Source organism: Williamsoniiplasma somnilux (assembly GCF_002804005.1).
Taxonomy (GTDB): Bacteria; Bacillota_I; Bacilli_A; order Mycoplasmatales; family Mycoplasmataceae; genus Williamsoniiplasma; species Williamsoniiplasma somnilux.
Genome location: NZ_CP024965.1, coordinates 519,044 through 576,714, shown reverse-complemented (window position 1 = coordinate 576,714; position 57,671 = coordinate 519,044). Strand labels below are relative to the sequence as shown.

General features: G+C 26.5%; 59 protein-coding genes, 1 tRNA gene and 1 other RNA gene (1 of these 61 cut by a window edge). 59 read left to right on the top strand and 2 right to left on the bottom strand.

Features of this window, described 5'->3' with window-relative positions; genetic code table 4:
* Positions 1-147: 147 nt before the first annotated feature.
* The 23 genes from ESOMN_RS02510 (at position 148) to ESOMN_RS02400 (ending at position 24,811) form a co-directional block, all read left to right on the top strand.
* Positions 148-2,871 (top strand): ATP-binding cassette domain-containing protein, encoded by a 2,724-nt coding sequence (locus tag ESOMN_RS02510; protein ID WP_024863389.1) that lies wholly within the window; start codon positions 148-150, stop codon positions 2,869-2,871.
* 15 nt (positions 2,872-2,886) lie between these two features.
* Positions 2,887-4,746: a hypothetical protein gene (locus ESOMN_RS02505; protein WP_024863388.1), complete on the top strand. Its 1,860-nt coding sequence runs from the start codon at positions 2,887-2,889 to the stop codon at positions 4,744-4,746.
* A 182-nt stretch (positions 4,747-4,928) separates the two neighbouring features.
* Positions 4,929-6,596 (top strand): ABC transporter permease, encoded by a 1,668-nt coding sequence (locus ESOMN_RS02500; protein ID WP_232673597.1) that lies wholly within the window; start codon positions 4,929-4,931, stop codon positions 6,594-6,596.
* 31 nt (positions 6,597-6,627) lie between these two features.
* Positions 6,628-8,607, top strand: coding sequence for a lipoprotein (locus tag ESOMN_RS03850; RefSeq protein ID WP_024863386.1), 1,980 nt, complete (start codon positions 6,628-6,630; stop codon positions 8,605-8,607).
* 4 nt (positions 8,608-8,611) lie between these two features.
* Complete coding sequence (locus tag ESOMN_RS02490) at positions 8,612-10,198, top strand: hypothetical protein (protein ID WP_024863385.1); 1,587 nt, start codon at positions 8,612-8,614, stop codon at positions 10,196-10,198.
* Positions 10,199-10,217: 19 nt separating this feature from the next.
* Entirely contained in the window at positions 10,218-10,454 is a 237-nt protein-coding gene (locus tag ESOMN_RS02485; protein WP_024863384.1) for a hypothetical protein, read from the top strand.
* A 76-nt stretch (positions 10,455-10,530) separates the two neighbouring features.
* Positions 10,531-11,448, top strand: a complete 918-nt coding sequence (locus ESOMN_RS02480; RefSeq protein ID WP_024863383.1) for a hypothetical protein — start codon at positions 10,531-10,533, stop codon at positions 11,446-11,448.
* A 668-nt stretch (positions 11,449-12,116) separates the two neighbouring features.
* Complete coding sequence (gene pyrH, locus ESOMN_RS02475; protein ID WP_024863382.1) at positions 12,117-12,830, top strand: UMP kinase; 714 nt, start codon at positions 12,117-12,119, stop codon at positions 12,828-12,830.
* A 21-nt stretch (positions 12,831-12,851) separates the two neighbouring features.
* Positions 12,852-13,400, top strand: a complete 549-nt coding sequence (gene frr / locus ESOMN_RS02470; RefSeq protein ID WP_024863381.1) for a ribosome recycling factor — start codon at positions 12,852-12,854, stop codon at positions 13,398-13,400.
* 27 nt (positions 13,401-13,427) lie between these two features.
* Positions 13,428-14,459, top strand: coding sequence for a hypothetical protein (locus ESOMN_RS02465; RefSeq protein WP_024863380.1), 1,032 nt, complete (start codon positions 13,428-13,430; stop codon positions 14,457-14,459).
* An 86-nt stretch (positions 14,460-14,545) separates the two neighbouring features.
* Positions 14,546-16,204 carry an arginine--tRNA ligase gene (gene argS, locus ESOMN_RS02460; RefSeq protein ID WP_024863379.1) on the top strand — a complete coding sequence of 553 codons (1,659 nt, stop codon included), beginning with the start codon at positions 14,546-14,548 and terminating at the stop codon, positions 16,202-16,204.
* 25 nt (positions 16,205-16,229) lie between these two features.
* Positions 16,230-17,720 (top strand): MFS cation transporter, encoded by a 1,491-nt coding sequence (locus tag ESOMN_RS02455; protein ID WP_024863378.1) that lies wholly within the window; start codon positions 16,230-16,232, stop codon positions 17,718-17,720.
* A 1-nt stretch (position 17,721) separates the two neighbouring features.
* A complete protein-coding gene (locus ESOMN_RS02450; RefSeq protein ID WP_024863377.1) occupies positions 17,722-18,324 on the top strand; it encodes a hypothetical protein in 603 nt (200 codons plus the stop codon).
* A 50-nt stretch (positions 18,325-18,374) separates the two neighbouring features.
* A complete protein-coding gene (locus ESOMN_RS02445) occupies positions 18,375-18,635 on the top strand; it encodes a hypothetical protein (protein WP_024863376.1) in 261 nt (86 codons plus the stop codon).
* Positions 18,636-18,702: 67 nt separating this feature from the next.
* Complete coding sequence (locus ESOMN_RS02440) at positions 18,703-19,530, top strand: hypothetical protein (RefSeq protein WP_024863375.1); 828 nt, start codon at positions 18,703-18,705, stop codon at positions 19,528-19,530.
* 59 nt (positions 19,531-19,589) lie between these two features.
* Positions 19,590-20,417, top strand: a complete 828-nt coding sequence (locus tag ESOMN_RS02435) for a segregation and condensation protein A (protein WP_024863374.1) — start codon at positions 19,590-19,592, stop codon at positions 20,415-20,417.
* The gene (scpB, locus tag ESOMN_RS02430) at positions 20,410-21,027 is read left to right on the top strand and encodes an SMC-Scp complex subunit ScpB (protein ID WP_024863373.1); all 618 of its coding nucleotides are present in this window, start codon (positions 20,410-20,412) and stop codon (positions 21,025-21,027) included. Before ESOMN_RS02435 ends, scpB begins: the two co-directional genes overlap by 8 nt.
* Positions 21,027-21,782, top strand: coding sequence for a pseudouridine synthase (locus tag ESOMN_RS02425; protein ID WP_034942340.1), 756 nt, complete (start codon positions 21,027-21,029; stop codon positions 21,780-21,782). The genes scpB and ESOMN_RS02425 overlap by 1 nt, the downstream gene beginning before the upstream one ends.
* Positions 21,782-22,408 (top strand): deoxynucleoside kinase, encoded by a 627-nt coding sequence (locus ESOMN_RS02420; RefSeq protein WP_024863371.1) that lies wholly within the window; start codon positions 21,782-21,784, stop codon positions 22,406-22,408. Before ESOMN_RS02425 ends, ESOMN_RS02420 begins: the two co-directional genes overlap by 1 nt.
* A gap of 24 nt (positions 22,409-22,432) precedes the next feature.
* Positions 22,433-23,143, top strand: coding sequence for a YebC/PmpR family DNA-binding transcriptional regulator (locus tag ESOMN_RS02415; protein WP_024863370.1), 711 nt, complete (start codon positions 22,433-22,435; stop codon positions 23,141-23,143).
* 36 nt (positions 23,144-23,179) lie between these two features.
* On the top strand, positions 23,180-23,965 hold the full coding sequence (locus ESOMN_RS02410) for a hypothetical protein (RefSeq protein ID WP_034942336.1): 786 nt from the start codon (positions 23,180-23,182) through the stop codon (positions 23,963-23,965).
* Positions 23,955-24,155, top strand: coding sequence for a hypothetical protein (locus tag ESOMN_RS02405; protein ID WP_024863368.1), 201 nt, complete (start codon positions 23,955-23,957; stop codon positions 24,153-24,155). Before ESOMN_RS02410 ends, ESOMN_RS02405 begins: the two co-directional genes overlap by 11 nt.
* 266 nt (positions 24,156-24,421) lie before the next feature.
* Positions 24,422-24,811 (top strand): hypothetical protein, encoded by a 390-nt coding sequence (locus tag ESOMN_RS02400; protein ID WP_100608760.1) that lies wholly within the window; start codon positions 24,422-24,424, stop codon positions 24,809-24,811.
* 574 nt (positions 24,812-25,385) lie between these two features.
* Here the strand turns inward: ESOMN_RS02400 and ESOMN_RS02395 are convergent.
* Positions 25,386-25,949, bottom strand: coding sequence for an inorganic diphosphatase (locus ESOMN_RS02395; protein ID WP_024863366.1), 564 nt, complete (start codon positions 25,947-25,949; stop codon positions 25,386-25,388).
* Positions 25,950-26,087: 138 nt separating this feature from the next.
* Here ESOMN_RS02395 and ESOMN_RS02390 point away from each other — a divergent pair, with 138 nt between their 5' ends.
* The 8 genes from ESOMN_RS02390 (at position 26,088) to ESOMN_RS02355 (ending at position 32,712) form a co-directional block, all read left to right on the top strand.
* Positions 26,088-26,771 (top strand): ECF transporter S component, encoded by a 684-nt coding sequence (locus ESOMN_RS02390; RefSeq protein WP_024863365.1) that lies wholly within the window; start codon positions 26,088-26,090, stop codon positions 26,769-26,771.
* 53 nt (positions 26,772-26,824) lie between these two features.
* A complete protein-coding gene (locus ESOMN_RS02385) occupies positions 26,825-27,667 on the top strand; it encodes an ECF transporter S component (protein ID WP_024863364.1) in 843 nt (280 codons plus the stop codon).
* 398 nt (positions 27,668-28,065) lie between these two features.
* Positions 28,066-28,761: a hypothetical protein gene (locus ESOMN_RS02380; protein WP_024863363.1), complete on the top strand. Its 696-nt coding sequence runs from the start codon at positions 28,066-28,068 to the stop codon at positions 28,759-28,761.
* 11 nt (positions 28,762-28,772) lie between these two features.
* Positions 28,773-29,450 (top strand): (d)CMP kinase, encoded by a 678-nt coding sequence (cmk, locus tag ESOMN_RS02375; RefSeq protein WP_024863362.1) that lies wholly within the window; start codon positions 28,773-28,775, stop codon positions 29,448-29,450.
* 2 nt (positions 29,451-29,452) lie between these two features.
* The gene (der, locus tag ESOMN_RS02370; protein WP_024863361.1) at positions 29,453-30,763 is read left to right on the top strand and encodes a ribosome biogenesis GTPase Der; all 1,311 of its coding nucleotides are present in this window, start codon (positions 29,453-29,455) and stop codon (positions 30,761-30,763) included.
* A 5-nt stretch (positions 30,764-30,768) separates the two neighbouring features.
* On the top strand, positions 30,769-31,767 hold the full coding sequence (locus ESOMN_RS02365; RefSeq protein ID WP_024863360.1) for an NAD(P)H-dependent glycerol-3-phosphate dehydrogenase: 999 nt from the start codon (positions 30,769-30,771) through the stop codon (positions 31,765-31,767).
* Positions 31,768-31,808: 41 nt separating this feature from the next.
* A complete protein-coding gene (locus tag ESOMN_RS02360; RefSeq protein ID WP_024863359.1) occupies positions 31,809-32,081 on the top strand; it encodes an HU family DNA-binding protein in 273 nt (90 codons plus the stop codon).
* A gap of 88 nt (positions 32,082-32,169) precedes the next feature.
* On the top strand, positions 32,170-32,712 hold the full coding sequence (locus tag ESOMN_RS02355) for a DnaD family protein (RefSeq protein ID WP_024863358.1): 543 nt from the start codon (positions 32,170-32,172) through the stop codon (positions 32,710-32,712).
* Here ESOMN_RS02355 and ESOMN_RS02350 read toward each other — a convergent pair.
* On the bottom strand, positions 32,687-33,196 hold the full coding sequence (locus tag ESOMN_RS02350; RefSeq protein ID WP_024863357.1) for a Holliday junction resolvase RecU: 510 nt from the start codon (positions 33,194-33,196) through the stop codon (positions 32,687-32,689). The two genes, ESOMN_RS02355 and ESOMN_RS02350, sit on opposite strands and share 26 nt — an antisense overlap.
* Before the next feature lie 59 nt (positions 33,197-33,255).
* Here ESOMN_RS02350 and ESOMN_RS02345 point away from each other — a divergent pair, with 59 nt between their 5' ends.
* From ESOMN_RS02345 to ESOMN_RS02210, 28 genes are all read left to right on the top strand, one after another.
* Positions 33,256-33,606 (top strand): DivIVA domain-containing protein, encoded by a 351-nt coding sequence (locus tag ESOMN_RS02345; RefSeq protein ID WP_024863356.1) that lies wholly within the window; start codon positions 33,256-33,258, stop codon positions 33,604-33,606.
* Between the two features lie 58 nt (positions 33,607-33,664).
* Positions 33,665-33,999, top strand: an RNA gene (rnpB, locus tag ESOMN_RS02340) — RNase P RNA component class B.
* Between the two features lie 34 nt (positions 34,000-34,033).
* Positions 34,034-34,507 (top strand): CinA family protein, encoded by a 474-nt coding sequence (locus tag ESOMN_RS02335; protein ID WP_034942498.1) that lies wholly within the window; start codon positions 34,034-34,036, stop codon positions 34,505-34,507.
* An 85-nt stretch (positions 34,508-34,592) separates the two neighbouring features.
* Entirely contained in the window at positions 34,593-35,612 is a 1,020-nt protein-coding gene (recA, locus tag ESOMN_RS02330) for a recombinase RecA (protein ID WP_034942495.1), read from the top strand.
* Between the two features lie 241 nt (positions 35,613-35,853).
* On the top strand, positions 35,854-37,365 hold the full coding sequence (rny, locus tag ESOMN_RS02325) for a ribonuclease Y (protein ID WP_024863353.1): 1,512 nt from the start codon (positions 35,854-35,856) through the stop codon (positions 37,363-37,365).
* A gap of 69 nt (positions 37,366-37,434) precedes the next feature.
* On the top strand, positions 37,435-37,860 hold the full coding sequence (locus tag ESOMN_RS02320; RefSeq protein ID WP_024863352.1) for a PH domain-containing protein: 426 nt from the start codon (positions 37,435-37,437) through the stop codon (positions 37,858-37,860).
* Positions 37,861-37,891: 31 nt separating this feature from the next.
* Positions 37,892-39,241 (top strand): signal recognition particle protein, encoded by a 1,350-nt coding sequence (gene ffh / locus ESOMN_RS02315; protein WP_024863351.1) that lies wholly within the window; start codon positions 37,892-37,894, stop codon positions 39,239-39,241.
* A gap of 26 nt (positions 39,242-39,267) precedes the next feature.
* On the top strand, positions 39,268-39,732 hold the full coding sequence (locus tag ESOMN_RS02310; RefSeq protein ID WP_024863350.1) for a 23S rRNA (pseudouridine(1915)-N(3))-methyltransferase RlmH: 465 nt from the start codon (positions 39,268-39,270) through the stop codon (positions 39,730-39,732).
* Between the two features lie 82 nt (positions 39,733-39,814).
* Positions 39,815-40,099: a 30S ribosomal protein S16 gene (rpsP, locus tag ESOMN_RS02305; protein ID WP_024863349.1), complete on the top strand. Its 285-nt coding sequence runs from the start codon at positions 39,815-39,817 to the stop codon at positions 40,097-40,099.
* Positions 40,100-40,170: 71 nt separating this feature from the next.
* The gene (locus ESOMN_RS02300) at positions 40,171-40,677 is read left to right on the top strand and encodes a ribosome maturation factor RimM (protein WP_051445517.1); all 507 of its coding nucleotides are present in this window, start codon (positions 40,171-40,173) and stop codon (positions 40,675-40,677) included.
* On the top strand, positions 40,677-41,405 hold the full coding sequence (trmD, locus tag ESOMN_RS02295; protein WP_024863347.1) for a tRNA (guanosine(37)-N1)-methyltransferase TrmD: 729 nt from the start codon (positions 40,677-40,679) through the stop codon (positions 41,403-41,405). Before ESOMN_RS02300 ends, trmD begins: the two co-directional genes overlap by 1 nt.
* A 1-nt stretch (position 41,406) precedes the next feature.
* Complete coding sequence (rplS, locus tag ESOMN_RS02290; RefSeq protein WP_024863346.1) at positions 41,407-41,832, top strand: 50S ribosomal protein L19; 426 nt, start codon at positions 41,407-41,409, stop codon at positions 41,830-41,832.
* 89 nt (positions 41,833-41,921) lie between these two features.
* Positions 41,922-42,860, top strand: coding sequence for a ribosome biogenesis GTPase YlqF (gene ylqF / locus ESOMN_RS02285; RefSeq protein ID WP_024863345.1), 939 nt, complete (start codon positions 41,922-41,924; stop codon positions 42,858-42,860).
* On the top strand, positions 42,854-43,474 hold the full coding sequence (locus ESOMN_RS02280; protein WP_024863344.1) for a ribonuclease HII: 621 nt from the start codon (positions 42,854-42,856) through the stop codon (positions 43,472-43,474). The genes ylqF and ESOMN_RS02280 overlap by 7 nt, the downstream gene beginning before the upstream one ends.
* A gap of 58 nt (positions 43,475-43,532) precedes the next feature.
* Positions 43,533-43,838, top strand: coding sequence for a single stranded DNA-binding domain-containing protein (locus tag ESOMN_RS02275; protein WP_024863343.1), 306 nt, complete (start codon positions 43,533-43,535; stop codon positions 43,836-43,838).
* Entirely contained in the window at positions 43,838-44,605 is a 768-nt protein-coding gene (locus tag ESOMN_RS02270; RefSeq protein WP_024863342.1) for a DNA-processing protein DprA, read from the top strand. The genes ESOMN_RS02275 and ESOMN_RS02270 overlap by 1 nt, the downstream gene beginning before the upstream one ends.
* A gap of 90 nt (positions 44,606-44,695) precedes the next feature.
* Positions 44,696-46,603: an ABC transporter ATP-binding protein gene (locus ESOMN_RS02265; protein WP_034942330.1), complete on the top strand. Its 1,908-nt coding sequence runs from the start codon at positions 44,696-44,698 to the stop codon at positions 46,601-46,603.
* A gap of 17 nt (positions 46,604-46,620) precedes the next feature.
* A complete protein-coding gene (locus tag ESOMN_RS02260) occupies positions 46,621-48,456 on the top strand; it encodes an ABC transporter ATP-binding protein (RefSeq protein WP_024863340.1) in 1,836 nt (611 codons plus the stop codon).
* Positions 48,457-48,472: 16 nt separating this feature from the next.
* Positions 48,473-49,789 carry a methylenetetrahydrofolate--tRNA-(uracil(54)-C(5))-methyltransferase (FADH(2)-oxidizing) TrmFO gene (gene trmFO, locus ESOMN_RS02255; protein ID WP_034942327.1) on the top strand — a complete coding sequence of 439 codons (1,317 nt, stop codon included), beginning with the start codon at positions 48,473-48,475 and terminating at the stop codon, positions 49,787-49,789.
* 19 nt (positions 49,790-49,808) lie between these two features.
* Complete coding sequence (locus ESOMN_RS02250) at positions 49,809-51,389, top strand: hypothetical protein (RefSeq protein WP_024863338.1); 1,581 nt, start codon at positions 49,809-49,811, stop codon at positions 51,387-51,389.
* A gap of 51 nt (positions 51,390-51,440) precedes the next feature.
* Positions 51,441-51,517 (top strand) — tRNA-Arg (locus tag ESOMN_RS02245).
* Between the two features lie 65 nt (positions 51,518-51,582).
* On the top strand, positions 51,583-52,338 hold the full coding sequence (locus ESOMN_RS02240) for a DUF3196 family protein (protein WP_024863337.1): 756 nt from the start codon (positions 51,583-51,585) through the stop codon (positions 52,336-52,338).
* Entirely contained in the window at positions 52,331-52,639 is a 309-nt protein-coding gene (locus ESOMN_RS02235) for a hypothetical protein (protein WP_034942324.1), read from the top strand. The genes ESOMN_RS02240 and ESOMN_RS02235 overlap by 8 nt, the downstream gene beginning before the upstream one ends.
* Positions 52,640-52,652: 13 nt before the next feature.
* Positions 52,653-53,951 (top strand): GTPase ObgE, encoded by a 1,299-nt coding sequence (obgE, locus tag ESOMN_RS02230; RefSeq protein WP_024863335.1) that lies wholly within the window; start codon positions 52,653-52,655, stop codon positions 53,949-53,951.
* 1 nt (position 53,952) lies between these two features.
* Positions 53,953-54,690: an NAD(+) synthase gene (gene nadE, locus ESOMN_RS02225; RefSeq protein WP_034942321.1), complete on the top strand. Its 738-nt coding sequence runs from the start codon at positions 53,953-53,955 to the stop codon at positions 54,688-54,690.
* 69 nt (positions 54,691-54,759) lie between these two features.
* Positions 54,760-55,017: a TIGR04561 family membrane protein gene (locus ESOMN_RS02220; RefSeq protein ID WP_157844492.1), complete on the top strand. Its 258-nt coding sequence runs from the start codon at positions 54,760-54,762 to the stop codon at positions 55,015-55,017.
* Complete coding sequence (locus ESOMN_RS02215; protein ID WP_051445516.1) at positions 55,017-55,949, top strand: MSC_0882 family membrane protein; 933 nt, start codon at positions 55,017-55,019, stop codon at positions 55,947-55,949. Before ESOMN_RS02220 ends, ESOMN_RS02215 begins: the two co-directional genes overlap by 1 nt.
* A 114-nt stretch (positions 55,950-56,063) precedes the next feature.
* On the top strand, positions 56,064-57,671 hold the 5' portion of the coding sequence (locus ESOMN_RS02210) for an ATP-dependent Clp protease ATP-binding subunit (RefSeq protein WP_051445515.1). 537 nt of this gene lie beyond the right edge of the window; the window shows 1,608 of its 2,145 coding nt (coding positions 1-1,608); the start codon lies at positions 56,064-56,066; the stop codon falls past the right edge of the window.

Sequence of the window (57,671 nt, the reverse complement as noted above, 5' to 3'; positions counted from 1 at the left end):
TTTTTAATTAAAAAATCAATGTTTTTTAATCAAATTTAGAAAAAACCTTGTTTTTTTTTTTTTTTTGTGACAATCAACTCAAGATTTTGGAAAATTAACTTCAAAATCAAATGAAAAAATTTTAAAAATGACATAGGAGAAAACAAAGTGGAAAAAAATGCTTTCAAATCAAAGCAAATTATGCTTGAAAAGCATAATAACAATGCTGTGATAGTAGACCATTTTCATAAAAAATTTAAAGATGTAAATATAGGCCCTCTTTCTTTTAATATAGAAAAAGGAAAAATTACAGCCTTATTAGGAAGCAGTGGATCTGGTAAGAGTGTATTTTTAAACTCATTACTTGGAGCTACTCTAAATTATGAAGGAAATATCTATATTGATGGTAAAGAACGTAAAAAAAGTAATTCAATTGAAAATAACTCTAAAGTAGGTTTTTACTCTCAAATGGATTTTTCACTGTATTCAATTACAGCTTATGACTTTTTATACAACATGTGTAATGTTATGGGTTTAAATAAAACATTAATTAAATCAAGAATTGAATATTGATTGAAAAAATTTGACTTATGAACATCTAAAGATAAACCTTTAAATGCATTTTCGTGAGGAATGAAAAACAGAATGAATTTAATATTGTGTTTCATTAAAGAACCAGAAATTCTTATTTTAGATGAACCTGGTGCTAATTTAGATTCAAAATGAAGAGGAGAATCTTACAAAATATTAAAAGAATTTAAAGAAAAATTTAATAGTACAATTATATTGACTGTTCATAACATTGATGAAGTCTACAACATAATTGAAAATTTTGTAATTTTAGAAAAGGGAAAATTGTTATTTTCTGGGTCAGAAGAGGAATTAAACTTATACAAAAAAATAAATGTTTCATTTGAAAAAGATGTTGTACTAGCAGAGGTTGAAAAACTTTTGAATCAACATAATATTTTGACATTTAATTGTGATCTAGGTTTAAATTCTTTAGTTATTGGTTTGAATAAACAACAAAATTTTAATGATGCTTTAGATATTTTAGAAAAAAATCATATGCAACCTAAGGATGTAGTACCGCAAGTTATCAACATGGATTCAATCAAAAAAGCGTTAGAAGATAAAGAAACACCTTACAAGCCAAAATACGAACCTCTAGAAGAATTTGCAATTGATAGTTCTGATGCTTCACTTGGTATAGACAAGGCATTAAATTTCTTAAACAAAATAGAAGATAAATACAAAAATATTTTAAACTTAAACAAATATGATATAAAAGTTGCTTTATCAAATAATTTAGTGTTAATAAGTGATGATTCTGCTAAGACATCAATAACCAATTCTGATCCATTAGTTTTAAGTGACACAAGCAATACAAGTCAGGATGTTTTAACAGAATCTGAAATTAATACAATTAAAACAGATTTTTTTGATAAAGTGCAAGAACTTAAAAATTTAAAAGCTGAAATAAATCAAATTGTTGCTGAACAAAAAACTGAAATTAATTTAAATATTGATGATTTACAAAATTATTTTGAAAAGGTTAAACTAGAATCTGAAATTATTCACGAAGCTAAAAAAACGTTTGAAGATCAAACGGCTAATTTAAAAGTGCTTTTACAACAAACTGAATCTGAAACTGAAGCTTTAGAATTTAAAAAAACTGATTTACAAATTAAAATTGACGAGTTAAAAGCATTGCAAGATGAAATTAGTCTAGCTTCAGCTAGTGAATATGAACAGTTCGATTTAATAAAAGCTGAATTTTCAACTAAACTTGATGATTTAAAAACCTATATTGAAAAATCAGAAAATTCATTAACTAATGAAATGCAATCAAAAATGAATGAATTTAAAGAGTTCGAAAATCAATTTAAAGACTTGGTTGCTGTTCAACGGGAAATCATTCAAGATGAAATTAAAGAATTCAAAAGTTATCTAACTCAAATACAAATTGAATCCGATGAAATCAATAGTTCAAGAAGTAATTTAGATAAGGATTTAAGTGCTTTAAAACAAAGCAATGAAGAATTTTTAACTAAAGTTGATTTAGAAAATGAACAAGTTGAAAATCAAAAATTTGAATTAAATGCAAAAATTAATGAATTAAAAAAGCTGCAAGAAGAAATCGCTGTAGCAACAATTGCTGAATACAAAGAAATTGATTCTATTAAAGCTGATTTTACCAATAAACTTTTAGATTTAAAAAATTATATTGAAAACATCAGTGAAGAAACAAAAATTATTCAAGAATCTAAAACTGAATATTTAGAAAAAATAAAAGAATTTAAAGAATACCATGATGAATTTAATAAGACAGCTAGTGTAGAAAAAGAAACAATTAAGAATAGTTTGTTTGAGCTAAAAGAATTTATGTCACAAATTCAAATTGAAGCTAGTGAAATTAACACTTTCAAAAACGGCATGGCTACAAAAAAAGTTAATTTAACTAACGAAGATTCATCAAGTATTAAACCATCTAACTTAGAAATAATAAAATTAAAAGAGGAAATAGAGAAACTTAAATTCGAAATGAGTGAACAACAGAATATAAAAAAATATTATGGTGCTTCACAAGGTTTGCATAATGGTTTTGTCGAACATAACATGCAACAACAAATGTGACAACAAAATATTGCTTCATTAAAAGATCAAGAATTAGAAAAAATTAAGTCTGATTTAAATAAAGAGAAAGAATATTTTGAGCAATTAAGAAAAGAAATGGCTTTTGAAAAAGAAATGAATCAAAAGTTAGCGAAATTTGATAGTGAAATGAAACAACGCGAAAATATTTTAGAGCTTGAAAGAATTAGACGTGAAATTCAAGAAGAAAAAAGCAAATTAAATGAAATATTGTTAATACAAAAATTTAACAAATAAAATTCCATGAGTAAAATGTTAAAAAAAATCTTACCAATATTTTCTACTTTTAGTTTAGCAGCGGGTTTAATAACTACTGCTTGTGGTCAAAAACCTGCAGAATATAAACAAGAGTATAAACCAATTTATAACTATTATGTTTTGAGTCAATCTTTTGAACAAGAAGTAGAAGCAAAATTTCATAATGAATTATTGGAAAAACAAAATGAAATTATTTACATTGATGAAACGAGTGAACAAAGTCAAAATTATGGATTTTTTACTCAAGCAAATTTAGAAGAAATAAAAAAGCGTAAAGAAAATGAAAGTGTTAATTCAAATTATGATCTTTTATCTCAAAGAGAAAAAGATACTTTAATTAATGATTTAAACAAAGTTACAAAAGCTAGTCAACTGGAAAAAAGTATTTTAAATTCAATGTCAAGTGAATTGCTTTTTTATTCAAGCATTTTAGATTTGAAAAATGATGAATTTTGATTTAATGGAATTTCTTATGATTTTAGTAACATAGATTTTGGCTATTTAAGTTTTGATAATGAAAATAAAAACTATATAGCAAATGTTAATCTAGATTTAGTTTTTTCATATCAGTACACTGACATAAACAGTAATGTAATTAACAAAAAATATCAAGAAGACATTGTTATTACAATTTCAAATCAAAATGACATAATTAATAATTTAAAGTTTGCAACTAGTCAGCTTAGAGATAACCTTGTTAAAGATAAGTTTAAATGAGCTTGGTTTGATGCTTATGATCTTAGAATTAGTGATTATGCAAAATTGTTTAATTTAAAAAATAGTGATTTTGAAGAACTTTTTAAATTTGATAAATTTGAACAAAATTTCTTAAACTATATTTCTGAACATAATTCAAATACTACTAAAAAAAGCCAAAGTTATAATTTTGCTTTTAAAAAAGAAAATAGATTTAAAAATTTTAGATTTATTGATCAAATTAATAACTTTAATGTACGCGACAACAAGTATGGTGCGAAAACACTATTGATTGATGATTCATTTTCAACAACTAACAAAACTAATATTAATTTATTTAAAACTATTTTTAGTCAACTATTATCTGATGATCAAATCGTTTTAGAAAATAAATTAGTTAAAGGAAATAAAGACATTTATACATATCTAAGCAATGAATATCTAGATTGAGTAAATAGTTTTCAAACTAAAATTAAAGACAAATTTGCAATCAATTCTAATTCAATAGTTAGTTATGGAGAGATTACTTTAAATAATTTTAGCTTGTACTTTGATGATTTTAATTATTATCATCCAATTAGTCCAATTTCATATTATGTAGCAATATCTGCTAATAATTTAAATGACACTTATTTAACTCAAAACAATGTAGTTCAAACAAAAACACTTTTTGCTAGCCAAGACCCTATTTTTAAAGCACTTTATCAAAATACAATAAATGCTTTGGAAGGTTTTTACCAAGCATATGCAATAACTAAAACATCATGAACATCTTTTTCAGATAATCAACCATTAGTTAGTTTTACAAATTCTAACATTTGAGAAATAAAAAACGCTCTTAATGGTAGAAGTATTTCTGATGTCAATGCTGCGTTAAGTTTGCTTAATCAAAGTTTGACTTCTTCAACAGAATCAGAGCGGCAAACTTTCTTAAATAAAACAAATACATCATCTTTTCATTTTCAATTTAATAATTACTCGGTATTAGAAAACATTCCAATAATTGACATCAGTAATAACCAGCTTATTTTTAAAAAATTTAAAGAGGGTATCAGCAATCTTTCAATTGATTTTGATTTATCATTTTTAAACCTAAGTTTTGTAATCAAATCAGATAAATTTTATTGATTTGAAAGAACTTTAATTGAATCAATTTAATTAACACAATTTCCATTGAAAGGAGGTGATTTAATACGGTAGAAGAAAATTATGAAAAAAAGAAACCAAACTCTTTACAAAACTTTATAAAAGACAAACTTATTAAATACAAAAGAATCCCCTTTATCAAGTTAATGAAATTTAGTTTTAAAAGTTTGTTGAAAGAGCGGTTGTTTTATATCTTGAATTTATCAACTATTGTTGTTTCAATTATTGTCGGAATTATATTAGCATTTGCAAAATCAGGAAGTACACAAGTTGTTATATTTAACTTTTATATTTTATTTTTTGTGTGCTGTTTAATGTTTGTGTTCATTTTAAGAATGATCCAGTTTTTCTTTAATAAAAACTTTGAAGATAAAACAACTTATATTGTTTTAACCAATCAAGTAAGTAGAACAAAATTTTTTATAGCACAATATTTACTAATCATTATAATATGTGTGACAAATATTTTAATAAGCTTTCTTATTATTAATTTATTTTATGCTACATTTACATTATTTAAATATGATATTTTTATTTTAAGAATGACATCAATGTATGTATTATATTGTTTGCTTGCGACATTCTTTTTGATTAACTTTATTACATTTTTAATATTTATGTTTACACTGCAAACTACAACTATTATTTGTACATTATTGCTTGCTTTGTCATTTATAGCAAATATTCCTATGTCTTTTATTAAGGCAAATGAAAAAAGTTATAATATTCAATTTGAAAATGGACAAATATTTAAATTAAATGATATTTATGATGCATACACATTAAATAATAATATTAGTAAAGGCAATCTTAAGTATCCTGATCTATCAAAATATGTTTATGATTATTTTATTACTAATAAAATGACTCAAGACGACTTTTCATCAAGTAAGAATATTAACTTAAGAACAAAGATGTGAAGTGATTTAGGCTTAATTAATACTGCTCCTGTGGTATTTACAGAAACAAATTTAAAGTTATTTTCTAAGCCTTTAAGAGATAAAACTGTGCCTGAATCATGACAAAAAGGTGACGAGTTTAATATTCAACTAACACTTAATAATACCTTTATATCTGAGTCAGCTTTAGACACTTTAATCGCTAAAACAACTAACCAAAAGATTTTAAAAATATTAAAAGATTTTAGAAACTTTAGTAATGATATAAAAATTTATTTTAAAAATAATTTGCAATATGAAAAATACGATTTATTTTACGATTTTTTATTTTTAGATTCAGGAATTGATATTAGTTATCTAGAAAAACTGAATCCTTCTGCTCAAGAAATAGAGCAGCAATGAATAAAATATGCATTAAAAAAACAAGATGTTAAATCTTTTTATGAATATGCAATCTTGGGGCAAAACTCTGATGGTTTTAGATTTTCAAACGCAAATAATTTAGTAAAAGATCAATTAAATTTTAATTTAATGTACACAGCAAGAATTATTGAACAGTATTTTATTAAATATTCAAGCAATTATATAATTATGTCTTCAACACCAGTGGCAAAATCATCAGCTGATTGAAATAGTTACACTAAAGGTCGTAAAAATATGCGATTCTTATCCTATTTTAACTTATATAGTGGGTTGTGAATGGTTTATACTGGTAACTTAGGATTTTATTATGATGATATATGGTTTAGTCCAAGTTCAGATTCTAAAATTTATTTAGAAGATCAAAAAAATCTTTTTTTAGGATATCCTGAATATGATTTAAAAATATCTTCTACTAATATGATTGAAAAAGATACAACAGCAAATTATGTCAAGCCATGATATTATTTGGCAATTTTATTTAGCATAAGTTTAATAAGCTTTTTAATAGCTTTATACAAATTTAGAAAATTTGATTTTTAAAATAAAATCAAAATTTATAGAAGGAAGAAATATGAAAAAATTATTATCAATATTAGGTGTTGTTGGATTAACAGCAACAGCCGGAGCAACAGTAATTTCATGTGGTGATAAGGGTGGTGATGAGAATCCAACAAATCCAGATCAAGGAAAAGATGAAATTAGAGAATTAATTAAAAAACTTGAAAGTGAAGTAAAATCTAAATTTACCAGCATTGTTCAAACACCAATGGTGTCAAGAAGTACCTTATTAGATACAGAAGCTGCAACTAATGGGTTTACTTTTTTTCAAAAAGATAATTTAAGTGAAATTTATAAAAATGCTAGTAATGGAACTACACCCGAGGTTACAACACGCAGTGATGGAGAGTTTCCACCAGTTCCATTTTATGATATTTTAACCGAAGATCAACAAAAGGCCTTGAAAGGTAATGTTGAATCATTACTAAGTCCAACAAAAGCAATGGCTAATTTAAAAAATTCAATCTCTGCTTCAACTTACCAAGTGATAATTGGTACATTCGGTTCAAAATGAATTGATGATTTAACATTTAATTATGCAAATTCTGAATTGCAATATTCAGCACTAGAAGGTGAAAGTTTTGTTTCTAACATTAGATTAGGTTATTCTTCTAAATACAAATATTTAGATGCTGAAAACCAAACAATCAGTAAAACATTAACTGGTGACATAGTAGTAACTATATCTGATGATAAAGATATAGTAGTTGCAATTGACTCAGTGCAAACAAAGCTAGCTGGTGAAATGTTAAAAGAAGGAAATGAAAAATTATGAGTAGATTATAATGATCTTAAAACATATGACACTAATTTAACAACTCAGGACTTATTATCGGCATCAACTAATACATATAAAAAAGCAGTGGAAGGATTTAATCAAGCTTTTGCTCAGGATTTAACAAAAACAATTAAAACTAAGTATTTCACAAATACTGAATCTGCATTATTAAATGCTGTTACTGTAAGTTATTATGATTCTGAAATGATTAGAGATAATAATAATATAAATAAAATGGGTATGATTCAGATTCCTACATTTGATGCAGCTACTGATTGAACAGCATGGAATACTTATTTCGGAAAAATTAAAGCCGATTCTCAAATAACATTAGAGGGTCAAAGAAAAAGTGGAGATAAAAAATTGTATGACGATTTATTAAATTCTTGAACAAAAACTGTAGATGAATATGGAAAAAGTTTTGAAACTGACTACCTTGAAAAGACAAATGGCATAGAAATTGAACAAAATGAAAAAGTACCTAACTTATTGAAGTTATCAGTTACAAATGAACAATTACAAATTAAAGGCTTACAATTTTCATTAGCTAATGGTTATAGTCAAAGACTAAGTGATATATCATTTACTTATTCAATTTCAATGGATAATGACAAAACTGCTACAGCAGAAACAACTGATGCAGAAAATTCATCAATTTTTGCTGCTTATTATAATGGAATTGAAGAAATGTTAAAAGCTTTTCATGAATTTTATGGAATTAAAGAAAGCGATGTTTGATTAAACGAATCAGCATCCAGCGGACAAAGCCGAATGAAATTTTTAATGAGCGGAGCAACTGGTGTTAAAACTCAAGATGGCAAAGATTTTAATATTTGAGATTATTGAACAAATTTAGAAGAAAATGATAATCCATTTAATTCAAAGACAAATCAAGAATATAGTAATGCTTATAGTTTAGAAAGTACAGTTGAAGCACGTCAAATTAAAGAAGAACATTTAATTTCTAAAATGAAAGGAATTGATACTTTTAGAATAATACAAAATAAAACTAAAACTGTTCAGGCGGCAATTGTTTCAGATGATTATACTGGTCCTGGTGGAGATAAATTATCAAAAGGACTTACTTTCCGAGCTAATGGTGGTAATCACAATCTAGGTTTTGGTATTACTACTAACTTATTAAAAATCAACTTTGTAAGAGATCAATTTTCTTGAGTTTCTAGTGGTACATATACATTAATAGGAAAAATTTAATTAAATGAAAAAATTGCTATTAGTGTTGTCAAGTTTAATTGTTACAAGTTCAGCATCAACCGTTGTTATCTCATGTGGTGATAAAGTAGTTGAAAAACAAAACATTGAATCAGTTGAAAGATTTTTAAATGCCATTATACATAGTAAAAAAGATGATCAAAACCCTTGAACTAACGAAGCATTAGAAATAGAACTTGTTAATCAAAAAATTGATGTTACGGGTGGAATAACCGTTAATGCTAGTGATGTAATTGAAGAAGGTGTAACAACTAACAAACAACAAAGTATTGAGCTTATCGGTAATGGTAATTCTAAAAATAACTATAAATATTCTGGCAGTATTACATTAATTTATAATTTTGGCGGAAATAAACCTGCTCCAAAGAAAAAAATTACTAAACAAGAATTAGAAACTACTGTTGCAGGTTTGCAAAACTTTTTAGATACAATTTATTACAAAAGTGAAAGTGTTGTTAGAAATACATTTGTTGCAAATGCTAAAATTCCAGGCACACCTGCAGAAGGGGTTGCTTTTAACAAAATTAAAGTTGAAATATTAAAAGCGAATAAAGCATTGGAACCACAATTTACATACTTTAAAATAACAGGAATGATTGGCATTAAAAATAATGACTCTGACTATTATGAATTTAATTCAGATGTTACTGATGAAGATAAAACATTCTCATGCACTGGAACAATTGTTGATCCTATTATTATTGAAAACGATGTTCTAACGGAAAGTAAAGAAGCAATAAACAAATGAATAAAAGACAGAAATTTTAATGATTTTAATGATTTTAAAAATCAACTTTTGACTCAACAACAAAACGTCTTAGGAAATAAAGCAATTTTAATTGATACCATTTCTAATTTACAAATTAGTGATTCAACAGCAAATATGAACTCTATTTATTGAACAAATGAAGTAAGTGTTATTTTAAAAGCAGAGAGTGGATATGAATTTTCACAAGAAATAATTGAACAAAAACTTAATGAAATTAAAACGAGTGTTGAAATTTTAAAAATTCAATCTAAAGCTTTACAATGGTATGTTTTAACTGAAAACAACAATAATAAACACATTGAACCACAATTTATTCAATTCAGTGCAAATAATAATACTTCAAAAGTTCAAAAAAATTATTTATCTAATAAAAAAATTACTCAAGATTGAAATGTAGAAACTATAAAAGAGCAACAAAAAGCATTTGTAGAAAGCTTAGCTATTTTTACAGGCGATGATAAAGACGAGAAAATAAATAAATTTATAAATAGTGAGTATTTTAGAAACTCAACTTCATTTAACTATGGTTCTACTACAAGCGAAAGTTTATTTAAAGTTGATGAAGTTTTATTCTTCGATAAAAATCAAGATAACTTAAATGAAAATCTTGAAAGCGTTTTAGGGCAAACAAAATCATTAAGTGGTTTTGTTGATTCAAGTCAGGCAATGACTAGATCAACAATTAAAAATACGCAAAACACAAGTTATTATGTAGTGTTTTTAACAAAAGGCAACGACGACTTATATACAGCTGCAAATAGAACATTGAATGTTTTACTTCAACAAATTACTGTAGTTGATTAAAATAGAAAGGTAAAAAATTATGACAGAACAAATTAAAAAATTTTTTAGTGGTCATGATGTAGAATCTAATTTAGAAGATTTAATTAAATTTAAAAAGCAATTAAACAAAAATTTAATGCTTGAAATTAGTAATAATAAAAATTTATTTAAATTAGGTGAATTTAGAGTTTCTATATCAGATGCAGAAATGATCAACTCACAATTAAACAAATTAATTAATGATTTAGAAGATATTATAAATCGAATAAATTTATAATAAAAAGTTAAAAATAACTTGAACTTAAACCTTTCTTTTATGTAAAGAAGGGTTTTTATATTAAGAAAGGATACTAATGGAAAAACAACAAAAAACAAACAACAAAAAAGAAGTGTTAAAAAAAGCAAAAATTAATAAAGTAAAAATTGGTTTAATATGTGCTGTAGTAGCAATAATAGTTGCATTCTTTTTAATAAAAATTGTAAATGCAATCGTAAATAAATGAAGTATTTTAGAAGCATTTAAAACTATTGGAATAACTCCTCCAACAAACTTGAATTTGTCCAACATAATTGATTACATAGCCAATATTATTTTGTTAATTGTTTTGCCTATTTTAGTACTTACTTGAATTGTTCTAGTTATTAAGTTCAAACAAAAAATAACATTAAAACAAGCACAAGCATCCGAAAATACAAATATTAATCCTGATGTTTTAGAAATTGAAAATCCTGATGCTGATATTTATCCTTATCAAGAAGAAGACAAAACATTTTTTGAAGAAATTAATGATGAAAGTGATAACGAGTTGACTTTCTTGCAACAAAGAGCAAAATCAGATGGTTCAATTTTAATCAAAGAAAATTTAAGTGAATTAGTTAAAAATGCTTATAAAATTAAAAACTATGCTATTTTAAACAACATAGATGTTGAAGATGTCGTTTTAGATGAAATGACTAAAAAAGAATTAATTCTTTTTATGAAAAAAATAGGTGATAAATTAAAAAAAGTTGAATATCAAAAGCTTAATTTTCAAGATCTTTCCGCAAAAGAAACAAGCGAAATTATAAAAAATAATGATGATGTCCAATTCAACAAAAAAAAGCCAGCTAAAAATGTTGATAACGTAAATAAAGCTGAAATAAACAAAAAAAAGCCAGCTAAAAATGTTGATAAAGCAAATGAAGTTAAAATAAACAAAAAAAAGCCTATAGTAAGAAAAAAGAAAGTTTCTAAAAAATTACCAAAAAAAATTGAATTAAAAGAAGATTAAAATGAAAATGTTCTTTTTTTAGTAATAGAAAATAATTTAAGAAAAATAAGAACCAGTAAAAATATATACTTAAAAATACAAATTAAAACTTCACAAATTAAAAACTGAAAGTGTAACACTTTTAAATGAATGTCTTGCAAAATTTTGAACTACAAATTAGTTTAAAATTTTGCAAGACATTTTATTCATTTTTTATTCAATAAAAAAAGATTTTTAAATTTTTTAATAATTTTTATTTTTTTAAAAATACCAATAATAATACCAGATTTATTTTTTTAAAAGATGCGTTATTTTGTTAAGCATTTATTAATCATTCTCATTCTCATTTTTTATAAGTCAAATAAAATTATTAGAAATGCCAGATTTTGTAAATGTTTAAAAAATTATTTTTTAAACATAATATTTTAAGTAACATAAATTAAAAATTAATATAAATATATAAGATATAGATATATAGCAAAAACTCAATTTAACAGAAATATTAAATTAGATTATCAAGAGTATTTTGCATGTATACAAAAATAGACTACACTTATATCTAAGTTAATTAACAAATAAAAAATTTGGACATTTCCAATTTTTTATGCCCCCAAACTTTTGTTTACTTTCTAAATTTATATAATAATTATGTTTTAAGTTATAATTTGAATAAGTATTAAAGGAGTTTTATGGGTTTAAAATACAAAACTGCATTATTAAAATTGAGTGGTGAAGCTTTGAGGTCTGAAGAAGATATCTATTCAAAAGATTTATTAGAAAATGTTGCAAAACAAATTATTGAGTTGTCAACTCAAGGTGCACGATTAGGAATTGTTGTTGGGGGCGGAAATATTTGAAGAGGTAAGTTGGCCTCCACATTAGAATTACCTCAGATTAATGCTGATTATATGGGTATGATGGCAACCGTTATGAATGGTTTAGCTTTAGAAGCAACTCTTCAAAGATTAGATTATAAAAAAGTAATTGTTTATTCAGCTTTAGAAATTCGTACTGTAACAAAATCTTATAGTTTTAAAGAAGCAAGAAACAAATTAGATGAAGGTTATATTTTAATTTTTACAGGTGGAACTGGATATGCTCATTTCACAACAGACACTGGAGCTACTATTAGAGCTATAGAAATTGGCGCAGATGTCTTGTTAATGGCTAAAAATGGTGTTGCAGGAGTTTATGATTCGGACCCAAAAATAAATCCTCATGCAAAAATGATTGAACATATATCATATTTAGAAATGACTAAAAAGAATTTACAGGTGATGGATCAAACCGCTGTTACTTTAGCAAGAGATGGCAAAATGAAAATTGAAGTTTTTGATATGCAAGGCGAAAACAATATTGTTAAAGTAATGAATGGAAAGTTAAATTCGACAATAATAGAATAATTTAGAAAAGGATACTTTAAGATGATAGAGCAAATTTTACAACTAACAGAATCTGATATGAAAAAAACGATAAATGCTTGAAAAGAATATGCAACAACAATTAGAACAGGGAGAGCTAACGTTTCGATTTTGGATAAAGTTATGGTTAACTTCTATGGAACACCAACGCCAATTAGTCAAACATCACAAATCAACACTCCAGAACCACAGTTGATAACTATCAAACCATATGATAGATCACAAATAAGCGAAATTGTTGGAGGCATAAATAAAGCGGGATTAGGTTTAAACCCAATTGCTGATGCAGAAATTATTAGAATTAATATTCCCCCATTAACACAAGAAATTAGAAAAGAATTAGCAAAAAAAGTAAACAAAGAGTTAGAAGTTTTTAAAATCAGAATTAGAAACGAAAGACGCAATGCTATTGACAGTGCTAAAAAAAATAAAGATATTTCTGAAGATCTTGTAAAAGATGTTGAGAAACAAATTCAAACACTAACAGACAAATATACAAAGGAGCTTGATGATTTAGCAAAAGCAAAAGAAAAAGAATTAATGACTATTTAGTTGTTAAGTGAAATAAGTGAGGTAAAGATGAAAAAAAATACTAATATTGCAGTTCCTAAAAATGTTTTACAAACAGCTAATAAAATTAACAAAACCAAAAGAATTAAACAAAATAATGAATTAAGAGCTTATCCCTACAGAGTTAACTTGTTAGAAGAGCCATTACATATGGTTGCAAAAGGAGAAAAGAAAGTAATGAATAAAAAAGTAGTTGCAAAATCATCGAAAAATACAATTTCTTCTAAACCAGTGACTAAAAAGACAGCCGTAAAAAAGACAGCTATCAATAATAAAACTTCTAATAAACCAAAAGAAATTAAATCAACAGCAGCAAAAAAAGTTCAAAGCAAAGTTATTGTACAACCAATTTTGATAAAAGAAGTCAAACCAAAACAACCAAAATCAAATGGTTCTTTAATTAAAAAAATCACAAGTTTTGTAAATGAAAATTATGAAACAAAACCTGTAGTTGAAGAAATTGTCTATGATCAATCTAATAAACAAAAAACTAACAAAATTGTTAAGAAAATTTATTTAAACAATAACGAAGAAAATGTAGAGGTGTTAACAGCTTCTAATTCTAAATTGATTTTTGCAAATGATAATGTTGAAATTGACAAAAAAACTATTAATAAAATTCATTTAAATAAAAATTCTGCATTTGTAAAGAAGAAAAAAAAGTTAAATTTCTTTTTATATCTATTTACAATAATGCTTATAAATTTAGTTTTGATTGCATTTGTAATGAAATTAGCAAATGCACAATTTAACGGTGACGGAATAACTCTTGATTTTATTCATTTCCAAAATAGACCTGTTCTTATAGACATTAGTGTTTGAACAACTAATTTGATCGGCTTAAAAGTAGATTTTGTAGCCAATGTTATTTTTATAATTGGAATTCCTGTTTTTGGTCTTATCTTTTTAATCTATCTAATAATCTACCTAATTGAAATGCATGATTTAATCTTAAAACAAATAGAATTTAATAATAATAACACTCAAAATATTATTAACAGCATGCAGGTTGAAACTACATCAGTGTCAACATTAAATTAATCTTTAAAAACGAACCGTATTGAATGGTTCGTTTTTAATTTGTGTATTTTTGAATTATAATTATAAACATAGATAAGAGGTTATATATGAAATCAGTCGTCAATATTTTCAAAAAAGATTTGCAAGAAATTGCAAATCAAATGAATTTAAAAACAGAACCAATAGTTGAAATTAACAAAACAAATTTTAAAGGCGATTTTTCAACAACTATTGCTCTTGTGAATGCTAAAATTTTACAAAAATCACCAAAATCTATTGCAGAAGAAATAATTTTAAAATTGCAAAAAACTAATAATTATGAATTTGTAGAAATTGCTGGTCCTGGTTTTATCAATGTTACTCTTAAATCTGAAATTGTTACCGATGTTATTAAGGGTGTGCTTGAAGAAAAAAATAATTTTGGAAATAATGAGAAAAAAAATAAGACAATTAATGTGGAGCTAGTGTCTGCTAATCCAACAGGTTGATTGCATGTTGGTCATGCAAGAAATGCAGTTATTGGAGACACATTGAAAAACATTTTCAAGAAAGATGGTTATGATGTTCAAACCGAATACTATACAAATGATGCAGGTAATCAAATTAATGTCTTGGCTGTAACTGTTTTTGTTTGATATTTAAAAATTTTAGGTGTAAATGCACAATTACCCAAAAATACTTATGGTGGAGATATGTATGGAGATATCGCTCAAATTTTTGTTGATGAATATGGTGATAAATTTAGAGAAATATCTTTTAATGAAAATTTAATTAATGATAAAAATGTTCATGAAATATTTAGAGCTAAGTCTACACAATATTTTTTAAAAATAATTAAACAACAATTAAAAGATTTTGGTGTTGAAATTGAATATTATTCAAGTGAACAAGCAATGTATGATGAACACAAAATTGAAGAACTTTTAGAACTTTACAAAAAATTAAATGCTACATATGAAAAAGATGGCGCATTATGATTGAAAACCACTCAATTTGGCGATGATAAAGATCGCGTTTTAATTAAATCTGATAAAACATTAACATACATAGTTCCTGATTTAGCTTGTCATCACATTAGAATTCAAAGAAGTAAAGCTGATAAATTAATTAATATTTGAGGTGGAGACCATCATGGTTACATAGCTCGTTTAAGAGCTGGGTTGGCATTATTAGGTAATGACCCAGAATTAGTTGAAATTGAAATGGTTCAAATGGTTCGTTTAATTAAAGACGGTCAAGAATACAAAATGTCTAAACGTAAAGGCACAGCTGTTTGATTGAGCGATTTACAAGAAATGGTTGGAAAAGATTCATTAAGATATATGCTAGCTTCAAAAACATCGAGTTCACACATGGATTTAGATTTAGATTTATTGCAACAAAGAAATTCGTCAAATCCTGTTTATTATGCTCAATACGCAACAGCTAGATGTAATTCTATTTTGAAGCAAGCTAAGGAAAAATCTATTACGCCAAGTGCTGAAAAATATTTTGATATAAATGAAAAAGAGCGTAATATTTTAATAAATATTGACAGTTTTGGTGAAACTATTAAATCTGCTTCTAAAAATAGAGCACCCCAATTAATTTGTGATTACATTCAATCTTTAGTTAAACAATTTCACTCTTATTACTCAGATACAAAAATTGTGGATGAACAAAATGTCCAACTATCTGCATTTCGCTTATCTTTAGTGCAATCTATTTTACAAGTTCTAGAAAATGCTTTTAATTTAATTGGAATTTCGCCATTAAAAACAATGTAATTTTAAAGAAGGGAAATAGCAAAATATGAAATTTAATTGAGATTTATTTTTATTAGATCCATTATTTATCATTTTTGGTATTTTTTTGATTTGAATAATGGCAAAAAAAGAAAAAAATGAACGCACATGAATTTTATTTTATATAAGTACCTTATTGATCTGAATTGCTAATGGCTTTGTTATAAAAACTTCAACAATGCAACTAGGTTTTATAGAAACAAATTCAAGTACTTGATTAACTATTTTGGGTATTTTTGGAGCTTCTACTTTTTTTGCAATGATTTTTAAACCTTTGGCAACAAAAATTACTAGCAAAATTAAATCGCGTCGAATTTGAATTTGAGCAGCAATGGCATCGACTATAATTTCATTGATTTTAATTATGATTTTTAATGATTCTTCACAACAAATTTTTATAACAATTGTATGTGGAATCCTTGTGGGTTTCTCTTTGTCTTCGCAGTTACTTTTTTTACTAATTTTTAATGAACAAGCATATTATCGTTTTTTTCCTTTAAAAACAGCTGTTAAAATCGGGGCCTTAACATCATTAGGCACTTTCATCGGGGGTTGAATGCTTTCTTTAAATTTGGCATTTCAAAATTCTAATTTTTGAACAGAAAAAATTAATATTAATATTACTGGTTCAATATGTATATTCTTATCTTTGGTTTCATTAATTTTAAATTTATTTGTTAAAGAAAATAAATATTTTATAGGTGAGTTTGAATTAGAAGTAAAAAATCAATTTATAACTTATAGTAAAAAAACTTTAATTATATTGTTGATAACCGTATTTTCGCTAGGACTAATTTTTTCACTAACTCAAGCATCTTTTATTGATTTATATTTAGCGGCAGTTTTAAAAGAAATGCATTTTTCAAAAGATCAAATATATCAAATTATTAGAATTTATAAAGAATGATATATAGTTCCCCAATTTTTAGTGGGTTATTTAATATATAATTTTGTTTACAAAAAAATTGGTCCAAAGCACATTATGATAATTTCTATTATTTTGACTTCGTTATTATCTTTAATTCTTGCTTTCGTTCACAACCCGTTTGTTTTTGTTATTGCTAACTTCTTTTTGGGTTTATGTTTTACACAGTGTTTGTATATTTTATATGGAATGTCAATGATGTGACTTTACAGAGTTAAATCAATTCCAATAACAGGAATTGTTGGTACAGCAATTCTTGCAGGACCGTTTATTTTTGAAACAATTATTCTAGTTTTGAAAAATTTAAATATTGGTTTTTTTACTAAATTTAAAACAATTCAAGATGTTTTAAATAATTTAGAACACCAAACTTTATTGAATGATGCCAATAGTGTTATTTCGATTTTATTTTCTATAATTTTTGCATTTTCAATGGGATATTTATTCTGAGTAATTTTCTTTGGTGATGCTTTCTTGGGTGAATATAAAAAATACGGTGAAATTGTCATTAAAGTTAAAAACGTTGAAAGAAATTTTATTTTGAATAAAATAAAAAGAAAAATGGAGTTATAGTATGCAAATTAAAAATACATTTCAAACAAAATTAGAAAATAATATTAATTCTTTAATAGTTACTTTTCAGGAAGAAGAAATTAATAAAATCTCTGATAAAGTAGCTTATGATTTTTTGAGGTTGTTAGCCAAAAATCATGATGAAATTGCTCAAAATTTAAATGAATATGTTCGTATAATTAAAATAATAGCTTTAGCAAATCAAAGAAATCATGTTACTCAATCGGATCTTTTTGCAATGTTAATTTTAAAAGATGATTTATCAAAAAAATTACATGAAGATTTTAAACAAAAACTAAAATCAACTATGTTTAAAGAGTTATTTTATTATTTAGAATTAAACGGTGAGTTTAAAGATTCTGTAACTGAAAATTTTAACAATAAAAACTTATCAAAACAAGAAAAAGATAATGCCGCAAATTTATTTGATTGAACATCTGAACAAATAAAATTTTTAGAATCAAAAAACTTTAAAGAAGAACCTCAATTAAAAAACGTTATTACTAAGAAATTGGTTGAAGAATGAATTGAAAAAACTAAAAATGAAATATTAGCACGTTTAAAATGACAAAAATTAGGTTTTGAAATGATCAAAAATTGCTAATTTAATTATAAGTAGTATAATGTAAATAGGCATTTAAGAAGGAGCGATTTATGAAATTAAGCAGAGTATTAGCATCTTTCGTTAACAGTATTTTATTTATAGTTAACTTTGTATTATGAATCTTGAACATGAAACCACTTGGTCAAAAAATTTGAAACACATGATGCCCTGAATCAAGAAAAGAACAATTTGTTTTTGGTCTTTTCTCAGCATTAATGTATATATCAATAATTTTATTTATTATCAATATTTATTTTTGGTTTAAAGACGAAGAATCAATTGCAGTTAGATTAACTAAAATGGTTTTTTAATAACAAAATTGAGTGCGTAAAGCTCTCTTTTTTTATAGTAAAATTATTATATTAAAAGGATGAAATCATGAATGCTAAAGAACTCAATTTAGTTAATAAAAAAATAATTGAAATAGCAAGTTATTTAAAAAATAATAATTTAACACCTCTAGAAAATTTAAAAGTAAAAAATTTATTAACTAAAATAATTGATAAGTTTTTAATTAATGATTTATCTATAGCTAAAACATTAATTAATAACGAATTTAAATCCAATGGAAAAGAAGTTGATATACATGTAGAGTCTAAAACAGATATTTCCATATCTGAAGTACATTCTTTTTTATATTTTTTAAAAACTTCTTTATCTTTTCTTCTTGAAAAAAGACCGGAATTTTTTAATTTTTATATTTATAGTGAAATTAAGAATATCTTATTTTTTTATATTGAAGAAACAAAAAGAATAGCACTTTACGATGATTATAAAATTCATTTCTCCCAAAAACAAAACGGATATCACTTACAAAATTCAATGTATAAATATCTATATTCTATATTTGATAAACTTATTTATATTAATGTACATTTAATAAATAAGTTTGATTTACGTAAAATTGAATCTTTGAATTATAAATTTACACAAGATTTTGTTCAAATATCTAATTTACTTTTTAAAGACAAAGAATGCGAAAGAAGAACTAGTTTATTACTACAAAATTATCAAAAATCTCCTATCTTTCATTTTGTTAGAAAATTAAGAAATTCCTTAGAGCATAGTTTTAATAACCCTGAATTGAAAACTTCTAATTCTTTAAGTATAGAAACAATTTTTATATTAATAATGCGTATAATTTTAGAAATAGATTTAAGCTTTAAAAGAGATCATGAAATATATAATTTATTAATTAAAAAGTAAGTTTTAAGTTTCTTTATACATTGCTTTTATTATAAAATTATTTAAAGTGAGGTTTTGTTGTGAAACATTGAGAAGAAGTTAATATTGGCCATTTTTCTGGACCCTTAGATTTATTGGTAACAATGATTAAAGAAAAAAAAATTAGTATAATGGATGTTAACTTAATTGAGTTGGCGGACCAATACCTCGAATATATAAATTCGCAAAAAGCCTTAGATATTGAAATTGCTAGTGAATACCTTGCGATGGCTGCGCAATTAATTGAATTGAAATCTCATTTGCTACTACCTAGAGAACAAGAAGAATTTTACGAAGAAGATTATTCTTATGAAAATTTTTTAGAACAATTAACAAGATATGATCAAATAAAATCAGTTACAGATTTTTTTGCATCTAAACAAGAAGAATATTTAAAAAGTTTTTCAAAAAATAAAACTAAAACAAAATTTTCTGCAAAAATTCAAAAAAATAACGAAACTGAAGATTTGTTTGATCCATTATCTATGGATATGGAAGATTTTGCTCAAATTTTTAAAAGATTAATGATGCAAGCTGAAATTAGAGATTTTGATCCTAATTTTGTGCTCGAAGAAGAAAGTTATAACACAATCACTACAGAAATATTATCACCACAAGATATTTCAAACATGATTTTAAATAAGATGCAGTCAAACAAATTTAAAGAATGAAGATTGGAAGAATTAGTTTCTAAAGAAATAATGAATTTAAGGAATTTGATATCAACTTTTTTAGCAGTTCTTGATTTAGTGAGACATTCTGTTGCAAAAATTGAACAAAAAGATAATACATTGTTAATTCAATTTTCAAAAGAAGTTCTAGAGGATGAAAAAATAATAAAAGCATTGGAGGTGCAAATTAATGAATAAAGAAAAATTAATGGCAATAATTGAAGGAATTTTATTTATTTATGGTGATGAAGGAATTTCTTTAATGGAATTAGAAACTGTTCTAGATCACTGTAAACCTTCAGAAATTAAATCAGGAATTCTTGATTTAGAAGCTAAATACAAAAATGATGATTCCTCATCTTTAGCAATTCAAAAATTTGGCATTAACAAATATAGAATGCAAACAAAAAATGATTTGCATGAATGATTTGCCAAATTAGAAGTTGTTCAATCACAATCAAAACTTTCAAATTCTTCAATAGAAGTTTTATCAATAATTGCTTACAAAGGGCCAATTACCAAGACCAGAATTGACGATATTAGACAATCTGATTCTTCGTATCAACTCTATAAATTAAAAGATAAAAAATTAATTAGAAGTATTGGAAAAGACGAAGAAAATAATAGAGCCAATTTGTATTCAATTACAGAAAATTTTTTTAAACTTTTTAATATCGTTGGCGGAAAAGAATCATTGCCAAAAATAAGCGATGAAGAAATAGCGGAAGAAGTTGAAAAAAACAGAAATTCAAACGAAGTAAATGGAAAAGATATATTTGGTGAAAATGTATTTTTTGGAGAAGAATAATGGCACAAATCGAACGTTTACAAAAAATAATTGCAAATAGAGGTGCTGTTTCTAGAAGAGCTGCAGAAAAATTAATGTTAGAAGGAAAAGTTAGTGTTGATGGACAAATAATTACTGAACTTGGATATAAATGTGATATTAATTCATTAATTGAAATTTCGGGTAAAGAAATAATCCCAGAAACACAAAAATATTATTTCTTATTTAACAAACCTAGATTAGTTTTAACTACAATGAAAGATCCCAAAGGTAGAGAAACTGTTTCTGATTTTTTTAAAGATATTTCAGCAAGAGTTTATCCTGTTGGTAGACTTGATTATGATGTTTCAGGATTGTTATTAATGACCAACGATGGTGATTTTGCAAACTTTGTTATGCATCCTAGATATGAATTTATTAAAACTTATCAAGCATTATGTAGAGGAAATGTAACTAAAAAACAAGTTTCACAATTGATGAAAGGCGTTTTAATAGATGATGATTATCAAACAAAAGCTATTGATGCAAAATTGTTAAATTACAATAAAGAAAAAAATATTTCAATTGTAGAATTAACGATTGCAGAAGGCCGCAAACATCATGTTAAAAAAATGTTAGCAGCAGCAGAAATTGATTTGGCTAAACTTCAGAGAATCAAAATAGAATTTTTAGAAATAGGTGATTTGCAAGTTGGTGAATATCGTTCTTTAACCCCACATGAAATCAAACAATTTTATGGAATTTATAATTCGACAAAACGTAAAGGAGACTTATAATGCGCATAGCAGTTTTTGGCACAGTAGGTGCTGGTAAATCATCAGTTTCAGAAGAATTATCTAAAAAATTGGGACATGAAATTTTTCCTGAGCCAGTTGAAGAAAATCCTTATTTCGAAGATTATTACAAAGACTTAAAAGCAACAGTTTTTAAAATGCAAATTTACATGTTAGCAGCGAGATCAAAGCAATTAAAACAAGCGCAACAATTAAAAAACATTATTTTTGATCGCACAATTTTAGAAGATCCTATTTTTATGAAAGTTAACCATCAATTAGGAAACATTAATGATACTGATTTTCAAACTTATCAAGATTTTTATGAGAATGTAGTTTTAGAAAATTTAAAAATTCCTGATGAAAGAGTTAAATTTGATATTGTAATTTATTTAAAGGTCTCAACCGATAAAGCGATGGAAAGAATTATCAATAGAGGAAGAAGAGAAAAATTAAATGTTGATCGCGGTTATTGAGAATTATTAAACAAAAATTATGAAATTTTTTATGAAAAAAATGCTTACGATTTTCCGTTTTTTGTTGTTGATGCAGAAAACGATAATTTAGAAGAAAAAATGGAATTTATTTTAAAAGAAATTTATCGTAGACAACCAGATTTAAAAAAATAAAATTTATTGAAAGAAGGAAAAGATATGGGAAGAGCACATGAAGTTAGAGCTTCATCAATGGCTAAAACTGCGGCTAAAAAATCAACAACAAACGGAAGAGCTGCCAAAGAAATTTATATGGCAGCTAAAGCGGGAGGCGGAGATCCTAATGCTAATTTAGCTTTGAGAGCAGTTATTGACAAAGCTAAACAAAATCAAGTTCCTGTTGATGTTATTCAAAGAGCGATAAAGAGAGCCACTGGCGGAGATGCAGAAAATTATTTAGCAAATAGGTATGAAGCAATGGGTCCAGGAAACACAGCTATTATAATTGATGCTTTAACAAGTAATGTTAATAGAGCATCAGCTTCAATTAAAGAAGTAATTAACAAAAACCATGGTAATCCAGAAGGCAAAGTAGCTTTTATGTTTAAAGACGCTTCAATTTTTGCATTTGAAAATAAAACAGTTGATGAAGTTTTGGAAGGTTTGTTAATGCATGAAGTTGACGTTGACGATGTTGTAGAAGAAGATGGACTAATCATTGTTTATGCGCCATTCAAATCATTTGCGGCTGTAAAAAAGGCTTTAGATGCAATTGGTGTGAGTAATTATTTAACATCAGAACAAAAAATGATTCCTATTGATTCATATGTCCAATTAAGTGAAGAACACAAATCACAATTACAAACATTATTGAACAAACTTGATGATTTAGAGGATGTTCAAAACGTCTATCATAATGCAATAATTTAAAAAAATAAATTATTTATAATTTATCTAGGGGTTAATATGAGTATTGAATTTTATTTAAACATATTATTATGAATAGTAGATTCAGGTTTAATAATAGGAATCATGATCACCTATTTGTTTTTTAATGCTCACTATAATAAATGACTTGTTCCAAGAATAAATACTTATAATGATGTTATTGATTCTAAAACACTTAATTCTTTAATTGAAGAATTTCGCCTAATGTTTAATCTTAAAGATTATGAAATTATTTTTAGTGATGATTTAAAACCTCATAAATTATTTTGAAACTTAAAAAAAAGGCAAAAACAAATCATCATATCTAAAAGAATTTTTGAATCTGTTGGTTATGAATTAGATTATATAATTTCCCGTATTTGAATATCAGCTAAAGAAATTAATAAAGATAATAAAATTAAAAATTATAAATTTGTAACTAAATATATAACCAATACACTTTTACTATTAATAGTTTTATTTTATCTACTTCAATCATTAATATTTTTTTATTGTATAAGCAAAAACATTGATACAATTGCTCAAAACAGTTTTATTTTCTTTTTGTGAAAAAATTTTATTGTTGCAATTTTAGTCATTATATTTACATCAATGTTTATCATAAATTATCTTGTAGCTTATAGATTAAAAGAAAAAATAGAATTATATTACAATTATGAAATTTCTAATTTAGTTAAAATTGTATTTGAACAATTTGAATATGATTTTCGTGCGGCAAGAACTTATGCCCAACAAATAAAAATTCCTATTATTTTTATTTTTAATCAAAAACATAACAAATGATTAGGTCCATTTGTTTATTAAAAAACTTGTTTATTCAAACAAGTTTTTTATTTTTTATGAATTTTTTATAATAAGTTTATTTTTTGTTAAATCAATTGTTATAGATCCAATTGGTGCGCAAATAATTATTGAAAGAATTACAACAATTAAAATTACATTAGCAGCATATGAATCAAAACCTATAGTTGCTAAAGGAATAGTTACTAAGTAAACTTGAAATGTGGTTTTTGGTAAAAAAGCTATTACAAAAAAATTTTTTCATATCAAGACATTTTAGAAAATAAGATGGCAACTATAATTTCTATTGAACTTAGAATTAAGCATATTAAAATCAACCCGACAATTTTTATACCTACTTCAGGATTTTTTTAATATTAAAAGCATACTAACTAAAACAAATAACAATAATTCAAAAAAAGTTCAAAGTCCTTGATAATTATTCAATAATTCTTCTATTAACTAATAATCTTTTTATGAATGGTAACTTCAAAAATTATAATAGCAATAAATTCCTCTAATGAAATTGTTATTATTTTATTATTTATTGATATTTTTAAGTGTTCAATTCAAATCGCTAATGCTGCAAAAGCTAAGATTAAAAGAAACTTTATTAATTTTGATATCTGCAAATGCTTAAATAATTTAGAAATTCCTCAAACAAAAAGAAAAATTATTAATACTTTCGTGATTATTGAAATTGGTAAACTAGAAATTGTTCATCAATCAAAAGCGCCTTGGATAAAAATTTTTATTAAAAAAGTAAAAAGGACAATTACAAAAATATCATCAACACTAGTTCCGGACATCGCCATTTGCGTAATTGATCTATTAGTTTCTTTTTTTCTTTGATTATATTCAGCATTCTAGAAACTATAATCGTAGGATAAATAGCTGCTAAAACAGTTCCTAAAATTGCTGTTGTAAATAACTTAGCCCTAGTAATAGTGGGCTTAAAATAATTGTTCCTGCTATTTCAAAACATGTAGGAATAAAACAAAGCATTAATGCTGTTAAACCGTTTTGTTTTAAATCACTAATGTTTAGGGACAAATCAGAGCGTAAAAAATGAGGATTAATGCAAGTTTTCACAAATCAGATGCATAATTTAATAACGATTCCTCTATTAATACTGGTTGAATTATATTTGTTGCATAAGAAGCCAAAATGATTCTTTCAACAATATAACCAATAATTTTTTAGCAATTTAATGATTTCTGTAAATTTACCTAAATCTTTTAGACAACCAAAATTATAATTGCAAAATTAAATAACATATTCATATTTTTTCCTGAGCAAATAAAAAACGTCTACGAAAAATTTGCAGACGTCATTATCATTATTTTCTTTATATATATTATGTATAATTGGTGCTTATCATATCCTAATTAAATTATAAATAGATATTATCATAAAATATAATTAATATAATTTTTTATCTTTTTTAAGCTTGACCTAAACCTTTAACTTTTCATTCTTCTTTAATTATTTCTTTTTCACCATTTTTAATGCGTTCTTTGTATTCATTGAATCTTTCTTTGCATTCAGCTAATTCATGTAAAGCTTCTTTTTCATCCACTCATCCATCGATTCTTACAGTTTTATTTTGTAAAGCTTTGTATTGCATAAAAAAGTTGGTAATCTCATCTTTTAAATGTTGAGGTACATCTTTAAAATTATTGTAAGTATCGAAACGAGGATCGTTTGCAAAAACACCAAATAATTTTGTATCGATTTCTCCATTGTCAATCATTTTGATTGCGCCTAAAATTCTAACATTAACCTCTACACCAGGTAAAGTTGGATAAGTACATAGCGATATTACATCTAATGGATCACCATCTCAGTCTAAAGTGTTTTCAACCATTCCATATTCTCCTGGATAAAAATTGGCTCCATATAAAACTCTATCTAAAACAATTCTTCCTGTTACTTCGTTTACTTCATACTTATTTGTTGATCCTTTTGGGATTTCAACAATCATAGGAATTACATTTTCTTTTGCCATAATAAATAATTTCTCCTTAAACAATAATATTTTAACCTTATTAAAATAATTATTAAAATCAATTTTATAAAAAATATAAATTAAATCACTTTTTTAATTTATAATTATTATAATTAACATAAACACGAGGAGAAAAATATGGAACAAAATTATCGGATTTGATCACATAAATATGATTTATCAGAAATAAATAAAAAAAATTATAAACATGTACTAAAAGAATATTTTGCTTTAAAAACTTCAAGAATTACTATTTTGGCAATGTTATTAGCTTTAAATGTTATTTTTACTTTAATTAGTAAATTTCTTTTAGGAATGTTGCCAATTGCAGGATTCTTAGTTGTAGAAATAACATTTTTTACTATTTTATTAACTCAATTAATTACTAACTTTTTTTACAGCTTAATTTTCTTGGAATTAACTGTTTGAATGCGAATGATGTTCACAGGAACTACACCTGTAGAATTAATTGCTATGAACTTAGTTGATGGATTCTTTTTGATAGTTTTTACATTGTTAATTTTTTTAACAAAATTATTTTTGGTTCAAAAACAATTATTTAAGGAAAGTAAAAATTTTAAAATAATTGTATTGATATACGTTATTGCTTCTGTAATCGTTGTTTTGCTAACAGCAGCATTTGCTGTTTGAATGAATGATGCCTTTTTGTTAGATATGTATGGTGTTGATGATAGTTTTAAAACTTCAACTATGTATTGAACCATTTTTGGGTTTAATATTTTGAAATATAGTGTAAATGTAATTATTTTCTTAATGCTGTATAAAGTAACCATCATTTTAATTAATAGATACCGCTTTTAGTAGCTTTAAAATAAAGAAAATTTAAAAATAAAAAAATAGTTAGGAGAGATATTATGAAAAAACCTAAAAACGCACAAGAAACATTAAAAAAACTTAAAAAAGATTTAATTATTGATTTAAAAGATGAACAAGAAGTTTTAAAAGAAAATCATCGAAAAGAAGATCATTACCATGGTTATCACCATTTTGATAAATTTGGAAATCATGATGATATTTCTGAAGATGAATTTAAAATTACAACAATGCTAAAAATTTCTTCAAAAAGCTTAATTTACCGACTTGTTTTAACGGGTGTATTTTTAGCTTTAGCAATTGTTGCTTCTGCAATGGATATGTTGACAGAATCTTTAGCGATTCCAATAGGACAAGTTTATATTCAAACTCGTTTTTTAGACACAATTGTTATGTTGCTTGCATTACCAGCAATAGGACCAATTTTCGCACTATTACTAGCGATAATCGAGCCAATTTTACATAATTTAATTCATGGAATGGAGCACGGTTGAATTCAACCATTTATGGATAGTTTGAGTAATTCGTTAATTATTCTTTTAAGTTGAGTTCTTTATTATTATGTTTTTAAAAATTCACCTTATCATAAGCATCCTAGTAAAAAAGTTGATTTATATCGTCGCATTACCCCAGCAATTATTTTAGTATTAGTTGCCGCTTTAATTTCAACTGGAACTTTTATTTTAGCTTTGAAAATTCAAGATTTAACAACTAATGTAAATTTATTGCCTGAAGAGACAATTTCTTTTGATCATATTAGCTCTGAATTTGCTTTGATTTTCTTTTCTATATTTGGAGTCAACATTTTAAGATATGGAATTGCTTATGCATTTTATGTTTTAATAGAAGGTAGAATTAGACCTTTAAACCATCGTTATAAATAATTGATTAAATTATTTATAACGATAATTTCAATATATTTTTGTGATTATGAAAAATATTTTTTATTTAAAATTGAGCCATTTATTTAATAAAATAATTTTTATTTAGTTTTAACCTTTTTATTATTAATATAAATTCCTTTATATATTTAATCAATAATAATTCCTTAATCATTTTGAATTATTTTTTTAGGATATTTGTTTTTATTTATTGATAAATTTTGATATTTTTTTGTTTTCATAAATTTTAAATTAATTAATTTAAGTTATCATGCATTGTTTATTCAAGAAACATATTAAGGTAATATTAAACAGTTTATATTGTGAGCTCATTTTTTATTTATAACTAATTATGGTTAGATATGTTTTATAATTATATAAGTGGAAATTGAGGTGTTTTGATGGCAGAATTTGTTTCAAGAAAAAGACTTCATAAGGAAACAATTGAACAACTTAATAAAGAAATAGAAAAAATTAATTCAAAAGATAAAAATGATCATTTTTTAAACAGTTTATATTCACAATTAGAATCAATTGACTACAAACACTTTAGCGCTATAAAAAATGAATTAAATAAAAATTTTGAAATGCAAAAATTTTATTTAGAAAAAGATAAGAGTAAAGAATTGATTAATTCAGAAATTAAACACACAATTAAAAAATATTTAAATGAAATAGAATCAATTGACAATTCACATTTAAGTATTAGAAAAAATAAATCTGCACATCGTTCACCTAAATTAATACATGATCAAATTCATAAAATTGAACTAAAAGAATTAATTCTAAAAATTAACTCCATTAATGAAATAGAAAATAAAAAATTTTTGGAACTTAATGAATTTTTAGCAAAGGAAAACAAAATAATTGCCAAATCTTCATTGGAAACTTCGGTTTTAAAAGCATATATAAAAGATTATAAAGATATTGATACAACAAATTTAGTTACTGATGCAAAAAAGAAAATGACAGTTTCAATTGAAAAAATTAATAAGCAAAAAGATAAATACAATATTAGTTATAAATGATTTATTATTATAATTCCAATAATAATTTTTGCAATGATTTCGTGCATAGTTATACCATTTGTTGTTTAATAGGAGGAAAAATGAAAAAAATAATAATAGCAGTTGATGGCACAGCTGGTTCAGGTAAGACAATTACTTTTAAAAAAATTGCTGAAAAATTGAATTATATTTTCATAGATACAGGTTTGATGTATCGAGCTTTTACTATTTTTGGAGTTTTAGAAAAAATTAATTTTCAAAATCCTAATGAAATAAAAAAATTGATTCCCAAATTTAATTATGAGGTTAAGGGCAATAAAATATTTGTTAACAACATGGATGTTACGTCGAAGTTGCAAACTAGTGAAGTTTTAGAAAATATTAATTCAATTACAGGAATTTCTGAAGTTAGAAATATGATGGTTGAATCACAACGAAAAATTGCGCTTGATAACAAAAAAAACGGAGTTATTATGGTTGGAAGAGATATTACTTCAGTTGTTTTACCTGATGCTGATTTAAAAATTTATCTTGATTCTTCAATTGATTCAAGAGCAAAAAGAAGATATAACCAAAATTTAAAAGCAAATATTAAAAACATGTCTTTGCAAGTAATTAAGGATGCAATTATTTTACGAGATTATACAGACAAAAATAGAGAAGTAGGTCCGTTAAAATTAACTTCAGATTCTTGGTATATTGACAATTCTAAAATAGGTTTAGAAACAGTTGTCAAAAAAGTTATTAAAAAAATAAAAGAATTAGAAGGTGAGGATTAATTATGGCCAAAAAAGGAATAGTAGCAATTGTTGGGCGTCCTAATGTTGGTAAATCCTCATTATTTAATCGTGTAATTCGTGAAAAAAAATCAATTGTAGAAGATACTCCAGGGGTTACTAGAGATAGAATTTACGGTAATGCCGAATGATTAACTAGAGAATTTTTGGTAATTGATACAGGTGGAATAACTCTTGAAGATCAACCATTTGCTAAAGAAATAAAAATTCAAGCCGAAATTGCAATAGAAGAAGCTGATGTTATTGTTTTTGTTTTAAATTACAAAGAAGGTTTGACTGAAGAAGATAAAATGATTGCAAGAATTTTATACAAAACAAAAAAACCAGTTTTAATTGTTGTTAACAAATACGATAAAAAAGATTTAAATTTAGATATTTTTGAATTTATGTCGATAGGACTTGGTGAACCTATAATGATTTCTTCTACTCACGGAATCGGAATTGGTGATTTACTTGATCAAATTGTTCACTCTATGCCTAAAATTGAAAATAATATTGAATCAGGAATTTCTAGAATAGCAATTATCGGAAAACCAAATGTTGGAAAATCTTCACTTGTCAATTCTTTAACAGGACAAAACAGAATGATTGTTTCTCCAGTCGCCGGAACTACACTTGATGCTGTTGACACAAAAGTTAAACATGAGGGCAAAGAATATATTTTAGTAGATACTGCCGGTCTTCGTAAAAAAGGTAAGATTTATGAAAATATTGAAAAATATTCTTATCTAAGAGCTTTAACAACAATTAATTCATCTGACATTGTCGTTTTAATGGTGGATTCTTCAAGTAAAATTACTGATCAAGATACAAATATTGGTGGGTTGGCTCATGAAGAGAAAAAACCAGTTATAATTGTTGCTAACAAATGAGATTTAGTACAAAACAAAGAAAAAGCAATACATGATAAAGAAGAAGAAATCCGTAGTTATTTCAAATATCTCCAATATGCTCAAATTTTATTTATTTCAGCAAATGATAAAACTCGTATTGGCAAGGTTTATCAAGCGGTAGATAATATAGTTGAAGGTCTTAAGAAAACTATTAAAACTTCTGTTTTCAATGAAGTTTTAAATAGAGCACAATTAATAAATCCAGCTCCGAATCATAATGGTGGCAGATTAAAAATTTATTATGGTTCACAAGTTGAAGCATACTTACCAACTTTCGTAATGTTTGTTAACAATCCTGATTATGTACACTTTTCTTATAAAAGATTTTTAGAAAATCAAATTCGATTGCAATTTGGATTTGAAGGTGTACCAATAAACCTAATTTTTAGAGAAAGGAAATAATTAGCATGAAAAATATCACTATAATTGGAACGGGAGCTTATGGAACATGTTTAGCTAATGTATTGGCGGATAACGGGCATAGCGTTGTTATGTATGGAATCGTTGAAACACAAGTAAATGATTTAAATATTAATCACAAAAATTCAACTTTTTTAGGAGATATCAAATTTAATCAAAATATTAAAGCAACAACTGACTTATCTGCTGCCTTAGAAAAGACAGATATTTTAATTTTGGGAGTACCAACTGTTGCTTTAAAATCTGTGATCAAAGACATTATTAAATATGCAAAAAATGAAATGATTATCATAAATACTGCAAAAGGTTTAGATGAAGAAAATTTAGGTTTGCTATCTGATTTAATTAAAAGAGAATTTGCAGAAAGTAAAATGATGAAAGAATACGCAGCTTTATATGGTCCTTCAATTGCTAGTGAAGTTGCCCAAAGAAAACCAACAGCTCTGATGCTTTGTTCTGATAAACTTGAAGTTGCTAAAGATTTAGCAAAAATTTTTAGCAATGAATATTTTTATGTTTATCCTTGAAATGATTTAGCAGGATGTGAGATTGCTGCAGCTTTAAAAAATACTGTGGCAATTGGATCTGGAATTTTATTCGGATTTGAAGCCGGAGATAATGCACAAGCTTCTTTAATTACGGTTGGAGCTAACGAAATGTTTTTAATTGGTTCGCAATTTGGTGCTCGTTTAGAAACTTTCTTTAATTTTGCGGGTTTAGGAGATTTAATCTTGACAGCTTCTTCACAAAAATCAAGAAATTTCACTTTAGGAAGAAAAATCGCTAAATATAATTCTGCTAAAATAGCTATGGAAAATTATAAATTAACAGTCGAAGGAGTGGGCTCAGCTAAAATAGCTTTTAATTTATGTAAGAAATATAATTTAAAAACCTCACTTTTTGAAAATATGTTTCAAATATTATATAATGATACCAAGCCAATAGCTCTAATTAACAACGTTTTTAACGACGTTAAATTGGTTTAAATTTATTATATTTATTAATTAAGAAGAAAAGGAAAAAGACTATGACTAAAAAAGAATTAGCACAAGTTATTATTGAAACAGAAGATATTTCAAAATCACAAGTTGAAAGAATTATTACTTCAATTTTTGAAGAAATCACAAATGCACTTGCAAAAGGTGAGGAAGTTTCAATCGCATCATTTGGAAAATTCTCAGTTTCTAAAAGAGCTGCACGTGAAGGTATTAATCCTTCAACTGGAGCTAAGATTAAAATTGCTGCTTCTAAAGCAGCTAAATTTAAAGCAGCTAAACAATTAAAAGAAGCTGTAAACTAATTCTAATTAGTGTTAGATATAACAAATAAAAGTTGCTTAAATATTATTATTTAGCAACTTTTATTTTGAAAATTTTATGGAGGTTAAAATGATTACTGACTTAATGAAAAAAGGACTTCTAGGAAAAAGAATGCTTTTAATGTCAACATACAAAAAAGCAGGTTTAAGCGAAAATGAAGTGATGATTATTTTAATGATTATGCATTTGAGCGAAGATAAAACTTTATTTGTAACCCCTAATACATTAGCGGAAAATATGCATTTATCAGCTTCAGATATTGATAAAGCGATAGCGAAAATGTCAAATAATAATTTAATCAAATTTGTCTCAAAAAAAATTGATTTAACACCTTTATTTACGAGATTAATCGGAATCTTACAAGAAGAATACATGATGAAGGAAAATGAAGATCTTTTTTCAGTTATTAATAATAAATTAGATAATAAATTATTAGCTGATCAAATGGATGAAATAACCATAATGATTAATGGAACGATTAGCAAACAACAACTTTTTAGAATTGTTAATAACAATGAATTTAAAAACTATGAAGAATTAATTAAAATCATTGCCAAAGAAATTAGTAATAAAAATAAAATGCTTACTAGATTCAATTGGTTAGAGAATTAAAGCATTGTAAATAATCAAGTTTAAGCTCATGAGTTAAAAATAACTCATGAGCATTTTTTTCGAATCATTGAAAATAAACTTTTTGTCCAAAATTATTAACTCTAAATTGTAGAAGAGCAAAATCAATCAAAAAATATTTGTCAAATTGTCCAAAATAAATAATTAAAAAAGCTAAACCATTGGTTGCTAAAATATGATTTAATTTTTTAATTTGATTTTTTCTAATACCTTGTCAGTTAAAAAAATCTTGGTAAGTTTCCTTTGCTTCAAATTCAAAATAGCGACCTATAAAATTTCCGATGTAATCGCAGTTACTAGATTCTTTGAAAAGAGCAGAATTAATTAATTTATTATGATTTGTTTTTACCACTCCTATATTTGTCGGTATTTTTGAAACACTGCAAATCTCTTGTTGTTCATACTTATTGTGTGTAATGTTTAAAATTTCTTCTAAAAACATTCCTTGATTGTTTATTGGTTTCATTCTTTCACCTCATATATGATTAGACAAAAATGTTAAAATTTAGAAAGGAGATTTTAAAAATGAATAATGAAATTAATAAATTTAATGCCGAAGATATTTATAACAAGAGTTTTACAATAGAAATTAAGGGTTACAAAGCAGAAGAAGTAGAAGATTTTTTAGATGATATTCAAAAAGATTATGTATATTTTTCAAAAATTATTGAAGAATACAAAAAAAAGAATGAGTCACTTAATAATGACTTATTCTCTTTAAAAAATAAATATGAAAATATGGAAAGTGCTAATTTAGATATTTTTAAAAAATATTTGGATAATATAAAAGAACAATTAACTAGTTCAGATCTAATATCAAGAATTTCAAACATGGAAAGTACATTACAAGCTATTTTAAATAAAATCAATAAATAAACTAATTAGTTTGTAAAAACTGATTTTTATTACTTAATTGAGATAAAATTATAATAAGATTTTGATAGTCAATCGCTATATCTGAAAAATGATATAGAGGAAACTCCACGCTTACACAATCTGCGATGATTGTAGTGTTTGTGCTAATTGAAAAAATAAGATTAGGCATCATTTTGATGACGGCGTAACTAACCTAAGGGAAACTATGGTGATGTTACTAATGTGCCACAGAGACGAATAAAGGGAAACCTGGAAATGGAACGCGGTAAACCCCACAAGTAAGAAACTCAAATTTTGGTAGAGGAGTCTAAGAAGAGGAATTGAACTTAACTTAGGACAGCAATGTAGATAGATGGTTGACACTGGAAACAGTACAGAACGTGGGTTATGCAAAATCTTGTATTTTTTAATAGATTGTGGTGAACAAATGAAAATTTTGGCAACAGAAGTATTGACGATTTTACATGAACAAAATTTAAAAATTAGTGCTTGTGAATCTTTTACTGGAGGAATGTTTAGCAACAAATTAACAAATATTCCTGGATCGAGCAAAGTTTTTGTTGGTTCATTTATTAGCTATTCTGAAACAATGAAAAAAAATATTGTTAAAGTAAGCAAACGAGTTATTAAAAAATATGGAGTAATTTCTCAAGAATGTGCTGAAGAAATGGTTCTTAAAACCCAAAAATTATTAAAATCGCATCTAACAATTTCATTTACTGGTAATGCTGGACCGACAAGTTTGGAAAATAAAAATGTAGGAACAGCTTATATTTCGATTTTATTTTTAGGCCGTCTAGAATCATTTAAATTTGAAATGAAAACTGAAGATCGTTATAAATTTAAAATTGGGGCAGTTAATTTTGCTTTCAAAGAAATTTTGAATTTAATCAAAAAATAATTTTTCTTTCTAAACCTTAATGGAGGTTATTATGGAAGAACTAACAACAAAAACAAATAATTCAAAAAACCAAGGAGAGATTACCATGGCGAAAAAATCTAGCGATGAAAAAATAACAAATGTTTGAGAAGACGAAAATTTAAAAGAAGTTTTGCGCGATATTGAGAAAAATTTTGGTAAAGGTTCAATTATGTCGCTTGGTGACGACAATAAAATTTTAATAAAAGAAGTAATTCCGACAGGTAGTTTTTTAATTGATCAGGCAATTGGCATTGGGGGCTATCCTAAAGGCAGAATCATTGAAATTTTCGGACCTGAATCTTCAGGTAAAACCACTTTAGGATTACACGCAATTGCTGAAGCACAAAAAAAAGGTGGTATTGCTGCATTTATTGATGTCGAACATGCTCTTGATGCTAATTATGCAAAATCTTTAACAGTGGATATTAAAAATTTATTAGTAGCTCAACCTGATAACGGAGAACAAGCTTTAGATATTTTAGAAATGTTAGTAAAATCAAACACTATTGATATTGTTATTTTGGATTCGGTTGCAGCTTTAGTGCCTAAAGCGGAATTAGATGGAGAAATGAGTGATCAATCAATTGGATTGCAAGCTAGATTGATGTCCAAAGCTTTAAGAAAACTTAACGGCATTATTTCTAAAACCAATACTGTTGTTATTTTTATTAACCAATTAAGAGAAAAAGTTGGTGTTATTTTCGGTTCTCCAGAAATAACACCCGGAGGAAGAGCGTTAAGATTTTATTCTTCTGTAAGAATTGAAGTTCGAAAAAGTGAACAAATTTTAAATAATGGTGAAAATATTGGAAATAAAGTAAAAGTAAAGGTGGTTAAAAACAAAGTAGCACCACCTTTCAAAACGGCTTTAATAACAATTAATTATAATCAAGGAATTGACCGAAATGGAGAAATAATTGATTTAGCAGTGCTTTATAATATTATTAAAAAATCTGGTGTTTGATATTCTTATAACGATCAAAAAATTGGTCAAGGTAAACAAAATGTTTCTGAATGAATGTTAAATAATCCTGATATTTCTAAAAAAATAGAACAAGAATTAGAAAAATATATTAATAAATAAATTTTTTGGGCGAGTAAAAGAATAATGTAATTTAGTAAATAAGTAGAAAAGCAGTGAAAACTGCTTTTTTTGTTGTTCAATAAAAAAGTTAAAAATATAGAAAATTAAAACAAATAAAAACTTACTTCTATAAAGTGAGTTTTTATTTACAAGCCTCAATTGTAGTTGTTATCTTGTTTTTGCTATAATCAAAGAGTGCTAACGCACACCACGCTTTTCTGATAGAAAGAAGATATTAGAAATGACACAAATTATCGTTATTGTGCTACTAGCTGTAGCTCTAGTACTTGCCATCTTGGTGATAGTCTGGCTTAAATTTTCTAAAAGTCAAAAAAATTTAGTCAATAAGGCTCAAAAAGAAGCAAAAATAGCTAGAAAATCTATCCTTGCAAATGGTTATAGAGAAATAAACGAACTTAAATTAGAATTTCAAAGAGAAAGAGACAAAAGAATTCATGAGCTTGATTTAGAGGCTATCAGAATTAAGGGCGATTTGTCTCTATTAGAGAAAGAACAAGCCCTAAACAAAATTAAACAACAACGTTTGAACGCATTGGAAGTATCCCTAGAAAAACGCGGGCAAGAATATGACATTAAAATAAACAATATTATTATTGCCTTAGAAGAAATATCAGGAATTAGTAGTGAAACTGCTCGTGAATTGTTACTTGAAACAGTAAAATTCAAAATTCGAAAAGAAACTAATTCCTATATCAAAAATGCAGAATTAGAAGCTCACAACAAAGCGAAAGAATTGAGTAATGGTATTATTATTTCTTCAATGGAAAAATATGCAACAGAAATCGCTAATGATAAAACAACCAATGTTATTAAGTTAGAAAATGATGATCTAAAAGGACGTATTATTGGTAAAGATGGAAGAAATATTAAAGTTTTCGAGCAATCAGGAGGAGTTGATGTTGTAATTGATGATACCCCTGGAGTGGTTGTTATTTCTTCATTTAATCCAATCCGAAGAGAAATCGCTAAAAGAACCCTTGAAAAATTGTTAATTGATGGGCGTATTCAACCTTCGAAAATAGAATCAGAATTAAAAAAGCAAGAAGAGAATATTAACGAAATTATTTTAGAAGAAGGTACTAATGTTGTTAAAGAATTAGAAATATCAAACATGGATATCGAATTGGTTAAATTAGTTGGTAAATTAAAATATCGTACAAGTTATGGTCAAAGTGTTTTATTACACTCAGTTGAAGTTGCAAAAATTGCAGGTTCAATTGCAGCAGAACTAAATCTAAATGTAAAAGATGCTATTCGCGCCGGACTATTACACGATATTGGAAAAGCTGTGGACTTTGAACAAGAAGGAAACCACGTTATCTTAGGAGTTGATGTTGCTAGAAAATATGGTGAAAACGATGTTGTTATTAATGCAATTGAATCTCATCATGAAGACGTTGCAAAAGAAACACCAATTGCAGCAATTGTTTCAATTGCAGACTCTATCAGTGCTTCAAGACCTGGAGCAAGAAATAACACTGTTAGTGAATTTTTTACTAGAATGAAAGAAATTGAAAAAGCATGCAATGCTATTCCTGGAGTTGATAAAGCCTATGCTTTACAATCAGGAAGACAAATAAGAGTTATCGTTGATCCGACAACTGTTAATGACGAACAAATGTCAGAAACTATTGAAAGAGTTAAAGAAGCTATCGAAAATAGCGCTAAAATCCCTGGTGACACAACAATAACATTAATTAGAGAAAAAAGAGAAGTAAGAATAATTAGATAAGGGTTTATTCCCTTATTTTTAATTTTCGGAATAAAATTTAAAATAAGAACAAGAGGTATAAAAAAGATTATGAAGGAACTTTCGAAAAAATTGATTGAGCAAATAAAAACTAGTACACAATTAGGTATAGATTTAATTGATACAATAGAATTCCAAACTTTAGCAAAAGAACTTTTTGCAAACGAAATTCTTCACGGGGTAATTGTTGGCATAATCGAGTATAGTACTTGAATGATAGGTTTAACTGATCGTCGTTTAATTTTAATTAAAAAAGCTGAATTATACGGGAGTGAAATTCGTCAGTTTGGTCTTGAAGAAATTTTGAATATCAAATTGGAAACACAAGGCTATAAAGCTAATTTAATTTTTGATTTAGCAAAAGATTTAGGATTTAAGATTACAGAAATTAACATAGATAACTCTAGAATTTTTGGTAGAAAATTAGTGAATAACATGGAATTATGAAATTCTAATTTTGTTGGTTATTTGATATAATAATTGTTAATTAAGAAAAGAGGAGAAATTTATGGCGTTTGGTGATTTTTTATCTAAAAAAATGAAAAAATCAATTGAAAAAAACATGCAAAAATCAACCTTAACTGCAGAAAATATTCAGGATACCCTTAAAGAAATAAGATTAGCATTATTAGAATCCGATGTTAATGTTGATGTTGTTAAAGAACTTATTGCAAAAATCAAAGAAAAAGCTGAAGGCGGATATATCCAAGAAGGTGTTAAAGCTAATCAACAAATGGTTAAAATAGTTCATGATGAACTTATTGAAATTTTAGGAAAAGAGAATTCACCATTAGAATTATCTAAAAAACCAAGTGTAATTATGATGGTCGGTTTACAAGGTTCTGGAAAAACTACAACCGCAAATAAATTAGCGCATTTAGTTCGTAAAAAAAATTCTAAAAACCCTTTATTGGTAGGACTAGACATCTATAGACCTGGTGCAATTGAACAATTAGTGGAATTGGGGCAAAAAAACAATATTTCAGTGTTTGAAAAAGGTAAACAAGATCCAATAATTACTGCTAAACAAGCTTTAGAATTTGCTGAACAAAATGGACATGATGTAATTATTCTAGATACTGCAGGACGTTTACAAATTGATGAAAAATTAATGAACGAATTAAATGAATTACGTAAAAACACATCTCCAAGTGAAACTCTTTTAGTTGTTGATGGAATGATTGGTCAAGAAATAATTAATGTTACAAATGAATTTAATAGATTATTAAAATTAACTGGTGTTATTGTAACTAAATTAGACGGTGATGCTCGTGGTGGAGCAACTTTATCGATTACTTACATGACTAAATTACCAATTAAATTTATTGGTGAAGGTGAAGGAGTTTCTTCATTATCGCCATTTTATCCAAAACGTATGTCTGATCGTATTTTGGGAATGGGAGATATTGAAACTCTTTATGAAAAAGCAGTTGAAAATATTGATGAACGTTCAATGCAAAAAACTATGAAAAGAATGTTTATGGGTCAATATGATATGGAAGACCTTAGAAATCAATTAGCCCAAGTAGCCAAAATGGGTAACATTGGTGGACTTTTAAAAATGATGCCAGGAGCTGGTAAAATTAGTGAAGACCAAGTTAATGATGCTCAAAGAAAATTAGTAATTTTTTCAATAATTATGGATTCTATGACTTTGAAGGAAAGACGTGATCCAAGGCTTCTTAAAGCAATTACTCGCAAAAATAGAATTATTAGAGGTTCTGGAAGAAGCGAAAAAGAATTTAATGAATTAATTAATAATTTTGATAAAGGAAAAAAACAAGTTATGGAAATGACTAAAATGATGAAATCAGGACGTATGCCTCAATTCGGTGGTCGTGGTTTTGGAGGGATGTAAAAGTCGTTAGACTGTTTTATTTAAATATGAAGATAAAAATTATTTGTTTTGGAAAAATGGATGCAAAATATTTTGAGGAAGCCTCTGAAAATTATTTAAAATGACTCTCAAAATTCTGTGATTTAGAAATTATTCAATTAAAAGAAGAATTTCATGCCGATTTTGAAAAAAACAAAAGTATTAATTGCGAAATTTTAGAAAAAAAAATTTTAGCAAATAAAGAATTTGAAACAGTTATTTTAAATGTATCTTCTACATATAAATCTAGTGAAGAATTTTCTGAAATAATTAGTAAAAATAAAAATTTTAAATCAGGAAAACTCCAGTTTGTGATTGGACCAAGTGATGGTTTTACTAATGAGTTTAAAAATAAATATCAAGGAATATCTTTTGGTCCTATTACATTGCCACATCAATTGTTTAGAGTTGTACTTTTAGAGCAAATTTACCGCGCTTTTAAAATAAATAACAATGAAAAATATCACAAATAACAGTGTTAAGTTAAATTACTTGACACTGTTATTTTTTTGTTATATTATTAACAAGGTTTAAAAAGAAATACGGAGGTAAAAAATGGTTAAATTAAGATTAAAAAGAATTGGTAAAAAACAAAATCCATTCTATAGAATCGTTGCAGCTGACTCACGTGTTAACCGTAATGGTCAATACATTGAATTAGTAGGTACATTCGATCCATTAAAAGATGAAATTAAATTGGATAAAGAATTAGCATTAAAATGATTAAATAATGGAGCACAACCAACAGATACTGTTAAAGATATTTTTTCTAAAGAAGGTATTATGACTACTTATCACAATGCTAAATTAGCTACAAAAAAATCAGACGCTAAAAAATAGCTTTAAAATATTACTAACAATAATTGGCTTTGTTTTAAACCCAAAGATCAATTTAGAATAGTGAGTATGCCATGAATTTAGAAAATAAAATGATTCATATAGGAACTGTTGTAAATACTTTTGGAACCAAAGGTTTTATAAAATTGGTTTTTGCTAAGGATATTAAGCTTGTTGGTGACATTAATTTGATTAAGGTAATTTTTTACAAAAATCATAATAGTTCATTGATACCTTTAAGAGTTGAAAAAATCGAATTTAAAGGTTTAACTTTATTAATCAAATTTTTGGATTTAAATAGTATAAATGATGTCGTCAAGTTTAAAAACTTAGAACTTTACATTAATGACGAATTTAAAATTTTAGAAAAAGAAATTGATTGATTGCAATTTGAAGTTACATTTAATAATCAAAAGGGTGAAATTACTGATTTTATGAATAATGGTGCTCAAAACTTAATTAAAATTAAATTAGTAAGTGAACAAAAAGCTTTTTGAGTACCAATGGTTGATGTTTATGTTAAAGAATTAATTCTTGAAAATAAAACAATAGTGTTACAAAATGTGGAGGGTTTAAAATAATGAAATTTTCAATCATTACTTTGTTTCCTAATGTTATAAACAATTATGTTAGCCAATCAATTATCAAAAAAGCTTTAGATAAGAATTTAATTAAAGTTGAAATCATTGATTTAAGAACTTTTTCTAAATTACGCCATAACCAAATTGATGAATATCAATTTGGTGGGGGTAAAGGTATGGTTTTAATGCCTGAACCAGTTGTTGAAGCTATTGAGTCAATTAAAAGTGAAGATTCGTTTGTAATTCTAACCTCACCACAAGGAAAAACTTGAAAACAAAATCATGCAAAAGAATTTGTTAACAATCATAAGCATATAATTATTGTTTGTGGTCATTATGAAGGTTTTGATGAAAGAGTTTTAAAATATGTTGATCAAGAAATTTCTATTGGTGATTATGTTTTAACGGGTGGAGAACTACCGGCATTAGTTTTGTTAGATTCAATAACAAGATTAGTATCTGGAGTTATCAATCAAGAATCACATGAAAAAGAAAGTTTTGAAAATCAATTATTGGATTATCCAGTTTATACTAAACCAATCGATTTTCGTGGTGAATTAGTACCAGAAGTTTTATTAAGTGGGCACCATGCTAATATTCAAAAGTTTAGGGAAGAACAACAAATTATTGCAACTATTAAAAAGCGACCTGATTTAATTGATGAAAGCAAATTAAATGATCATCAATTAAAAATTTATAAAGAATATATTTCGAAAGGAGAAAAATAACATGAGTACAAAAACAACTAAAGTAACTACATCTAAATATGATGTAATTAATAATCAATTACGTAGTGATTTGCCTGATTTTACTTCAGGGGATACTATTAGAGTTGATGTAAAAATTAAAGAAGGGGAAAAATTTCGTATTCAATCATTTGAAGGACTTGTAATTAAAACTCAAGGATCAGGAATTTCTTATTCTGTTGTTGTTAGAAAAATGTCTAATGGTGTTTTTGTGGAAAGAACTTTCCCATTACACTCACCAATCATCGATAAAGTTGAGCTGGTAAAACGTGGACGTGTGCGTCGTGCAAGAATTTACTACATTAGAAAATTAACTGGTAAAGCTGCACGTATTAAAGAAGTATTGCCTTCAAAAGAAGCTAAAGAAGCAGCAGCAGCTGCTAAAAAAGCCACTAAAAAAGCAAAATAAAAATGACGAACTTAATGTTCGTTTTTTTATTTCCATTACTTTTCATTACAAGATATAATTTAATAGTATTGAAGAGGAGAACAAATAATATGAGTGTTGATTTTAATTGATTCCCGGGGCATATGAATAAAACTTTAAAGGAGATTGAAAAACGAATCCCAATTGTTGATTTGGTAATTGAAATTGTTGATGCTCGTGCCCCTTATTCTTCACAAAACCAAACTTTTAAAAAAATTCTTGATAGTAAACCTGTTTTGTGTGTTATTTCCAAAGCTGATTTAGCAGACCCAAACATCACCAAACAATGAATTAACTTTTTTGAATCAAATAATAAACATGTTTTTGTTATTGATCCAAATAATAAAAACATCGTTAAAGATTTAATTAATGCAATTGATCATGCGACCAAAGAAAAACAAGACAAAGATAGAGCAAAAGGATTTGTAAATTCTTTAATCAATGTTTTAGTGATAGGTATTCCCAATGTTGGTAAATCTACTTTTATTAACAAAATTATTAGAGATAAAAGTGTAAAAGTTGGTAATAAGCCTGGTGTTACGAGAGGTATTCAAACATTATCTTTAAATAAACGCATAACTTTAATGGATACTCCAGGAGTTTTACCAGCTAAATTAGAAAACGAATTAACAGCAACAAATATTTGTGGAATCTATTCTATAAAAGAAGATGTATATCCAAGAGAAAGAGTTGCTTCAAGACTTATGAAATATGTTTACAACAACTATAATAATTTAATTGAAAAAAAATACCATCTTGTTTCATCTTTGAAAAGACCTATTGAAACAATTGATTCTTATTATCTTTTTGAAATGATTGCAACTTCTTTAGGATGAATTATCGCTAATGAAATACCAGATATTGAAAGAGTTATGCAAGCATTTATTCGTGATTTAGCAAATGGAAAAATCGGTAAGATTTCTTTCGAAAGACCTAGTGATATAATTATCGAAGAACCACAAGATTCAATTATGAACGAAAAAATTGAAGATATAACAACACAATGATAAAACGTGATCTTTTTGAATTTGATAATTTAATTCGTACAAATAAAGACATAACTTATATTTCAGGAAGTGATGAAGCAGGGCGAGGAGCTATGGCTGGACCAATTGTTGTCGCTTCTGTTATTTTGCCTAAAAGTTACCAAAATTCTCTAATTAGAGATTCGAAAAAATTACCTAAAAAATTAAGAGAAAGTTTGTTTAACGAAATCATAGAAGTCGCTTTAACTTATGATATTAAAATTTATGATTCTGAAATTGTTGATAAATTAAATCCTAAAGCAACTTCAATTTTAGGTATGCAAGAATCAATTCAATCACTTAAAATAACTCCTGAAATTTGCTTGGTCGATGGAGAAAAAATTGAAATAGATGGATTTGAATGTATAAAAATAATTAAAGGTGATGATCTTTCGCAAAATATTGCAGCTGCATCAATTTTAGCAAAAGTCACTAGAGATCAAATAATGGTTAACTATGCAAAAAAATTTCCTCATTATAACTTTGAAAAACACAAAGGTTATTGCACATTAGAACACCAAAGTCTTGTTATTCAATTCGGTGTTTTACCAATTCATAGATTAACCTATGCTCCAATCAAAAAAATAATTAAAAAATAATTAAAATAAATATTTTTTTCTAATCTATATTGGGTAACCCCAAAAGAAAGGAAAAAATATGAATAATGTCAATATAATTGGTCAAATTGAAGGTGATGCAACGGTTGCTTTTGCATCAGAAGATGGTGCTAAAAAACTTTATAAATTTTTATTAAGAGTACCACGAACTTATAAGAAAAAAAATGGTGAATTAGCAGAGGATTTAATAAATATTAAGTGTTGATCGAATAGTGTTGATGATGAATTTTCATTACATGACCAAGCTTTTATAGGAATTGAAGGAAGAATACAATCTTTTGGGAATTCAGAACATAGTAATTATGCTAATGAAGTTTTAGCTACTAAAGTTGTGTATTTAAATTAATGGACAATGTCTTACTTTATTTTTCGCTTAAGTATCAAGGAAATTGAGAAAAAATATATACAGCTTTGGATAAAAAAGAAAAAATTGATCATGAACAATTCTTAGCAGAAACAAAAAAAATAGATTCTACATTCATTTCTATCATTAACCCTCTATACCCCATTAGTTTAAAAAATTCTCATAAACCACCGTTTGTTATTTTTACAGAAGGTGATTTAAACTTATTAGCAAATTACCATCAAATTATTTTTTTAAACCTTGAAAACCAACATGATGAATATGGCAAAAAAGTTGTGAATGATTTGTGCGAAGGTTTAACAAAAGAAAATAGAACTTTGTTAATTGGCGATAACGTAGAAATTGATTTCAAACTTACCGAAAAACTAATTAGTAACAAAAATAAAATTATTTTTGTTACTAAAAAAGGTATTCAAGATTTTAAAAAAATTAATAAAGATTTTTTAAAATTATTAAAAACAACAAATTACTTATTAGTTTCTGAATCTTACGAAAATGATTCTTTAAATTCGGAAGAATCTGATAATTTTCTTTATCGTTTAATTGCGGGTCTTGGAAAAGCTTTTGTTATTACACAAGCTAAATCAAATTCATCTTGTTCAAAAATAATAAATTATGCTTTGAACGATGGCAAGGAAATATTTGCCGTTCCCGAAAGAATTGATTCTTGTTTTAAATTAGGTAATAACTTAATTAAACAAGGTGCAAAACTTGTTGAAAATGTATCAGACATTTTAAACGAATTATAGGCCACATAACTTATGTGGTTTTATTTTTTATTAAAGTGGTTTAGGTGCTAAAATATATATAAATGATTTTTTCTTTACAGGGGGTTTAAAATGGAAAAACAAGAAAACAATGTACTTTTATCTAAGCAAAACTCACCCAATATCGACAACAAAACTTCTTTAAAAACAATTTTTGAAGAAGAAGCAGATATTAAAAATAAAGAGGTTAATTTTGATAATGCAAAATCAGGTTCTTTTATTAGTGTGTGTATTAGATATATGAAGCAAGACAAAGGTTCAACTTTGACAATTTTTTTATGTGTAATTATTGCTTCTGTTTCAACGGCATTAACTCCAATGTTAACTCAACAATTAATGTTAGCAATTCAATTTAAAATTTCGGGGTTAGCTTCTTTAGATTTTTGGGGTATTAATTGAGAAATAATTATAGTTATAATGGCATGTCAAATTGTTTTTATTGCTATATTTACTTGATTAACTCAATATTTTGCTGGAATGTTAGGAAAAAAAATAGAAATAGATTTAAGACGTAGAGCCATGGACAAACTAATCGCCCAAGACATGTCTTACTATTCAGATAAAAAAATTGGAGAAATTTTAACAAAAGTTATTTCTGATACTCAAATTTTAGGTGATCAAGCAGCAATTGTGCCAGCAACTTTTTTAACAGCTATCTTTACTTTGTTTTCAACAGTGATTGTTTCTTTTACTGTTGATTGAAAATTAACATTAGTTGCAATATCAATTTACTTAATTATTTTATTGCTAATGTCTTTTTCTTTTTTACCGTTAAAAAATAGAATGTATAAAGTTCGTAAAACTATTACTAAAATTAATGGTGATGTTATGGATAGAATTAATACTGTTAAATTAATAAAATCTTCAGGTACAGAAGATTATGAATCTGAAAATTTTATTGAAAATCATAAAGAATATTTCAAACAAACTGAAAAAATGACAATTGCTCAATCTGTTTTAATAACAATTTTAATTGTTGGAATAACATGTGTTCAAGTAATTATAATTATTGCTTCGGCATTAATTTATGGAGAAAACAACCCTGATTTTGCCACATTAACAATTACATTTATTTCTTCAGTTTCAATAATGACTGGACCGATTATGCAATTAATAAGAGTTATTGTTGGTATGGTTCAAGCTTCTACAGCTTCGAAAAGAATGAATGAATTATTGATTAGCAAAGAAAGAATGAATAATAATTTTAGAACCGGTGAAGGTATTCATATCGATAAAATTAAAGGAGATATTAAATTCGAAGGTTTAGAATTTTCATATCCTGAAAAGCCAAATAAAATTGTTTTACCAAAATTTGATTTCACTTTTAAAGAAGGTAAATCATATGCTTTTGTTGGTACAACCGGAGCAGGAAAATCAACCATTTCTAAATTATTGTTAAGATTTTATGATCCTTCAAAAGGTAGAGTTTTAATTAACAACAATATTGATTTAAAAGATGTTTACTTGTCTTCTTATTTAGAACATGTTGGTTATGTAGAACAAGAACCCTCGATTTTGTTAGGTAACGTTTTAGATAATGTTAGATACGGTAATTTCAAAGCGACTGATGAAGAAGTTATTGAGGCATGTAAAAAAGCAGAACTACACAATTTGATAATGACTTGACCTGAAGGTTATCAAACCATTTTAGGAGAAAGAGGCTTTATGTTATCAGGTGGTCAAAAACAAAGAATGGTTATTGCCAGAATGTTTTTAAAAGATCCACAACTTTTAATTTTGGATGAAGCTACTTCAGCTTTGGATAACATTGTGGAAAAAGAAATTCAAGAAAAATTAAACGAATTGATGAAAAATAGAACTACTGTTTCAATTGCACACCGTTTATCAACAATTAAAAATGTTGATGAAATTTTAGTTTTGGCCCCAGGAAAAGGTATTGTTCAAAGAGGAACTTACGATGAATTAAAAGAAGTTAAAGGTCATTTTAAAAATCTATATGATGCAGGTCAAATGAATTAAGAGGGAAGAGGATTACTATGGTTAAAATGAAAGAAAAAAAAGAATTTGTCAGTGAATATTCATTTCATTGAGGAAAAATGGGTAAGTTTTTAAGCATAGTTTTAGAAACAGGCAAACAATATCCATTTTTATTTGTTGGTGTAATTTTAACAACATCTATAAACGCATTGATTGCGGTATTGTTGCCTTTAGCAGCATCAAATATAACTAGTCTTCTTGTTTCTGGTTCTATAGGACAAAGTAACACCAATATTTTTCTTGGTCTAACAATGCATTGATATAGTTGAATTTATGTCTGTTTAGTAATTTTTGGATTTTTGATAATAGCTGAATATTTGACAGATTATTCTATTGGGATTTTTTCAGCACGTGTCGAAATTTCACAAAGAAATAAAATTTTAATAGCCCTTGTTAATCAAGACGTTGATTTCTTTTTTGACAAAGTTTCAGGAAATATTTTAACTAGATTAGTTGGTGATACCCAAGGATTGGCTTTAGGAATTCAACAGTTTTTAACTAATATTATTTATTGTGTTGTGATGTTTATAGCAGCAACTTCAATTCTTTTTATTAAAGGTTATTCTACAATTGGTTGAATAGCTTTCGTTTACATTGTTATTGTAATATTTATTGGAATTTTGTTGTTTGTAAAATTTAGAAGAAAAATGATTGAAATGTTTGACGTAAAAAGAGAGATTGACACAGATATGACTGATCGTATTTCGAATATTACATTAATAAAATCAACAGGAACAGAAAAATTTGAATTAGAAAGAACCGAAGATCAACTTCATATTTATAACAAAAAGGGAGATTCTGTTGTAAAATGAAGTGCCTCTCTTAATGTTTGAGTATCTGCAACAGTAACTTTTGTGACCACCCTGATCACAATCATTGCAGCAGTAACGGCAATAAACGGTAATGGAGTTGAAATATTTTCAACATTACCTTTAGCTCTTCCAATGGTTTCGTTTATGGGTTTACCTGTAATTATGATTGTGCCAACATTAAGAGCTGCTTCAAGAGCAGCTAACTGTGCAGATAGAATTGGAGAATTAACTGATCCAGTTCCAACAATTTTACCAAATATTGATGGTCCTAAAATTAAAAAAATAGACACTATAGAATTTAAAAATCTTAACTTTGCATATCCCAAAAAGAAAGATAAAATAATTTTACCGAACATAAATTTTAAATTTGAAAAGGGTAAATCTTATGCTTTTGTAGGTGAAACGGGTTCAGGAAAGTCTACAATTGGAAGATTACTTTTGCGTTATTATGAACCTCAATCTGGAGAAATAATAATAAATGGTAAATATCCATTAAATAAATTGAATTTACCTTCGTTTTTAGGAAAAGTTGGTTATGTAGAACAAGATCCACAAATATTTTTCGGTAATTTTATTGAAAATGTTAGATATGGAAAATTTGACGCTAATGAAAAGCAAGTTATTTCTGCATGTAAAAAAGCAAAGTTACATGATTTTATAATGTCTTTACCTGAGGGCTATCAAACAATTCTTGGGCAAAGAGGATTTTTATTATCTGGTGGCCAAAAGCAACGTTTAGTAATTGCCAGAGTATTTTTAAAAAATCCGGATTTAATAATTTTGGATGAAGCAACATCAGCTTTAGATAATATTGTAGAAAAAGAAATTCAGGATCAATTAGATGAGTTAATTAAAGGCAAAACAAGTATTACTATTGCACACCGTTTATCAACGATTAAAAACGTTGATAAAATAATTGTTTTAGGTATGGATAAAGGTATTATTCAAGAAGGTAATTTTAAGGAATTGATAAATCAAGAAGGACATTTTCAACGTTTGTATAGAGCAGGAAAAGTTAAATAGAAAGTTTGTGATATTGATGCAAAAAATAAACATAATTGGAGCTGGATTAGCAGGCTGTGAAGCAACATACTATTTAGCAAAAAAGGGTTACCAAGTAAATTTATATGAAGTAAAAAAGATTAACAGAAATCCTGTCCAAGTATCGAATAATTTTGCTGAATTAGTTTGCTCTAATTCTCTTCGTAGCAATGATCTATTAAATGCAGTAGGAACTCTTAAAGAAGAAATGAGACTTTTAAATTCGTTAATAATTAAAGCTGCAGAATTTGCTCAAGTTCCTGCAGGAGGATCATTAGCTGTCGATAGAGAAAAATTTAGTAGCTATGTAACAAGTAAAATTCAATCTCTTGAAAACGTTTACATTTTTAATCAAGAAGTCACAAAGATTGATTATTCAATTCCAACCATAATTGCTTCAGGCCCACTAACTACAGAAAAATTACAAAAAGAATTAGCAAAATTAATTGGCGATGATGATTTTTATTTTTTTGATGCAGTGGCACCAATTGTAACCAAAGAATCTATAGATATGAATATTGCATATAGAAAAAATCGTTACGAAAAAGGCGAAACTGAAGATTATATAAATTGTCCAATGACTAAAGAGGAATATAAACTTTTTTATAATGAATTAGTAAATGCTGAATTGGCAATTTCTCATTTAGAAGCTGATAAAGATTTTAAATATTTTGAAGGTTGTATGCCTGTAGAAGGTATGGCAAAACGAGGAGAAAAAACATTATTGTTTGGTCCTTTAAAACCCCAAGGTTTAAGAAAACCTGATGGTTCTAATAATTATGCAGTAGTTCAATTACGTCAAGACGATGCCAAAGATAGTTTATATAATATTGTAGGATTTCAAACTAATTTAAAATGACTTGAACAAAAAAGAGTATTTTCACTAATTCCAGGTTTAGCGAATGCAGAATTTGTTAGATATGGAGTTATGCATAAAAATAACTTTATTAATTCGCCTAAACTTTTAAATGAGGGTTTTCAATTAAAAAATAACAAAAATGTTTTCTTTGCAGGACAAATAACTGGTGTTGAAGGCTATGTTGAATCTTCGGTTACAGGAATAATTGCTGCTTTAAATATTGATCGTTTTTTAAAAGGCTTAGACTTAATTACTCCTTCGTCAAAAACAGTTTCAGGTGCCTTGGTCCATTATATAATTAATGCTAATTCAAATGATTTCCAACCAATGAAAGCAAATTGGGGAATTGTAGATGAAATCAATAATATTGATAAACGTCAAGGCAAAATCATTAAAAAAGCAGCATATTCTCAAAGAGCTATAACTACGATAAAAGAATTTATAAAATTAATATAATGAAAATTAGGAGTAATTTATGTGAAATAAGCAAGATACAATTTTTTGAACACAAATTGAAAGCTTTTTAACAGAAAAAAATCACGATAACTATAAAAAAATATCTTTAGAAGATAAAAAACGTATTGATCATGTTTTTAGAATTACTTTTTTTGGAATTTTTCAATTTGAACTTTTTAAGGGTAAAACAATTCAAAGTATTTCACCTGAAACAGTCCAAGAAATACTATCTTATTTAATTAAAAATTATCAAGAATTATCATGTATTGTTTATCATTATCAAAAAAAAGAAATTTTTTTCGATGTTCAAAATGCTGAGGATGTTGCTAAAATAAGTAACATTTTTGAAAATCTTGTCGTCCCTTATATCAATGAGTATTCATTCATAGACGTTGAAAAATATTCATTTCAAAATAATTCAAAAATTTTATTATTGTTACAAATGGCTTTTAAAAACAAATGAGATATAAATTGCAAAGATGATTTGGGTAATATAACTAATTCACAAATATATCCATTATTGATTACACTATTGATTATGGATATCACCAATTTAGATAAAATGTATACAAGGATAAAAACTTTTTTTACAAAAGAAAACATTATGAAAGTAATTATTTCAGGACGTGAGCTTTCATTTAAAGAAACAGAACATATTAATAACCTTTTATCTTTAATTCAAGATGATGAAGATTTTCATCAATTTTTAGTGCAATTTAAAAAAGATATTTGAGAAGAAATGGAAACAGAAGTTCGTTTTAAATTAGTTTACCAACTTTCGAGATTTACTTCAATCTTTTTAAAGGAAAAAATATCTTCACTTGTTAACCAAGAATCAGAATTAGAAACCTGAGATTTATTTTACAATTATGCTCCAATTTTATTGGGTGTCAAAACAATAAATACTTCAAAAATATCAAATGAAAAGTCATTATTTTTATTACCTTTTTTAGATAAGGATTTTAATTCTGATTTTATATATAAACATTTGAAAAAATTTAAACCAGAAATAAATCAAGAATTTAATTATCAGCAATTATTTAATTTTTCAAATTCATTAATGGCTTGCAATTCTTTTATTAGATTAATTTGTGCTTTAAATAAGGATTGCCCGATTATAAGTGATTTTTTAATCGATAACAATAAGTTAGCTTTGGTTGATACCTTAAAACTTTTTGAACCATCAAACCAAGGTGGGTATAAATCAAATATTTCTTGATCTGATTTTGAAATTCCATTTATTAGTAAATTTGATTTAAAAGAACAATTCAATGATCTTAAAATTTTCGAAGACAAAAACAATGTTTTTTGTAATATGTTTAAAAATCTGTCATTAATGCTTGCATTAAACCCAGAAATAATTAATAAATTTGATTATTCATTTTCGGAAATTGTTAAATATTATATTTTGTGTTTTGGGCCTTATGAAAATTCTAAAAATATTTTTACAAAAGAAATTTTTGAAGAATTAAAAATAAAATTAAAAAACATTATCTTAGCCTACGAAAAAGAATACAATACGGAACCGTTAAATCCTAAATTTAAAGAATCTTTTTATTTGTTGTATAGACTAATTATTTTTAAAAAGTCGACCAAATAAAATTTTCTTTTAGGTGATTTTGTGATATATTTTATATGTGGAAATTAACATGCCCATGTAGCTCAGTTGGATAGAGCACGCGCCTTCTAAGCGTGAGGTCGGAAGTTCGAGCCTTCTCGTGGGCACCACTTTAAAAATGACATCATGCCACAGGGCATGATTTTTATTTTTATTAAGAATTTTGGAGGTTTAAATGTATTACGAAAAAATTAAAAAAGAAATTGAAATTCTCATTGATGAAAATAAAAATTATGAAGCTTTAGAATTGATTTCCGAAGAATTAAAAATGCCATACATTCCCCAAGAATTTGAAAATTTTTTAAAATTAAATAAAAAGAAAATTACAAAAGAACTAGAATTAAATAATAAAGTTGAATCAAAACTAGATGTCGAAGATATAAAAAACATTTTATTAAATCCTGTTGATGTTTGAATGCAAATCTTTGTTATTAAATCTTTAGAAAATATGAATGCAAGAAATTTAATACCAGAAATTTCGAATTTTCTTTCAAATGAAAATGTATTTCCGGAAAATAAAACTTTTATGTTACTGATGTTGAGTGAGCAAAATATAGATTTTCAATTTAATGTTGAAAAATTTGGAAAAAATTTTAAAATTAATCCAATTGATATCAAAATCAATAATTTTGAGAAGATTATCGAAAGTATTAAAACCATAACAGAAAACACAATCGGCAATGATAACCCTTCCTTGGCTAATGTTTGTTTGGAATATTTAACAACTTATGTTTTGGCAATTTTTCCAAAATTTATCAATGATTCGCAAATCAATTCTTTAATTGCTGCTGGGATTACAAAAGCTAATATCGCTTATGGTAATAACGCTAAATTAGAAAATCTTCAACAAGTTATAAAATTTGATCTTGATTTAGCTATTAATTTTTTCAATGAATTAGATTTTTTAAAATTTGGAGAAACTTATGATTAATAATTTAGATTTTAATTCTGAAAATTATATTTTTTTCAATGATTATAAAAATGTCATGATAAATGCTTTTGGCATAGGGTGTTCTTTATGCGGCGCTGCTGAAATTATTTATGTATTAAAAGGAAGTCCAAAACCAATTGGCAGCTTCTTAAATGATGTAAATGGAAATCTTACTGACCAAGAAATTGAAAAATTAATTGAAAAACCTATAACAGATTGGCAAAATTTTGAAGATAATAATTCTGAAAAATTTATTCCAACATTCATTTGTTCGGAATGTTGAAATAGTTCTCAAGAATAATGAAAGGAAAAATATGAAATTTGTAGATTCGGCTAAATTTATAATTAAAGCAGGTAAAGGTGGTGACGGAGCCGTTTCTTTTTTACATGAACTTTATGTTGATAATGGAGGACCTAACGGAGGTGATGGAGGTAATGGTGGAAGTGTTATCTTTAAAGCTGATGAAGGGAAACATTCTTTATTAGATTTAAAATTACAAAAAATTTATGCTAGTGAAGATGGCGAAAAAGGCGGAATCAAAAACATGCATGGGGCAGCAGGAGAAGACAAAATTGTTAAAGTTCCTGTCGGTACAGTTTTAATTGACAAAAAAACTGGAGAAATTCTTGCTGACTTAGATTCTGGTGATAAAGAAGTTATTGTTGCAAAAGGTGGAAAAGGCGGTAAGGGTAATGCTCGTTTTGCAAATTCACGAAATAAAGCTCCTACAATTTTTGAAGCAGGGGAATTAGGAGAACAATTTGAAGTTATTGCCGAATTAAAGGTGCTAGCTGATGTTGGATTCGTAGGATTACCCAATGCTGGTAAATCAACACTTTTAAGAGCAATTTCAAATTCTAAACCAGAAGTTGCAGATTATGCCTTCACAACTTTAAATCCCCAGTTAGGAGTCGCAAAAGATCCTAATGGCAAAACATTTGTTGTTGCAGATCTTCCAGGATTAATTGAAGGCGCTTCTTTAGGTAAGGGTTTAGGACATCAATTTTTAAAGCATATTGAAAGATGTCGTGTAATTTGTCATGTCATTGATTTTTCAGGAAATTATGGACAAGAAGATATTATTAAAAATTATGAAATGATCCGAAAAGAATTAATTGAATATAATCTTAATTTAGATAAGCGTCCAGAAATTATTGTTGCAAATAAAATGGATTTAGATGAAGCTAAATTATACGCTATAGATGAAAACATCGAAAAATATTTTAAAGATAAAAATATAATCAGGGTATCCGGGTTAAAAAAAGAGAACATTCAAGAGTTACTACTGGCAATCTCTAAAGAGTTGGAAACTGCTAAATATATTCCTTTATGAGAAATGGGCGAAAAAGTAGCAACAGATGTTAAAGTTTACACTTTAGATGAAGAACAAGAAGACATACAGGTTATCAATAAAGGTAATGGAAGATGAGAAATTGCTGGAGAAACAATTTTTAAACTTTATCAAAAAACCCCAATTTATACTCAAGACAACTTATTATTGTTTAATGAAAAAATGAAAAAGCTAGGTGTCTATAATCTATTAAGAGAATCTGGTGCTCAAAAAGGTGACACAGTTAAAATTTTCGATTACGAATTAGAATGGTTAGATTAATATGGAGTTAAAAAGTTATATAGATTATTTAGTAAATTTTATAAGAGAGACTGTTCAAAAAGCTAACGCAGACGGTGTTATTGTTGGTATTAGTGGAGGAATTGATTCAGCAGTTGTTGCAAACTTGGCTAAATTGGCTTTTCCAAATAATTATTTAACTGTCTGAATGCCAATAAATTCAAGTAAAGAAGACTTGGATTGTGTTCAAGAATTAATTTCGCAAAATAACTTAAATTCAACAACTGTTGAATTAGCATTAACTTTTAATACCTTAAAAAGTGATTTAGAAAAAACAAATATAGAACTTTCAAAATTAAGTCTTGCCAATTCTAAAGCACGCCTAAGAATGACAACTTTATATGCTTTAGGGCAAGCTCAAAATTATTTAGTTTTAGGAACAGATAATATGGACGAATGACATATTGGTTATTTCACAAAATTTGGTGATGGAGGTGTGGATATTGTTCCTTTAATTCATTTATTAAAAAGTGAAGTGAGAGCTGCAGCAAAAATTCTTAATGTCCCTGAATCAATTATTAATCGTAAACCAACTGCCGGACTTTGAGAAAACCAAACTGATGAACAAGAAATTGGTTTTTCATACGATGAAATTGATGACTACTTGTTAGGCAAACCATCAAGTAATCTTTTGATTGAAAAAATCGATTATCTTCATAAAATAAGCGAACATAAACGTAATTCTGCAATTCAACCAAAAGAATATCAAAGGAAAAAATAAAAACAACCATTATAGTGGTTGTTTTTATTACTTTTTAGTAAAATCATATAAAGAATGGTGGGATTAATATTGAACACATTTTTAGTAGATTTGATTATTTTTGGTGTTACCATCCGTTTAGAGATTATTCTTTATATTTTTATTGGTGCCGCAGGATTAGCTTTGATTATTTATCTTTTAAATTTGTTATTTCGTAAAAATAAGTTTAAAGAAAATAACATTAAAAGCGAAGATATTAAAAAAATTAAAGAACTAGAAAAAAGAAAAATGGATATCGATAACGAGATATCTTCGATAGTAAAAAGTAGAAAGGAAGGGATTAATTAATGGGTATTTTTAATAAAGATAAAAATAACATTCCTGTACAATCTAATGGTCAAAACATTTTTGCTAATGATTCAAAAATATCTAACCCATATAAAAAAGTTGATTTAAATAACGACTACTTAAATCCCAACGATTTAAATGGCGGTCAATTTTATCAAAATCATCGCCCTTTAAAACCTAATTTTTCTAAACAAGAATTGAATAATGCTCAGATTCCTTCGCAAATAGCAAAAGAAATTCGCAGCGAAAAACTGAGAGTTGTTATGTTAATGATTTTAGGTTTTTTAGCGATTAGCGTTGCTTTATTTTTTATTATCGTTATTTATGCAATTGATCCAGCTGCTGATGGATCTAAAATAAAAATTCCTTATGAATGACAACCAAATCCTGTGCCAATGTTTATATTAATGTTTATTGGTTTAATTTTTTTGATTTTAGGTTCAGTTGATTATTCTCATGTCTTAATATCTGTTAAAAAATATCGTGGCGACATTTTAATGGGTGATGAAGGGATACCTTTCTTTATGATCAGAAATTATAAAGCTTTAATCGCAAGACCAATTTACATGAATTGAATATGTTTCAACATTTATGTTTGAGGCGGTATTGTTATCGGGATTTTTTATGCAATTAAAGCAACAACTAGCTTAGGCATGAAAACTGAAATAATAATTACTTTAGCTATTCTTTGTTCGACATTGATTGTCCATTTAATCGCTTTAGTTACAACAAGAGCTCGCAAAGGAAATATTAATGCTTATTATGGTTATGAAATCGTTCCTTTTGATCAAGTAAAAGATATTCGAAAAAGAACAAACAAAATATCAATGATAATTTTTTTCATATTTCTTGCCATAATACTTTGTGTAATTGTTGTACCTTACATAATAATTAGAAAAAACCGTAATAAACCAATTATTCCTTTCATTTAATAAAAAAGAGCCGTGAGGTTCTTTTTTATTAGCACTCTTATATTGACTTTGCTAATAAGTTTGCTAAAATAATTAAGAACTTAAAAAAAGTTAATTATTGGAGGGAAATTTACTATGGAATTTCAGGAAAAAGGAAATGTCAATGATGCTTTATCAAAATATACAAGAGATTTAACTAAAGATGCAAGAGACGGAAAAATTGATCCAATTATCGGAAGAGATGAAGAGATATTACGTGTTATTAGAATTTTATCTCGCAAAACAAAAAACAATCCTGTGCTAATTGGTGAACCAGGAGTCGGAAAAACTGCTGTTGTTGAAGGTTTAGCCCAAAGAATTGTGCGCGGTGATGTGCCTTCGGTTTTAAAAAATAAAAAAATTTATGAATTAGACATGGGATCGTTAATGGCTGGTGCATCTTATCTTGGAGATTATGAAGCTCGTGTAAAAGCGATTGTCAATGAAATAAAGAAATCTAACGGTGAAATAATTTTATTCATGGATGAATTGCATTTAATTGTTGGAGCCGGTAAAACAGGTGGAGGCGGAGGAATGGATGTCTCTAATCTACTTAAACCAGCTTTAGCAAGAGGAGAATTGAAATCAATTGGGGCAACTACTCTTAACGAATATCGTGAATATATCGAAAAAGATGCAGCTTTAGAAAGACGTTTTCAAAAAGTCATGGTTTCAGAACCAACTGTCGATGAGACTGTATCTATTCTGCGTGGTTTAAAAGAAAGATTTGAAAATTATCATGGAGTAAGGATTCATGATAATGCTTTAGTTGCAGCAGCTGATTTATCTAATAGATACATAGCTGATCGTTTTTTGCCCGATAAAGCAATTGACTTAGTTGATGAAGCTTCGGCAACAATTAAAACTGAGTTAGCTTCTGTGCCAACTGATTTAGATAACTTAAATCGTAGAATAATGCAATTAGAAATTGAAAGAAGTGCGCTTTCAAAAGAAAAAGATTCAAAATCTCAAGATCGCCTAATTGAAGCCGAAACTGAATTAGCTTCTCTAAAAGAAAAACAAATGGCTTTAAACGAACAATGAGAAAAAGAAAAAAGCAAGTTAGAAAAAATAAATAAATTAAAATCAACAATTGAACAATTGAAAATCGAATTAGAAACTGTTCAAAACGAAGGTAATTACAAGAGAGCTGGAGAAATTCAATATTCATTATTACCCGCTTTAGAAAAACAATTGGTTGAATCAGAAGTTAAAATTAAAGATTCAATGTTAACCGAAGAAGTTACTGAAGAAGAAATTGCAACAATTGTAGGAAAGTGAACAGGGATTCCAGTTGATCGATTAGTAGCATCAGAAAAATCTAAACTAATGCATTTATCAGCTTCATTAAAAGAAAATGTCAAAGGGCAAGATGAAGCAATCCAAGTAGTTACTGAGGCAATTTTAAGAAGCAGAGCAGGGATTAAAGATCCTGATAAACCCATTGGTTCATTCTTGTTCTTAGGTCCAACCGGAGTTGGTAAAACTGAAGTTGCAAGATCGTTAGCAGATGTTATGTTTAATTCTCCTAAAAAAATGATTCGCTTAGATATGAGTGAATTTATGGAAAAACAAAGTGTTTCTAAATTGATTGGTGCTCCTCCTGGTTATATTGGTTATAACGAAGGCGGTAGGCTAACAGAAGCTGTTAGAAGAAATCCATATTCAATAATTTTATTTGATGAAATTGAAAAAGCGCATTCA